This is a genomic window from Acetivibrio mesophilus, assembly GCF_004102745.1.
Lineage (GTDB): Bacteria > Bacillota > Clostridia > Acetivibrionales > Acetivibrionaceae > Hungateiclostridium > Hungateiclostridium mesophilum.
Genome location: NZ_RLII01000001.1, coordinates 57,672 through 115,342, shown reverse-complemented (window position 1 = coordinate 115,342; position 57,671 = coordinate 57,672). Strand labels below are relative to the sequence as shown.

Genomic DNA, 57,671 nt, shown 5'->3' with positions numbered 1-57,671 from the left:
CCATATCCAACTCTGGAACGCTTCTTTAATGGCTTCCTGTTTCTGTTGGGCAATAGCGGTTTCCTTTTTGTTCAGAACACGCTTTTCTACGCCGTCCTCATAAACCGTATCAAAAACTCGTACATCCTTGAGGTTCAATGTTTCTTCAATAATCTTATAGGCGTTAATGCGGCTGGTACCATAGGTCATTACTGCCTTGATATTGCCGCTGCGGTCGTCGTTTTTACCCTTGATGTTCCAGTTGGCGGTATAAGATGAATAGAAAACATCAATATATCGCCTGTACATATATGGGGTTTCCAAGAGCTCAAATATAAAATCCTTTATTACATCCGGAGGAAGCCATGTGGCGCCCAATCGGACATCGATTTCAGATGCACTCAAATCCTTTGGTTGTACCTTTTCAAGTGCTGCAACATTTATGCTGTAAAGATCGGGCTGCATTTCGGCAAACTGCCTGGCGGTCTTAAGCTTTTCCCGTACATTGCCGGAAAGATAGGCGTCCGAGGTTTCAAATACCGGTTTCCCTTCGCTGTCCAACTTTTCAGGGTTGCGGAATATAACACCTTCCAGGTCCTTTATAAGCTGTTCCTCTGAAAGACCGGTAAGGCTTTGCATAAAGCCAATATCCACGCAGGCTTTTTCCGCTATGGAGATCGCTAATGCCTCAGTTGCAGTGTCTACATGGGTAACAACAGCTCGCTGCCGGATGGTGCGTTTGGTGAACATGTCAGCCTTACGTTCCAGATTGCCATCTTCGTCCAGAATTTCAAGGGAACAAAGCAAGCAGTAGGAAGAATCATCCGAAAAGGCCATGTTGTTGCCGCGGCTGCTTAAAAGTCCGTATTTTGCAGTAAATTCATCATACAACTTATTCAGCTTGCGCTGCTGCTCACGTATCACATCATCGCTGTAGTCTTCAGTTTGGTATTCAATAAGATCCCGGACACAATCTCTAATGGCAATCATGCCTTTTATGCGGTTGGCTGCTGTAACTGAAACTTCCACCTTGTTCATCCGGCTGTTTTCCCGGTAGTAAATCTCGCCGTCCACAACGGTATAACTAAAATTACGCACATTGGGATCTGCCGGAATTGAGGCATCTTCTTCCTCAACTATTTCGTCTGGCTCATATTCGGTGATTTCCGCATGGATGTTCTCCAATGCTTCACGTAGAAGCTCTGTAAGATCAGCATTCTCATAAGGCATACAGGTGGTTTCACTGGCGTTGCCATACATTCTGTCATCAAAAGCCATCGTTCCCAGCACCATATCAGGGTTATCTGCAAAGTAGCGGTTAATAGGAATGCCGTCCTGAGTTGTAGAGAGGTTTACCCAATCCGGTTCAATATCAATCACTCGATCGCGCTTTTGCAGGAATATGATGTCGGCCGTGACTTCAGTGCCGGCATTCGCAAGAAAAGCATTGTTTGGAAGGCGTACAGCACCCAAAAGTTCAGCCCTTTGCGCGATATATTTACGGACTTCCGGATTCTGCTTATCCATTGTGCCTTTAGAAGTAATAAATGCAATAATGCCCCCAGGCCGTACCTTATCAAGTGTTTTGGCAAAAAAGTAGTCATGGATAAGAAACTTATATTTATCATACTTTTTATCAGCTACTCCATAACTGCCAAAAGGTACATTTCCAATAGCAAGGTCAAAAAAGCTGTCAGGCAGATTCGTTTCCTCAAAACCTTGTATTGCAATGTTTGCCTGCTGATAAAGCTGTTTTGCAATCCTGCCTGAAATACTATCCAGTTCAATACCGTACAGTTTAGAGTTTTTCATCCTGTCGGGGATAAGCCCAAAAAAGTTGCCGATACCGCAAGCAGGCTCTAAAATGTTGCCCGTCTGAAAGCCCATGTTTTCCAGACAAGCATACATGGCTTTGATGACAGTGGGGGAAGTATAATGAGCGTTTAATGTAGAGGCTCTTGCGGAAGCATATTCATCTGCGTCAAGCAGTTCCTTCAGCTCAGTGTATTCCTTAACCCATAGGCTGTTCTTTTCATCAAAGACCTGTGGCAAACCACCCCATCCTACATACCGGGACAGAACTTCCTGTTCTTCCGGTGTCGCAAGCCGGTTTTCTTCTTCAAGCTTGTATAAAAGTCTGATAGCAGCAACATTCCAGGCATATTTGGCCTTTTGACCACCATGCCCCAACTCATTGTCGGTGATATGGAAGCTAATACGGTGCTGTTTAGGTTTTCCCGATGCAGAATCAATGATGTTCCTTGGTGCTTCCTCATTTTTTGTTTTTAGTCCTTTATGCTCTTCCGCCTGTTCTAAAATGCCCTTTACAAACTCGATGCTTTCTCTACGGAAAATTGGGAAACCAGTGCTTTGCTGAAAAGTGATATCCCGCAGGCTGACTGTTCCTGTCTCTTCGTTAATGGCATCAATACAAAAACGTCTGTCCTCAATGGAAATTTCCATACCTATAGTTATTTCTTTTTCGGCAGGTTCCTCTTTCTCTTTCTGACCCTCCGGAAGCTCAAGCTCCATGTCAAATTCTACATACTGCTTTTTATCTTCTTTTCCTTTTTCAAGTTCAATGGTGAATGTATCTCCCTCACGGGTGATGGTTACATCCCCGCTTTGCTTTACCCATTCCGGTGCGTTGGGGTCATCCGCATGAATGGTTACACTATCTCTTTTTTCCGTAAGATAGTCCTGGTACGTTCGCTGGAATACATCCTCGCTAAACCATTCTTTAAACTGCGGCAGGTTGATGTAAGCTTCGTAAAAATCCGGATGCATTTCTCTCATAGAGTGAGCAATGCGATCGATTGCAGCATCAAGCTCCTGTTTTGCACTGTCCGGATCGGTATTCCTGTCTCGCAGGTAGGGGTAAATCTCATCGTTTCGTATCTTGTTGATAATTTCGGGCAGGTATGTCTGGTAGATGTTGCGAGGAGACAGTTTTTCCGCTTTAAGTACAGTCGGCTGCTCAGTTATTTCCTTCTGCACAAGAAGATGATCATTCAGAGGGTTATCTCTAAGCATTTCCTCAAAGGCTTCACGCTGAAATTGTTTAGTGAACAGGGGGCAGTTTACATCACGAAGCTCTACCGAATTATTGTCAAAAGATAAAATCTCGTATTCCTCCGCACCGATGTACACCGTATCTCCAAGGTGAAAGCCGTATTTAGCCGTATCTTTAGAGACGGTTAACTCAGTTTGAGTAGGTGTAGGTTCCCGGTTCAGGATTTGTCGCGCATACGCTTCCTCGGCAAGTCTCCGACGCTGTTCTTCTATTTCCTGCTGTACTACAGGAAGGCGCTCCTTTTCCTTGCTGTTTAAATACCTGTCCGCAGCAATCAGTTCACCAAGTCGTTTTGCAACCTGATTCCATGATAGTCTTATTTCAGGGTTTGTTAGAAAGCTGCCGCTTTTGCTAAGGGATATCCCTTTTCCATCATGCCATTGGTTTCCTCTGGTTCCATCGATGAAAATATGTGTGCCGCCACCAATTCCATATTCATGCTTTAGAAAATCAATGGTTTCTTTTGCACTGTGTAGTTCCTGATAATGCAGGTATACACGGTACTTGCCATCCTGAAAACCTGTACCGCTGCAAAGCAAATGATCGATTTCTTCCTGCGAAATAGAAAAAGCGGAGGTTTTTTTATCCTCCGCATGCTCTATGGCTTCAATTTGCTGTTCAACTGTAGGGAAAAGATTTAGCTGTAAACCAACTCCGTCAGTACTGACTCTTCTGCTGAGTATCGTAGGTTGTTCATGTGTCCCGCCCAGCCCATCGGGTCTATCGCTTTGTCCGGCGCTGGATTGCTCTTCAGAAGTTTCATCGTGATCATCTCTATTCGTTCCTTCGCTATCCGGTCGATTTCCATCAGGTGGCTGTTCAGTATCCCCGACATCACCAGGCTGGCGTATGTTCCTTTCCTGTGATTTTTCAGGTATGTCCTGCGCAACATCCCATATTTGCCGATGTGCATCTCTTCCTCCGGCAGCGCCAGATCCGGTACCAGATAATCGCCCTGCATTGTGTATGTCAACTCCATGATCATCCTTCCTTTCAACCCTGATATCTTCACTTTTATTGTGTCGTATGTCCTTGCTTTTTGCAAATGTACGGTTTTGATTTTTTTCTGCTCTCTGAATATTTTTTACTGTTGCACTGATTTCCTTTAAAATCATTTCTGAAATATCGCTTGTTGCAGCACCTAAACTGGATATTGTTTCAAGGGTATTGAAATTAACAATGCCCTGGAAATCATCAAAGCTGAAAAATTCATCGGCAGGATATCCGCAACGGACTAAAAGCATATATGCCACAGAATTTTTAAGTGCATTTTTAAAGATGACTTCAACATTAAGATCGTCCAGTTCTTCGAGAAAGCTGTTTTCCCTGCTGTACATCAGGTCAGAGAGGTAATCAGGGAAATTATCTTCGACAGTGTTGAAAGCTGCTGAAATAAGTGCTGCGGGGATATTACTTTTGTCCTTAAGATCACCAAAAGCATTTTCCAGCGTTTCTGTCACATCTTCAGAATATCCATCCCTTAATGACCAAAGGACAACCGGACGGTTATACCGGCTGTTAGTATCCGATACATCAAACACATGACGAAGGGTTAAACGGTTTCCGCTGTCATTTATAAGGGCAATGCCTTTCGCACCCCGGTTTACCCATCTGCCGAACTTCTCATTCCATATTTCAATGGGAGCACAGGCTGTTGCATCAGGGCGCTGGGCAAAAATAAGCAATTGATCTTGAAACGGATATTTATAGTTCCAGGCAGCAGTTTTCAGAAAGGATATCCAGTTGCCAGGTGTTTTAACAATATCTTTTGCCGTATTTTGAGAAAGCTCTGTAATCAGCTGCAGCTTTGTTGCCAACTTTTATCCCTCCTTATCGCACCGGTTCACATTTCTTTTCAACCCTCTGCGCCTTTTTTTCTATATTCTCTTTTTCCTGTTTATAGCTTTTTAAATAATGGATCTCATCGAGAGCACGGTTGCATAAATCTTCAAGGGCTGTCAGGCGGTCCTTACAGTAATGCCCCCAATAGTAATTCTTTTCGCCCTTTGTACATTTCCATGTCACAAACTTGGCAGGAGCATTTTCGTTTTGACCAATGACAAACTCAGAATTCCCAACGGTCAGCCGATCAGTAATTACATAACCGGCATTGACTTCCTTATCTGCATTGGCAACGTGATTTTCCTTATTGTTATTCATCAAGCGTTTTTCATCATCCATCCTTATAATCACTCCAATCAAACCGGCAGCAGTAAAGGGACTCCAGTTTTCAAGTCCCTTTTACCGCCATACCGTTATTTCTTTCTTTGCCTGATATACAGGTATAATGCACCACCTGCAATCACCATGCAAAGCACGATGGCAAGTATCGTTTTAAGCTCCATCAAAGCACCTCCTTGTCCGGATAAATTTGTGCTTTCACATTATCTTCCGGTAATCAAAGCAATACCGGCATGAATAAAAAAACCGATACACAAGAATACTGCCAATGGAACACTTTTCTGCCGCTTTACATTTGAATAAAGCAAAGCTGGTATCAAGGCAAAAAATAGAATGGCAGCAAGTCCATATAAGCCAAAGCTAAAACCAATTGTAGCCGTAAGCTTGATATCACCACCGCCCACGCCACCATATTTCATGGCAAGAAATAACAGGCAGATGCCTGGCAGCAAAAACCCCGCAATTCGCTGCAGTAGTGTGGGCTGCGGCAAAATAAAAGCGGACATTATGCCGAGCAGGAGAATGGCTATCCATGTCCAGTCGGGAATAATCCGCTTCATATAATCCATTACTGCTGCCCACAATAGAGGAACAGCAAAAAGAAGTATTATTATATCAGTTTCCAGTAGTGACATCATCGGAATACATACTGTCCACTACGTGAATTTTTAGTTCCCCTCCGGTAATCCAACGGGACAGCGTACCTCCGGGAGTATGCACATCGGTAACAAGAAGCTGTACAATATAGTCCCTGTTATCCGGGAACCACAGCGGTATGTAATGTTTCCTGTAACGGAAGGGAGATGCGGGATTTTCCTTAAAGATAAATTGACCGTTTTCCTTTATTAAAGGGATAGCGGTTTCATAGCGATATTCCGGCAGATAGACTTCTGCAGTCTGTGGAGCAGTAATCAGCTCCGGCCTGTCATAATTTGTGTCAACATAGGCTGTAACACGGATTGAGTATCCATAGCCTGACTTGAGAAAACCTTTAGCTTTTGTATCATATTCCAGCACAGCGTTTACCTTCAACTCGGCATAGAATTGCCTCCATACAAACTTTCCACCCTCATACCGCTGCTCCCACCATGTCACCCTGGGCTGTTCACTTCTTTTCGGCGGGTTAGGCAATGACCGGCTTTCCTCCGGTTCTCCATAGGATATATTCTTTATCACAGCCTTTTGAGTATAAGTGTTGTTTTCAGCAGTGCTTTCATTTCTCAGCGACTGCTCAGGATTAATAATCGCAATCAAGGTAACATTTTTGTCAGCCTGCACATTAGGAGTGTCCCAGCGGATGGATACAACATTCCAGGTATCCCTTTCCATTACTATCGCATCAATTCGCTTTGACAAAGACAATTCAGGTATTTGAAACAGTACAGTAACATTTTGTCCCGGTGTAAAGTCCAGGCTGCCTTTGTTGGATACTTTAACAGTGGTTATGACAGACTGGTTTTCCTTATACTCATCGGGTGTAATTCTCTGTACATCCAAATCGTAAGGACGTTCCAGTACCATGATTTCCGCCGAAACCTGATTGTTGCCGGTATTGCTGTCCTTGTAGCCTGCAGGTGCGGACACATTAGCAGATAAACGAATACGCTCTCTTTTATCTCCAGCTGTTTTTGTGACTAAAAAGGATTTCTTTTCAAATGCTTTGAAATTAGATGTACCAGGCACATCAGGAATCTTCTTACCGTTAATGGTGACATTTAGCTCAACATCGTACAAATCCTTATCGGTAGAGTTGGCGAAATATACGGTAAAGCTGTATTCCTCATGCTCATATACAGTCGGGGGAGACGACAAATTTACCCATACATCGCATAGGTTTACTATGGTAGGTATCTCAGGGTCATTAGGGTTTTCCGGTTTATCAGGATCTTTTGGCTCATTAGGATTATTGGGGTCATCCGGATTATGAGGCTCATCTGGTTCGTCGGGTTTATCTGGATCATCCGGTTCGTCAGGATTGTCAGGGTCGTCCGGATCATCATCAGGTTGGTTAACAACTTTAATGCTTGAAACAGCAGTATTGTTGATAATATTTTCATCCCTAAAGCCTTCCGGTGCCTCCACATTAGCCCACAAGCCATAAACCTCACCTGCATTTCCAGCAGCACCTGTAACAGTAAAAGCTTTTGTCTCCCGCGGCTCAAAATTTGCTAATTCAGGGATTTGCATCAATGCAATCTCATTATTTTTTCCCTTTAAGTGTGCAGCTTTTAGTTCTACATCAGTGTTATTGGTAAAACTTACGGTATAGCTGTAATTCTCATGTTCATAAACCGTAGGCGGTGCAAAGATACACGCAGACAGATCGCAAATATCAGGTAAACCTGGTGGACCATCTGGTTCGTCCGGGTTATCCGGATTATCAGGATTATCCGGGTCGTCAAGATCATCTGGATCATCAGAATTATCAGGCGTTTCATCCGATTTGGGGTTAACTATCCGTATAACTGCTGTAACCGTGTTGTTGTTAATATTTCCGTCTATAAAGCCTTCAGGCACACCAATGTTTGCCCACAAGTGAATTTCATCGGCATCAGTATCAGCCGTACGTTTAACATCATAAGTTACGCTTGAATTTGGTGAAAAGTCCTTCATCTCAGGTATTCCTTCAATCAGAACTTCATCTATCGTGCCTTTCAAAGGTACATCATAAGCTGCACTCGTTCCGCTGTTCATGTAGATTATAGTAAATGAATAGCTGTCGCCACGTTTCACTGTAACTGGGGAACGAATAACAACCGATAGGTCGTTGCCGTCACATGCTTTGAACTTAAAATAGAAGTCTGCTGTTGGAATCCTGTAATGAATATTCTGCGTGATACTGGTCTGCGTTTTATTTTCTCCGTTAGAATATTCATCACTTTCTGGCGTATAATCCCATTCAAGCCCCATGTAATGAAAATTACGGGACAGCAGCACATCATCCTTGGTGAAAGTGACAGAAGTAGTCTGATAGGGGTAGAGCAGCTCCGGCACTCCCTTGTCCTGAGCGGTGAGCTTGCCGTAAACCTTCTGTTTGTTCACATCACACCAGGTAGCATCTATGTCAACTTTAACAGGAGATTGGTAGGATAGTGCTGTATTTCTCATGGTTTCAAAGGCTGTCAGACTTTTAGGTGTCCAGCCGTAACTGGTGGTCAGTGTTTCAAATTGCGTATTGGTATCATAGGTTCCATATATTTTGCCGGAACTAAAATTGTGAATCTCCACAACATTGCTGCCTTTTAGTGTATAAGTCCTCCCGTCACACTTACCGATCCACCCGGCAATCTGCTCCTTTTCATAGTCTGCAACGGTATTTGCATTCACAAGATCAATTCGCTGCGGCTCTGAAAAAGATTTTATAAGCGTCTCTCCATCATATATTTCTCTGACATTCATTCCGATGGTGCGATACCGGATGTCGTAGACAGCTTTCACTTGAAAAATAACATTAGCTGTGATGGTGAGGACTGCACCCTGATCTGTTTTTGCTGTTATTGTATACGGGCCGCATGACTCCTTATTCTCAACAGTCAAAATATATTTCGGTGTTATCTTTATGCTCTGTCCACCATATTCCAGTTGAATATCTGTAATTGTCCCGATTTTTGCCGTTACTTGAATTGAGATTTCCTCCGGAAAATGCTCTATGGCTACCATACCGCTTTCGCTTTGCAAGCTGTCTATTGGAGAGGTAATATTGATTTCAATGTCACTGTTTACAGAAGCAAATGCTTTGCTCGAAAGGAGCAGGCAAAATATAAAAACAAGCGATACGGTATTAAATAACTTTATTTTCATTAAAAACCTCCTTCCTCAATTCTTGTATTAACGCTGGATATTCTAAAGGGAAGCCGAACATCACCGGTCAGAAAACTGAAGATACTGCGGGTCTTCAGTGCCCCCTCCAGCGTCAGCCGGGGCGGAATGTCGGTAGCATTAATGTGCTTTATTTCAAGCTCGTAAACCCATTCTTCGCCGATATATTTGCTTAAATCCGCATCAAGTTTCATGCTTTCATGCAGGTACTCATATAATCTTTCTTCCGCAAGGGCGCTGTCCATCCTGGCATGTCCGTCCCTGCGGTATTCGTCCAGCATGGCATATTCCACTGAGGCGTTCACACCCCTTTGAAGAACATATTCCACCTGCTGGTACAGGCTTTCCATACGGAAATATTCAATCAGGATAGCTGAAAGCGTCAGGATGAAAAAGACAAGAATCACGATGAAAATAAAAACATCGCCTTTACGATTTTGCAAAATGTATTTATATTTGTTCACGTCCATCCTCCTTCCCGGCAATCTCAGTCGGAGAGCTTCCAATACTTTTCCGACATGCCGGTAATGCTTACCCTCATAGGAATCATAATCTTAACTGGAGGTGCAAAGGATGGTGTAAAAATGGTAAATGGATGGCTGTATGTCATCGTGATCGTGAAGGTATCCCTTAACTGTATTTTCTGATTGTCATGGTAGTCCACATCCTCGATGATCATCTCCGGTGAGAGGCCGGTCTGCTGCTTAAGCCGGTAGAAAACATCATAGGCTTTATCTGAAACCTGGCCCTCCAGTTCAACTACCCGTACAACGCGCCGGCATATATGGTTCAAGTTCAGGTAAGTAGTGAAGATACCCAAAAAGCTCAACACCGTAACCATGAGTGTAATCACAACCAGTGTTTTAATCATCAGGTCAAAATAGCTGCTGCCTTTTCTGTCGTGAAGGAGTCTTTGAAAAAGCAGAAGGGGAGAATTTCTCTCCCCCATGCTCTGGTGCCTGCTGTTCATATGCGTTGCACCTCCCGCATCTGCAGGTTTACCTTTAATTTTTTCATCAATTCAGTAAACCGGTGATTTTGCTGACGATGCTGTTCCAGATCTGTGTAATGGAACCTTGATACAGTGTCATGAACACCGCACCTACTACTACGACAATCAAAACGACAATAAGCCAACCGGTCATCTGGTCGCCGGACTTGTTTGCCAATATGTTTTTGCCCTTTAAAGTTGCTATTCTCATTTTGTTTTTTAAAGCTGTCATCATAATTAATACCTCCATAATTCTAAACTTAGTTTTTATTTAGGGGGGAGCAGAGCCCCCCGAGTGTCATGAGCCTTTTGAAGCAATTCCGTTTAGTTCAAAAGGCTGGTAATCTTGGCGACAATGCTGTACCAGATTGTAGATATTGAATCCTTATACAGTGTCAGGAAGACTGCACCAACCACCACAACGATCAGGACTACGATGAGCCAGCCGGTCATCTGGTCACCCGACTTGTTTGCCAGAACATTTCCGGCATTCGATATAGCATTTGCAATGCGTTTCCTCACAGGATTTGCCCTCCTTTCTTGCGTAATAGAGTTTGCAGTTGTAGTGTTTCTCACGGGTAATACCTCCTGAAATTGTATTTTGAAAAGGGTGATTCCCTTTTTCACATTAAAAAAGGCCCCCCATTGATCTAATCATGTGGGAGCCTATAACATAGAGCAGGCAGGCAAGCGTCACCGCCACAAGGGGTATGGATGCAATCTTGACCCTTCGCGGCAGCTTATTAAGTTTTTTCCTGAGTGCTTCTCTGGCTTTGATGTCCATATCTCTTGCAAGGTATGCCAGAGCTTCTCCCTGATGCTCGCCCCGGTACAGTCCTATAAGGGCATTCACTAAAAAAGATACTTCTGTCATTCCAATGCGTTCATTGAAATTCCGGAGAGCTGTTTCAATATCCTTCGCTTTCATCTCCATTACCAAAACCGAGACATCATAGTGGAATGCATCACTGGCTACCCTCAGGTAATCTTCGAATATCTGGATCAAATCTACCTGTACAACTGCTCTTTTACTATCATCCTTAATGTCATCTAGCTTATACAGGATGGAACGGATAAAACCCGGAAGCTCTATTTCGATCCGGTTTTTCTTTTCCTTCATCTTGTCTTTAAGGTCTGTCATGAAGTGGAAGTATACTACTACCGCGAAGATTAGAACTATAGGAGCAAGGTTGGCCGCTCCAATGGCAAAAAGGAGCCAGGCAAGGGGTAGTGTAAAAAGAGCACATAAAATAGCTCTTGCGTAATATTCTTTCGGAGTCAGTTCAAGCCCTCCACGCCTCAATGTAGATGCCATTCTTGCTTCCTTTACCGGGTCAATCGGGATGAACCTTGCAAATGGCTTTGCTAACGGCATAATTATTCGGTTTACTAGCTTCTGGCTTGATTTTTCCTTTTCAGCCTGCAAGATTTTGATGTTCTTTTTCATACTAAGCTTCGGGATTTTAAGAAGCTGCCTGCATATTAAAAAGCCTGCCGAAGTCAGCAGGACAAATATAATAAACTGATAAAACAAAGGAAAACCTCCTTATCTGTTTGACGGTTTAGTAGCCTTCATCACATAAAAGGCTGTAGCGAGAGCCGTTAAGAGCATTAGAATAATTAGGAATTTACCGATAGAAGTCCTTGTGAGTAGTGAAAACCATTCGGCATTGGAAAAGCGCATCATAGGGATTACGGAAAACATCAGCCCTGCTGTCATAAGATAATCACGCCATACTTTTACCATCATACTGTCGCTTTCAATCTGCATGGATTTTGCATCGTTCATGGCCTTAATGATAGGAAACAAAGCAAATTTCAGTCTTCGGTCATGATGGCAAAGGATGAGGGTTTTTACCCACTCATTAAAGTACCGGTTTTTAACTTTAGCTGCCAACCGATACAGTCCATGCTCCACATTGGGATTGATGAACCGGATTTCCGACACAAATTCATCAAAAGGCGTAGGAATTCTTAAATGTTCTGGAACATACCGATTCTTTTCCTCCACATAGGTTTCCACTGCCTTAATTATGTCATCATTTCCTGCATAGGCATTGGTAATGATGGACATGGTGTTTTCCAGCCCTTCGATTTCTTCCCTTGCTGCCGTAGAGCTTCTCACTGTCAGATAAAAATACGGGGCAGGGAACATACAGGCCGCCATAACCGCCGCCAGGCTGGTATTATCAAATAATAGGGTTCCTGCAACAAAGCCACCTGCTACTGATATAAGGATCATAATGACAAATTTTCTCGTAGTGCACCGAGTCTGACGAAACAGGGTTTCAAAACGTATTGAGATTCTCTCCGTTACTTTAGGCTTTGCCCCCACCAGATCCATACGACGTTTTTTCAGCGGATTCTGTTCTGTAATAAACGGGTTCAATTTAAGCAGGAGAAACAGGGCAAGGCAGATGAGTGTAAAAACAAGGACATAAGATAGATAAATCAGATTCATCATGCTCCCCCTTCCGTAAAGCGAAGAATCTCTTCTTGAGGGACACCGCCTATCAGCAGTTTTTCTGCAAGTGCCGGTGAAATGCAACCTAAACGCCTATGTGTGCCCACAGCCTTAATAATCTTGCCGTCTTTATCCCGTTCATAATGATCAATAACATATTTATATAAGGTACTTCCTGTTACCTCACCATTCTCTACCCCTGTAGCCTCAAAGATTTCCATGTATTTGCGGGATTTGTCCGGAAGCTGCATTTTGAAAAGCATAATGGGAAAAGCTTCAACAATGTTTTTCAGAAGTCTTTCTTCTGATAAGGATGTTCCTGCCTCAAGGCACATGGTAAGGATTCTGTCATATGCCGTCCGTGCACTGTTGGCATGGAGGGTACTGACAATGGTGTGCCCTGTCCGTCCGGCTTCCTGCACGGTCAATGCTTCTTTCCCACGCATCTCTGCAGGTACAAGGATTTCAGGATGCAGCCTTAGTGATAGTTTTAATAAATCCAGCATGGAAATAGGATTAGGTTCCTCCTTGGTTAAAAGATGTATGACATCATTTATCATTACACCGTTTTCATCAAACTTTGCCAGTGACAGTTCACGGGTGTCCTCTATTGTGACAATGCGTTTGTCCGGAGGTACGCAGCTTAGTATGTATCCCATATCAGCGGTTTTCCCGCTGCCGGTTGCTCCGGCTATTGCAACTGATACGCCGTTATTAACACATAGGGTCAGAAAGTCCAGTTCCTCTGCTGTGGCCGTATCCCACTCAATCAGATTTTCCCTTGTAATGAAAGAGGGCTTTTGTTTCCTGATGGAGGCAATGGCTCCCGCATCCGGGTCAACGCAGGGCGAAATAGCGCCCGACATTCGAACACCTCGTGCAATGAAACTGTCTCCAATAGGTTTTGAGCCATCGAGAATGACATTCCCAAATCGGCTCATCTTTCTTACAATATTGGAGCAGGCTTCGGGTGTTCCAAAGGTTTCATTGAGCCGCACCTTTCTATCTCTATACAGTACCCAAATGCCTCCATAACCGTTGACGTTTATTTCCTCCGTGTCGGTATCCTGAAGGTATGGAGATAACAGTCCCATGCCCGCCATGTCATAATATATCGCGTCCACCAATTCAGAAATGTTGCCTTTATCCTTTGCAACCAGCTGCTCACTGTTTAAATAGCGCATGATTAGGTCTTTAAGCTTTTCCTCGGCTTCCTCCGAGTACAACACCTGGGCAAGCTCCGCTGAATGATTCTTCGCTATTATGCGCTGCAGTTTATCAAGAATTTCGCTGTAATCCTGGGCTTGCATACTCTCACCACTGTCGGAACGCAGTTTGTTAGCCCGGTAAATCAGGTCATTTACTGAAAATCCATGGTTCACCTCTTTTCACCTCCGCAAATCGAGGATGCAATTCTCTCCAGTACCTTGCTATAACGTCTGCAAGACCGGTCATGGAAGGAATACAGCGGTGTCCCTGCGTTCTCAAGTTCTCCTGCCCGTTTTATATATGGCAGCTCATAGGCAAAAGGCACTTCCATCATACTTCGATAGGATTTATCATCAAATTCACCATTAGGGGACACAAGAATATGAGTCTGCTTGTCTGCAATATGCAGCTCCCGGGTAAAATCGAAAACACTCCTGTACCACATTTGAGCAGCTATTGAAGGCTTATGCAGGGTAAATATTCTTTCAGCCAGCCAGAGGCCTACTCCGGATATCGGGTTGGTCAACTCAGGGGCACCATCCACGATGAGAATATCAAATACCATCGTTGCGGCTTTCATCATGCGTTCAGTTTCCTGAAGGGTTACGGTATCGCAGAGAAGCCCGGTATAACAGGTAGGCACGGATAGAAAAAACAGGTTTTTACTCCCCTCGCAATGGCTAAACTTATCTCCAATGTTTGGGTTATCATCTTTCAATGCTTTATAAAGGCCTTTCTCAGGAGGAACATTCTGGCCGAAAAAGACTTGCAGATCTCCATATGTCAAATTTGAAGAAATGAGTCCTACCAGCATATCACGTTTAGAAAGTGCACAGGCCAGGTTTACAGCGAAAGTTGTTTTACCACAGTTATTACCTCCCCAAACAGTATAGGTTTTACCGCTCATGGCCTACACCTCGTTTCTCAAGGATCATGTGCAGTTTTCCTGTATATTCGGCTTCGATAAGTCTCTCTGCCTGCGCTTCTGTAACAATTAATGTTATAGCCTTTGGAACCGGATCTCCGGTAGATGACTGACTCTCAGATTGCTGCTTTCGTACCTCTGCAGTATCTTGTGTGCGGGCGTTTTCCACGCTGTACACCTCCAGTCCTTTCAGCTCGGGATAGAGGATAACCTGTGGGGAAGAATCCTCACCGTCGGAGGCCTGCTCCAAAAATACGGCTACCGTTACTATATCGCCGCTTTGCAGATGAGAGGAAAGTCCAGCTGCAATGCTTGGTACGCTTACAGTTACCAGCCTCTGATTATTTTTTACAATACGGTCAAATAGCTCATTTACCAGGAATACGCCGAGTTTTTGTGAAAAGAAATATTCTCCTTTTGTAATATCAGTTAGTGCAATCTTTCCTAAGATTAAGTCTTTATCGTTGATAATACCTTCCGGCAGACCATATTCTCCTACTTCTACAGTAGCCAGGTGTTTATCGGTAATCTCCGTTCCGGCCTTGATATCTCCTGCTGCCCGCAGTACCATGACCGTTGCGCTTTTATCTTCATAAAAACGCGGTAAAAACACAAAGGAAATTACCGCTGCAATGGTAATGCAGATGATGCTTAAAAATATACGGTTTTTCAGTATTTTCAAATTGCTCCGTTCCTCCTTTCATTAGTTTTTAAGGGTAATATATTATTTTACCTGCCGAAAAAGAGAGTAGGTTGCTGTTTCTGCTTCCTGTTTTTTCCCATCCGGCTTTTCATCATCGATATTTTTATTCATTTTTGCGTTGCTATGGATGCCCAAATCAGGGTACGGAATATCCTGGGCTTTTTCTTTTTCGTTTGTTTCATAAAGGCTCCTTCCTGTATGTATTTGATATATTACCTGCCGAAAGACATAGATATTTCTTTTTCGGCTGGTAATTAATGGGGGAGGGGTGTGGGGAGGGGGAAACCGCAAATCGAATGCCAAACCGGATTTTATCAAAAAGACACACTACCCCCCTGGTGTAAAATATTCGGTACTTAATCATCAAATATATCGCACTTATCCTTGCTGCACTTATTACAGGACTCATCAAAATGCTTACAGTTCCTGCAATCCCGTTCTTTCATCGTTTTGATGACTCTTCGGTTATATCCCGGTTTCTCCTGCATAATGAGCTCATACTCCCGTAACTGCCCTTCTGTAAAGTACATAGGAGTCCCTCCTTTCAAAAAGGGCATAAAAAAACGGCCTCCCTTTGTAAAATGGTTATCTTACACAATGGCCACATCCTGTTTTATCTTTCCTGTTCCCTTTGCCGTTTTTTGTACCAACTCTCAAGTAATTGGACGATCAAATCTTCCTTTTGCTTTTCGGTAAAGTTTTTAGGGAAAAATCGGTCTATACGCTCGCGATGAATGTGGAACTTTTCTTTTTGGTTAGGCTTTTCCTCAGTAAGGATGGAAAATATGACATCAATATTCAGTCTGCCGTCCTGGCTTAGTCTCTTCATTCTCTGCGCTTGTGAGAGTGATGGAGTACAGTCCTCTGATTGCATGGTCTTATATAGGTCTTGCTGTTCATTTTCGGTCAGGTAAGAAATTTCAACAGCAGGATTAAATGCTATTCGTTTATCGTCCACCATTTCAAGAATAGAGGGTATAAGCTCGGTTAAGCGGATGTAACGGTATATTTGATTTCTGCTTTCACCACTCTTATCAGCAAGTTCTTCGTATGAATTTAACTTTTTCCCAAGTTGGGAAAAGGTTAAATCTGTTCTTTGTCCCTGCCTATTCATGGCTTCCAGCTTCATCTTATATGCAAAAGCTTTTTCGCTCGGAAGAATGTTTTCCCTTTGCAGATTGCTGTCAACCATGATAATTGTCGCCTCATCATCATCCAGATTCCGGACAATACACGGCATGGTTTCACGGCCTGCAAGCTCACTTGCCTTTTTGCGCCGGTGTCCTGCTACCATTTCATAGCCGCCGTCTGCTTTTGGCCGCACAAGACCGGGAACCAAAACGCCATATTGCTTTATGCTATCAGCCATCTCCAGCATAGCTTCATCCGCCTTTACCTTAAAAGGATGATTAGGAAAATCACTGATTTCTGACAGAGGAATATCCAGTACCTTTTCACGTTGACTATCTACGCGGCTTTCCTCCGTGGAAAACAGGTCATCTACTGATGTCAGTTTTATGCTGTCTCTTGGGTTGCTCTTTGCCAATGTCCTGCACCTCCTTTGTAAAGGCCTGATAGGCTTTAGCAGCAATACCATGTGGATCATGCATATAAATGCTTTTCCCCTCGGCACTTGTTTCAGCAGCCCGGATTGATAAGGGAATTTCCGTTTGGAATACTCGTAGCTTGTCGCCGTAGTCCCGTCGTAAAATAAAGGAAATATCCTTTGCAAAGTTGGTACGATTATCTACCATTGTGAGCAGAACACCTTCGATGGTCAGTTTAGGATTGATTTGCCGCCTTACCCTGGCAATGGTCTGCAGTAACTGTGTCATTCCTTTGGCTGGAAGGTAATGAGCCTGTACCGGAATAATAACGCTGTCTGCTGCAGCAAGGGCATTGATAGTCAACATACCAAGGGAGGGCATACAGTCGATTAGTATGTAATCATACTTGTCTTTTACGGTGTTGATATAACTGCGCAGTACCGTTTCACGACTCATGGTATTAACCAGTGAAACCTCAATAGCAGACAGTTCTATATTGCCCGGCATAAGGTCTACACCTTCCGCATGATGAAGAATGCCTCCATCTGTCTTATACGGCTCCTCCATCATGATTTTGGTTAAGACGGTAGCTAGTGAAATGGGCAGATTGTCTGGCTCCTGATAGCCCAATGAATCTGTCAGGTTACCCTGTGCGTCAGCGTCTACCAGGAGCACCTTTTTACCCTGTGAAGCAAGACCGATACCGAGGTTAACTGTCGTGGTCGTTTTGCCGGTACCACCCTTCTGATTGGCAAGTGCGATTACTTTTGACACTTGAATTTTTCCTCCTTTCACGCAAAAAGCCGCTTGCTTTATTGTATTGAAGCAAACAGCTTTCTAATTATTATTTTAATATATGAAAAGAGAACATAAGGTAATGCTCATATTCCCTTACTCACTCTTTTTAATAATCCATTTAATTATCATAAGTATTGTAGTAGAAAATTCTTATAGTGAATGAATCACATTCATCCTCTGCTTAAAACCTTTTTAATCATCCTTTAATGATTTTATTTCTGAAATAATATTATTAATCGGGTTAGCCTTATCTGTTTTCTCTTTCAACAGCAAAAGATATTCCTCGATTATTTCCTTTGATTCCGGATCAACCATTGTTTGCAGAAGTTCATTCAAGTCGTTTATATATTTTTTTAGATCCTGGTATTTAAACCACTCTTCTATATGGCGATCGATATTCTGATGGAATTTAATTCTTCGTTGGTTTTTCGCTTCTATTCTTTGTTGTTCTCTTAGCTTCTCCGCTTCAATCTCACGCAGTCGCTGCTCTTCCTTTCTTCTTTTCTCAAGTTCCCGTTCTGAAATATATCTTGCAATTGTAGCTTCATTTGAAATTCTAAATAGGGATATGAAAATCTTACCCAATTGCTTTTCAAGCGGCTCATTTTCAGAATCTTGAAAATGCAGCCTTTTTGCTTCTCTTTCTCTAGTTCGATTATCGAGGATTTCAGTAAAATCAATTTCCAACAACCCACTGTATAGTTTTTCATACATTGGTTTGAACTCTGTATGTAAAGTATTTTCCTTTGAACTCAGCAACTTAGTTCTTCGTTTTATCATGATTTCATTTATACTGAAAGAAAATCCATGATTGAAAAGCATAAATGTAGCATTGTCCTTATCACCACGGTTAACAAACACTTTTCCGTCCAATTCATTTACTAAATTGATTAATGTGTCCGTTATCCTAAGCGCTCGATTGATTTGCTTCTCTGAGACTGATATCGGCAGAACAGCTATATTATCACGATATGACACTTTATGCTGAATAGTCCAAAATAAATCAGTGTATTTAAATATATCATGAAATTTATGTTCTTCATCTCTGGCTTTTCTATATTCAATTTCTTTTTGATATTCAATTATTAATTTGTTATAGTTATCGTTCTTCTTAGGAACTTGAATTTTTTCACACCATTGAATGAACTTATCTTTTGATTCTGGAGTCAGAAGCTCCATTCCATCCATACTCTCAAGTTCGCTGTTTGTTTTTTCAGAAATATCTTCAATTTCGATAACATGCTTTTTTTCCTCCGCATTAATAGTTTGCTTTATTATTTTCATAGGAGGCAACTTAGGCTTCGGAACCGATTCTTTGCCTGCATGGAGCTTTGCCCAATGCCCTACAGGCGGCAGGGGGATTTCCAACTTAATGCATCTTTTACGCAACCCATTATCAGATAAGCCATATCGCTTTGCAACAGTTGTCATTGGCTCATTCCATACTTCGTTAAACAGTTTTTCCCTTTCTTTAAGAAATTCATCTTCATTATACATGTTTTTGCTCCTCCGCACAGAATGAAAATCCTCCCCTGAGAAGGACATCAACAAGTTCTTCAATATCTTCACTTCCAACTATATGTTCAGGAACAAAGTAACGGGGCAAATTATCATTGAATAGCGCTGAGATACCTCCAAGAAAATCCGAATATTTACGGTAGCCGTGTGTATTCAAATAAACATCATCTTCTTTTCTTATTTCGCTAAAAATACTATAGATATCCTGAATATTAGATAAGTGAATTCCTACTATGCTATTTCTAATTTCACTGAGTTTGTCCAATTTCTCTTCAAGATCATGGCCATAGCATTTCTTTTTAAAAAGCGAAGAAATATCAATAGCAAGTTTTAGATGATATTTCATCTCTCTTACGGTATTTCGAATATTTATGATGTCTTCAACTGATTGCATTAGGTATTTGGGTTTTGAATAGTACCTCTCTGGTCCGTTAACCATAGTAATTTTCAGATTGGCATATTTCTTCATCGCTTTTTCCAGTATGTTATACTTCTGAAAAAACTCTTTTTCGTTATAAGTATTAGATCGTAATGGCGGGAAAATTTCTATAACCTCCGGGGGGCCGTATTTTGAAAAAGCATCATGCAAATTATCGATAACACTTTTTAATTCTTTCTCATCTTTCCATATTCCATCGTTATCCTTATTATAGGATAACCTGAGAATGTATGATGTTCCTGGGTCACTACTGATAAACCCATTATATGTTTCAATAAATAATTTACTGCATTGGACATCCGGTGGATATGAAATATCTTTTACTTTTACCGGAATCAAAGCATTAATGTTTTTTACCAGTTTGACTCTCTGAGTGGAAATACACAGATTCACGTACTCAGACCAGTAATCTGAATCTTCAACATGATCAAATATCCAATCATACATCATGAGCATTTCCAGCTCACCCTTTTTCCCTTCTATAAACGGACGACTGCAGTTGTCCTGGTATACTTCATCAATAGAAAAAGGATTATTGTTATATCTATGGTTATATCGATTAATATGGTAATGCGTTTCAGTTTCCCTTGAATACTTTCTTTCTATATACCGTTCATTGTATTGCCATATATAGCTTTCTGTAAATTGGATTATATTAACCTTATATTCCTTGTATGTATTTTTTATCCAGGCTATCAATGAATCATCGAGATATCTATAACTTGAAAAAGTAGGTTTTTCGGTTTCATTATCTTTAATCTCTTGCGCTAATACTACTAAGTCCTCTTTATAATTATCAACGCCGGTCCCCTTTACTTTTGAGCTATTACAAAATGCATCAACTGCATTTTCGTAGTCTTCTTTACAATAAAATAAATGATAATACTTCAAATCCGTAATATAGCTTTTTAATGTACGATCTATACGGCTTTTGTATTCCTTATAATAACGGAGTATAAAATCCTTGCTTTTGGGGTAGGTAGTTCCAATTTCTTGATCTATTTTTAATAGAGTTTGTTCAACTTTGATTTTTTCATAGTCATAGGTTTCAGGATTAAGGTAGTTATTAAAATAATCCATAACATACTTTATTACCATCGTCATGTTCTCCGCATGATTTTGGAAATTAAATTCATCCAGCTTGTCCTTTCTCTTCATCTGTGTAATATACTGTTCAATAGTAAGCATACCTTACCCTCCTTGCCTGACAGTAAAAGCAATACAGCTCATTTAACTTCGTGGACTTCATAGTTTATCAATTCTTGTTCATCATTTCGAACTCTTTAGTTATACTTAGCAACTTTTTTTATAAATATTTTCAATAGCTGCTAATGTACTTAGCCACTTTTCAAAGTTATCGCATTTGCCCTCAAGCCGTACTTTGAATATTTATACCTAACGTATCGTGAAAACGCATCTTCATGTGTAGATAGTATGATTTGTCTATCTCCGAATTCATTTCTCATTAACTCCACAAAAGATGCGATATTTAACTCATCCATCGTTTGTACAGGGTCATCAATAAAAATGCATTTAAATGTATCGTTTGAGTAAATCTTGTTTAATGCTAATGTAAAAGAAATAATTACTGCTGATAGTTGACCGGAACTTAGTGTATAAATAATATCATGATCTGATCTGGTAGGGGATGTAGGTACAAACCTGATACTATTTAAGCCAGATTCGTTCTCAGTTTCTATTTTATCATCATCAGATTCTTTTATTAGAACTCCAAGTCCTCCTTGATAACTTTGCATAATTCTTCCGCTATATATATAAAATGGAATTTCTATATTTTTTATAACCTGATTTTGATATTTTTCAATATTAGCTTTAAGTACTTCCTTATATCGAACCGTCTGTGGTATGACCTCTTCGCTTAATATCTTTTTTCTTTCCAGGTTGTCAGAAAGTTCTTTTCTTAGTTGTTCGATCTTCTCGAAGGTAGTATTGTAATAATTGTACTCGATATATGTTATCTTATTCTGTATTTTCTCAACTGTAGTAACACTTACATTACCTATATTTTCTTCAAAATATCGAGTAAAAATTTTAGAAAAATCAGTCGTACTACGAGCAGTGAGATATTCGGTTGTAAGTGGCTTTATCGATGCTGAAAGTTCATTTACTAACTCTTGCACAAGATTATTCTCTAAATTAAAGCTATTACTATCTATCACATACTTTTCTATATTTATACTATACTTTGTACACCCTTCAATAAAAGCTTTAAATGATTCTTCCACTTTATTTTTATGATCAAAAATATACTCAAATTGTTCGTTATCCAAAGTTTTATATTTCTCAAAATATTCGTTAATTTTAGGAAAGAACATAGAACTATAAATAACTTTTAATTCTTCAATTTTGTTCTCTTTAAGCAGTGTATTTTCATCAGAGAAGTTTTTAAATGATTCCGATGTTTTAGCAATTTGTTTAGCTAATTCTTCACTATTGCCCCAATCATATCCACAAAAAGCACAATGTCCATCATCTGATTTTGTTCCGATGAACGATAATGCCTTTGTTTTAAGGATTTCCCTCGCTTGATTCAATTCACTTGCTGCTTTTGCTAAGCTATTTGAACTTTTTTCATAGTTGATTATTTGAGAAATAATTTCATTTATTAATGGTATGTTAGCATCTATTTTTAATATTTCAGCAATTTTGGGAAAGTTAATGTTCACATACTTACCATCTGAAAATAATTGCACTTGTTGCTTCAAAAATTTAAGTGAAGCAAAAGCAGACTTAACATCTTCAAGAGTATCTTTAAATGGATAAAGAAGCAAAAAATGATTCAAAAAACTCTGTTTATCTATCCATTCACTGCACCAATTATTCTTTTGCTCGATTAAAAATTCATTATAGTTTTCAATAAATAGCTGTATTCCTCTAATAACATTTATGATTTCATCCTTTTTTTTGGTATCACTAATTATAACAACTTGCTCATCCCAAAATTCAGTTTCTTTTTTCCAAGAAAGCAGCTTTTCATATTTTACATCTTTATTCCCTTTGCTCTTTTGTAAAGTATCTTCTAATTTCTTGATTTCATCTTCTTTATTATTTATCATAACTTCTAAGTCCTTTAGCAATTTATTCAATTGCCTTATTGCCTTAGTAGCGTTATCAAAATCAGTTTTTTCTGTTTGCATATTAAAAAGACGGTTAATCTCGGCCATTCTATCTTTTTCAGTTTTTTTAAGGAAATCAAGCCTATCTTCTTGTTTTATATAATAAAATAAGTCAAAAAAGGAAATTACATTATTTCCAAACCTACTTATAACCTCGGCATGGCTACATTTATATGCATCACTATAATCATTAGTCTCATAAGAAGGTAAGATGTAGGTGGTCGCCAATTCTGCTAATTTTGTCGGATTATTTTTCTTTCCCTTTTTGATTTTACTTGTTGCAGGTATTACTTTTGCTATAACTAAAGGAGTATTGCTATCTGATAAAAATTCAGCTTTGATTACCACATCTTTCCTGGGGTTACCCGCAATAAAAACAGTCTCATAAGCCTCTGTTTTCAATATACTCGAATTTTCAGAAACCCTTTTGATATTATCTGTTAATAAGAATTCTATAGCGTCAAAAACACTTGTTTTCCCGTAACCATTTGGCCCATCAAAAACTGTTAAAGAACAATCAGTAAAAACTAATTCCTTTTGGTTAAACAATTTATAGTTATCTAGATATATTCTTGAAATTTTATAATTACTCATTATAACTTCTCCTTCATCCAATAATCAATTATTTGTGAAACACTATAATTATCCGGTGTTTCTTTATTTTTTTCACTAGACAAGAATGCTACCAAATTTTGTGCTTTCTGTAGATTCTCAGAAATAATATTATCCTGTATCATATTCGCTAAAGGTTTAATTGATTGATTGCCTGGAATTTTTACTGGCATAATGGGAACTTTCATAACAATTTTTGATAGCAACGCATAATCTTCATTATTTTCTGCATTAATTTTATAACTTCTAAATCTTTCTGGATTTATAACAATACTTTCAATATATTTCGTTAGGCTTGAAGACTCGTTACATGTTTTTAGAATTTCTCCAAATACCTTTTGCGCAACTTTTTCATCATATGTTAAAACATATTTTTTAAAGAAATATGGATTTTCCTCAGTCTGTAACTCCTTTTTTTCCAGCTCTTCAAATGATTTTAATTTATTATCTTTTGCTACACAAAGTACTAGTGAAGTATTTTTATCCACTTCCGCTGTGTAAAATGAAGAGTTCTTTAAGGATTTACTAATATCTGAAAACATTTTATTTTCATCTATAGCAATAAATTCCTTTTGATCTATAGCAGCAACTACGAAAAATTCAATTCTAATATCATTTTTTCGGTAAGTAAAAACAACATTTTTTAAATATTCAATTGAGAGTGCCTCATATCCATCAAAACCATTTTCCTTCAGTATATTTAAAATCACACGGTCAATCATTATTTAACCTCCTAATGACATCTCCTACGGGTTTAATTGAAACTCTCTTACAGTGACATATATGGTCGTAAAAATCTAACTCAGGGTCAGTGAAATCCTCAATCATGCTTATTTTTTTTGCACATTCCCAAATAGATTCCTCATCAAAGTCTTTACTTACTAACTCATCTATATCCATCAGAGCACCATCTATATCTTTATTTTGGATAATATTAAGGCATACATACGAAGAATCATCGTCTGTACCTTTATCTGCTAATGCAGTCAATAGCAAGGTCTTTTTATCCTTTGACGTGTATCGAATCATTTCTTTTTTAACTTCATGTTCCTTTTTAATATCTCTTAATGCCTTGAAAAAACAAGCATTTACTCCAGTTGGTTCAAATATTCTTTGAAAAACTTCAATAGCATGGATCTCACCTTTCACATCTGCACATAATACCCTACAAAACCTTTCAAAGGTTTCAAAATCCATATTTTTAACATCTTCGATTGCTGTTATGAGGTTACAGCTTAGACAAACCTTATTATCCACAGTTTTTTTTGTGCATCTTTTACAGTAATCGTTATAGAGATCAAAAAACTTATTCTTCAAATGAAACAAATAATACTCTTTTGAGCGATCACTTAAGCTTTGGCTTTCCAATATATTCTCAAATACTTGAAAAGATATTGTAATCTTATTATTTTGTGAATACGTTTTGTGACGCTCAACAACATTTTTATCGATTTCTGCCATTAAATAATGATATATAGTTTCTTTATATTTTGTATCAGATTTTCTCCAATCTCCTACTTTTTGTAGCTCAAGATGTTTATTTATTTTCTCAAGAATTTTATCTTTAATCGCCTCTAAATCACAGTAGTTAGAATCTCCATAACTAAATAGATGAATCTTGGATAGACGTTCATCTGTCAGTTTTGCCACAAATTCAGCACTATCTTGCTTTGCAAATGCTATTGCCTTTTCTATTGCGGCTTTTATAGTTTCAACAGTAATCTTTCCTGCTATATTGGACTGTATTCTCTTAATTATATCCGGAACAGGGCCAGATTTAGGTTTCAATATTCTTTTATATGTATTGATGAACTCTGTAGTATCAGTTAACAACCTTTCCATTTTTGATATAAGGTCTGTTTCCTCACGATGCCTTTGAGCTAGTGTTTTTATACTACTTTTCCAATCAACCGCAGCTATATTAATAGGTTTCCAAGTATGTAAATATGCTTCATCAATAGTATTATATTCGATAACTTTTGCAGCTAATCCAAAAATAGCTTCGCCATAGTCCTTAATATCAGTTTTATCAAGTGCCTTAACTTGATGAATCGATTTGTAGACATTCTCATCACCACACTTTTGTATTACTGCAAAGTCCTCAATCCATTCTAACTCAAGACTAAAATCAGATATCTCAGCGCTTCTTCCATCTTCGTAAAGTTTGCATAACTTATCTAGTACCACGTATAGAGCCACTTTCCCTTGATAATTGTATCCGCTCCAACTTGGAGTAGCATCAAATTCAAGATTATATTCTGACATATTTACATTTCCCCCAAATAAATTTAAAGTTGCTTCTTTCGTAAACTCATTCCAACTTAGTAGCTTTATAACATACTCATATTCCGGTTATTTTAAATGCTAATATTATAGACATCATCAATTATATCATAAATTTCTCCAGATTTTTTGATTTTTTTACAGTCATTGTTCGACAGAATAGTATACCGATTGATAAATAGAAGTCCTTAGGGAAAATACTATCCTTTAATTGCCATATTTAAAGATCCTTTATTTTAAAGAATGTTTGCAATGTACGGAAAATAATAAAAATGCTTGTTTAGTCTTTTAAGTCAAGCTCTTTTTTTGATTGTTGCAATATTGTTTGTTTTTGGTAAAATGAAAATAGTACAGGGCGGAAGTTAAAAAATAGTACAGAAAAATGGAAATTCCATTGCCAGCACCCCTAAAATAAATTACCCTTTAAGTTGTCGACGCTTGAAGGGGGTATTTAGAAAGGATGCTAACAATGGAACAAATCTATCATATCAGGCATGAACGGAATTTGAAAGGGAAATCTTTGAGAAGTATAGAGAAAGAGACTGGACACCGCATTGAAACTATCAAAAAGTATACACAGATGCAGGATTTTAATATCGGCAAGAGGGAGATCCATACCCGACATGGAAAGCTTGAACCGTTTAAAGAAACCATAGACCAGTGGCTCAAGGATGATTTGAAAGTAAAGCCCAAACAAAGGCATACAGCCCAAAGAGTTCACGATAGACTAAAGGAACTCTACAAAGATAAATTCGATGTTTCCGATAGGGCTGTACGGCTTTATGTGGCAAAGAAACGGAAGGAACTTGCTTCCGGAACTGAGGGACATATACCGTTGGATCATGCACCTGGAGAAGCACAGGCAGATTTTGGTGAATGCCAGTTTATCGAGAGGGGGACTATATATGACGGATATTACATCAATCTCTCTTTCCCCCACAGCAACGGTGGATATCTACAGCTGTTCAAGGCTCAGAATCAGGAGTGCCTTTTGGAGGGCTTAAAGAATATATTCGAGCATATTGGCGGAGTACCTTTGGAAATATGGTTTGATAATATGTCCACAGCAATAGATGCTATCAAGGAAGATGGTAAGAGGGATATAAACAAGGGCTTTCTCCGGTTCATGATGCATCATGGTTTCTTCAGTAACTTCTGTAACCCCAACAGCGGAAACGAAAAGGGCCATGTAGAAAACAAAGTGGGCTACCACCGCCGGAACTTCCTAGTGCCAGTTCCGGAATTTAATGATATTGCGGAATTTAACCGGAAGCTCTTGGAGCTTTGTGACCGGGATATGGAAAGAAGTCATTACAAAAAGGGGATGTTGATTTCGGAGCTTTTCATGAAAGATAAAGAAGCATTACTCCCTCTTCCTAAGGTTCCCTTTGAAGTATGCAGGCTTGAAAAGGCCAAGGCAGATAATTACGGCAAGGTGAAGTTTGACAATGGCATATATTCAAGCAGCCCGGACATGGCTAATAAGCAAGTCTGGGTAAAAGCAGGAGCATCCACCGTTGAGGTCATGGATGATCAGTACCATACCATCATAGTCCATCCCAGACTTTACGGAAACCAGAAGGAGTCAATGAAGTGGGAACCTTATCTTGAATTGATGGCAAAGCGTCCCACGGCATTAAAATACACAGGGTTCTTCAAACAGCTACCATCAACATTACAAGACTACTTTAGTAAGTGCGACTATGAGGGTAAAAAGGCAGGCCTTAAGATCCTTCTGAAAATGCTGCAACGAAGTGGGCTTGAAACCTCTGCTAGGGCCTTTGAAGAGACATTGAAAAAAGGGCTTTCCGATGTCGATAGTATTTGGGCGTATTACTGCCGGATGACGATGAAGGAATTAGATTCCGGAAGTATGGAAGTGCCATCGTGGCTTCCGGAAGTTAAAGAGTTCAAAACAGACGCTTCCGTCTATGACAAGCTTCTCAAAGGGGGTGGTGGTTCATGGAAGCAATAATCGAAGCCTGCTGCAAGCAGCTTAAGATAGGCCGGGTCTTCTATCAGGAATACAAAAAGATAGAGGCTGATACCCACGAAGCATTCCTCCTCGAGCTATTGAAGAAAGAAATTGAGCACCGGCAGATCGTTAGGAAAAACAGGCTTCTGAAAAATGCCAATTTTGATGTGATAAAAACTTTTAACAACTATGATTTTAGTGAGCTAGAAATACCATCTTCCCTTACCCTGGAAGACCTAAAGAGTGCTTCGATGATTGAAAAGAAGGAAAACCTGATTATATACGGTGGGGTCGGTGCTGGGAAAACCCACCTGGCTACGGCAATTGGCGTAGAGGCTTGCAATCAGGGTAGAAAAGTGCGATTTTACAGGACGGCAGCCTTGGTCAATCAGCTTACCGATGCCAAAGCCCATGGCGATTTACAGAAGTATATGAAGCAGATTAGTCAGTGTGACCTATTGATATGTGACGAGTGGGGATTTATCCCCTTTGATAAAGAAGGTGCTCAGCTTCTGTTTCAGGTTATTTCCGAATGTTACGAGAGGAGGAGCGTGATCATCACAACAAATCTCAAATTCAGCGACTGGAATACCATTTTCTACGATGAAATTATGACTGCTGCTATTATTGACCGACTGATCCACCATAGTCATTTAATTCTGGCTAAAGGTCTAAGCAAGAGGTTCTGTAGCTCTACCATAAATTGCTAATTTTGTAAACAGGGGTGCACTAAAAATTAATTTCCGGAATGTACTATTTTACTATTGCCAAAAACAATATTGTTGCACTTTTGTATAATGTAGACACCCTTATTTCAGTGAAATCAATCTAAAATACAAAGATATCAGATAATATCTAAAAGTCTTATTCATAAATTATTACATTAACCTTACTTATATAGTTATATCAAAAGAGAATGCCAGAAAACCGACATCCTCTCATCATTGCCCAGTTTAAATTTGCCTCACACTGCGTAATATAGACATATCTATACACTCTACTCAAAGAACTGCGTAAACATGTCTACACACTCGAGATCTAACACTACGGAAACATCAATTTTATTTTTCAAAACCTTATTTCTGAAATCATCACCATCCGTTGTAAACGTAGTGAATTTCGCAAAGTGCTGAAAATTCAGGATTTCTAGGTATCTTTCCTTTGCATTCCTATTACGCACTCCACATGGCTCGAGTTGATAGAATTGATGTCTGTTGGCCATTTTAGAAACCATCTGTACGTGGAAACATGTCAATGGGTTTTTCGGCCATTTTTGAAAAACCGTCGTACGAGGAAACATATCAACCTATTTCACTTATCATCAAGCTTCCGGCGAACAATGGGTTCCACAAAGCATTATTGTTACTCGGCCATCAAACTAAACTGCTCATCGTATAATTGTATTTTACTTGCAGCGGAAACAGCCTTCAGTAAACTGTTTCTGACAGTGTAGTCCAAATTACCAATAATGATTAACTTATCTCTAGCTCTTGAAAGTGCAACATTTAGACGCCGCTCATCAGCAAGGAAGCGAAACGATCCAACCGTTCTTGTTATACTGAATATCACAACATCACATTCCTTGCCTTGAAATCCGTCGACGCTGTCAATATTTATATCAAGATTTCTTAGAGACTCAGTTTGCAGCAACTTCCTTAGCATAAGTACTTGATGCTTGTATGGGGTTATAATAGCAACTGAGGTTCCATTTCTCGATTTAGCATCAAGATTCATAATCACTTTAGTGATAATTTCACATTCATTGAGATTATAGATTTTTTGCTTTCCTTCGATATCCACTTCATTAAGCGGCCATGTTTGTGTAGGAACATAGTCTATCCAAAGGATACAATCCTCAGCATCTTCATTTCTGCCGTTTATTAGCTTTCCCGAATAGAATAGCTTATTAATAAGATCACCGATCTGGTTTATCATACGATATTGCTTGTTAAGAAATGTTACGTTATTGGAACGCAAAAACAACTCATCGATGTACATATGATTTAGCAAATTGCAATTGTCGATACTTCGGATGATTTCGATTTCCTCAGAGCAAAAGACTGGTGGCAGTTGTTTGGGGTCACCAACTAATATCGCCCTTTTTGCAACAGTAAGAGGCATTAGAATTTCGGGTAGGGTTGCTTTACATGCTTCATCAACAATTGCGACATCGAACATTTCATTTAAAGAATAAAATGCATAGGCACCAACTCGATTACAAGTCATGCCTACAATGTTTGCTGACAAAGCCAGAGCTTTTTCGAGGCTTATATCTTCGTAGTTTGATAGTGTGTTCGTTATGACATCAACAATGGCATCAATTTTGCAGTTCTCTCGCAACCATTCGCTGTATGTCCTCATGATTGATTCCGGCGAATACTCATCTACTTCGCTGTTCTGCTCCTTATCACGTATACGCACAATTCGAATATCCTCATTATGTTTAGATATGCGTGAGATAAGGTTGTTCACGGCAATATGGGTTTCTGAACAAACCAATATCCTTACATTAGGGTTCTGGCGATATAGTTGGAGGCAAATTTCTGCAATTACCTGAGTTTTGCCAGTACCCGGTGGTCCCTGTATTAGAGATAGGTAACAATCCCCCAAAGCCGACTTAACAGCTTTTTGCTGTGATTCATTGAGGGTAAGAAAAAAATCACCGCAATCAGCTTCTAGCGATGGAGTATCTGATGGATTGATGAACTCGATCAACAGCTTTGGATTAAGTACTGCGGCATATTGAACCTGTTCTATTACTTTAAGCTGCCGCTCTATTTTCACCCGCTCGCCAATATCATTAATGGACGATAATCGTTCAGTTAAGAACTGTTTCCAATGAGCCAAATGCTCAGTCCATAGATCACTATTCATCACCTTCACCCCCTACAGAAATACTAATATCCAGCGAATTGATTAAAAAACCGAGTTTGATTCCGGGAAGCAATTGAGCGATTATCACTGCTTTCGTTTTTGGGTCATCAATAATCAGGCGATCATCCAACATAAGGTTAATTAAGTTATCTGGTATTTCAAGGTCATACGAGTTCTCCAAGCATTTTTCAATAAGCGCTTGAACTGGCTCAGAAAGAGCAAGGGTTTGTGCTTCTAAGTCAGCACACAAAATCTGTAGATTGACGAGCTTCTGAAAAGCACTCGCAATAACTTCATCAGAAAACACCCACATTATACTGCTGATTTGCTTAGCGCTTGTCAAACCTCTCAAAACCAATTCAAATACTGTCCTTTCAACAACACCAAATCGCTGACTCAAGGTGAAATCAAATTTAACCTTCATCTTTCTTCTCCTTTTGTACTGACTTCCTTTTGCCTGGGTTGCTTAGCAACTCTGCTCTCCTGTGTTCTAGCTTTTCTCGTTCATCGGACTCAGCTGCCGTAGGACAGTATGGTTTTGGGCGGCAGTCTTTTAACTCCTTATCAAATTTGTCTATAGCCTTGGAAAGTTCAGCTTTCAATCCTGACAACAAGTTATCCACTTCTTTCTTTTGTTTTGTAGCAATTTGCAAAGCTTTTTTTGCTTTGCTGACCTCCTCAGACTCAGCAAATATCTTTAAAAGAAAAAATCGTTTATCATGGCGTTTGCTATTTAATAGTTGCTGGGTTGCCTGGCTCAAAGCATAGTTCTTTTCGGCTAGGTTCTTTTCGGCAATTTTTATTTTAGCAGTCAATTCTTCGATTTTTTCTTTACGTCTCTGTTGAATCTGGGCTGATTCAACTTTGAATCGTTCTTCTTCTCGCTTATTTGAGTCTTCTTCAATCCGATAAAGCTCTGTAAGCCTATTATTGATAATTCGGTATTCATCAGACTCTATCGCATTGTTGTCCGAAATTAGAAACACATTATTCCGTTTGCACAGAGAATAAATCATTTCTCTCCTTAAAAACCATTGTTTTAGTTCGGAGTTTACTGATGCAATTTCATTTTTTAGTCCGGGAATAATACACTCTCGAAGTTCCTTTTTTCTACTCCACAATTCATCCCAAGAACTGTCGCTTGTTTGCAGCTTCTTAATGCTCTCAATTTTCTCGCTTACTGTCTTATATTCATCATAAGCTTCATTTTTCTTAGCATACAGATAGCTTTTTTGTACATTTAATTGAGTAATTGGAACTGCCCAGAACTCCCTTACTATTCTGGCTTGCTCATCAAGCTCGCGAGTTAGTGTATCAATGCTTTCAGAGACCTCGCGTAATTCACTCGCTTTTATTTTTTTGTCTTCATTTGCTTTACGACGTTCGATTGATAGCTGGCGGCTCAATTGGACTTTCTGTTGTATTGTCCATGTTATATACTGGATAACCGGTAAAAAATCAACACGCTCCTGCAGAATGGAGCGTAATGTCCGTAGAGATTGCTTTTTTATCCAATCACCGTCTTCAGTTGATTCTATCAATTCAATAACCTTGGCAAGCAAGGTTTGGGCATTTTTATCGCTATCAATTGCTATATCGCAGCCAGATAAACTGAGCAACTCTAAAATATCATTAACCTGTGCTTGAAGAGTTAACCTATCTTTCCTCTCTTCAAGAATATCAATTTCTTCACCGATCAAGCGCATTTGTTCCGTTAGAAAATCTCCATATTCGATAAGTGCTTGCATTTCAAGTTTTTTTATTTCGTAAACTCTATTTAGGCATTGACGCCGAAAGAAGAGGTCTGCATATGCGATCAACCCTTCATGAACTTTTTCAAAAAGTGTGCTATCTTTAGAAAGTTCGTTTATTAGTGATGACTTAGCACTCTCAAAAGCACTTTCTTTTTCAGCCTTTGCTTGTTCAATTTCGGCAGTGTAACGCTCGATTTCTCTGTCATACTTAAGCTGGTATTCATCGATGTGTAAACGTAAATTGTCTGAAGCTTTGCGCAAAGAGCGATTTACCAGTAAGCGATGCGGCATAATATAATCCCAACCACTCATTAGCCAACCCTCCCCGTAAGATACAAAGCTTCGTCAAACGACAAGTATTGCCTGCCAACCATAATCTCGTCTTGTTGCATAAACCAGCTTAATTTCTCAATAAAAGGCTTTAATAAAGCATTTGATCCCGGGTCTTGCATTATTTCTGTCAATGTCTGATTCAGTTGTTCATTGATTTTGTTGCGATTGCGAGCATATTCCAGTATGGAGTTGTGAGTCAATTTATTATTGTTTAGGCTGGTTAATACATCCTGTAAATCGCCAGAAAGAACGTTAAACAAGCCGATGTACTGGGAATATGAATTGGCAACATATGTGTTCATCGACTCTTTGAACTCATCAAACATAGCTTCACGCTGCTCGTTGAATCGGTTTTGCAATTCTTCAAGTCTACGATTGTGCTGTTCTTCAATTTTCTTTAATGCCATAATCTTCGCAGTTTCAACATTTTCAAGGCTGGTATCAAGTTGCTCTTGGATATTTCTTATTGCCTTCTTTCTGAGGTTGTATTCTTTGAGATCAGAAATCAGATTATAGCACGGTAACAAATTCTTAAACGACAAGCGGAAGTCCGATATGCTTGACATAGAGTCTGCGAAATAATAAAGCTTCTCACATCCGCTAAGTTCGATATGAGTGTTGATTTCCGTGATGCACTCATTAAACGCTTTCAGAGCATCTTTGTTTGCCGTTCCAATAACAGCATTCGCACCAAGTCCAATGACCATTCCCCCAACTATTGAACCGACAATAGTCCCTATGGGACCCAGTGGAGAACCTATAGCCGCACCTGTTGCGGCAGCTGTTTTTGCAGAAGCAAAGGTTGCAATTTGTCCTCCCAAATATGCTCCGCCAAATCCAGCAAAAGAAGAAAATGTGTTGTTAATTGTATTACAAAGTAAATCATCTGCGTCAATAGTTCCTGTAACAAAACACTTGTAAAGGTCTTTTGCAAAATCAACCGCTGTGTTTGCAACAGCCATTGCCGGTATGGCACCGAGTGAGTTGGCCGCTATTTCCTTTCCAACAACTTTTCCTAATATCTGTACAGAGCCCATAATTGCACCGCCGCGAACAGCGCCATCCGCCGTGCCGCAAAGAATATGTTCGATGCTCTTAATAAACTGGTCTTCTGACAAGTTATCGCGGTTTTTAATAACATCTATGACTTCTTTAGTAATTGATAGGATAGCACCAGTAGCAGCACCGGCTGCAACTGCTCTACCGAGATTAACCCGGTTTAGTTCAGCATGCTTTTCGGCACTTTTTTGGTACTCAGGCGTTTTTTGTGCTTTCATCGAATCAGCAAGCTTTGTTGCTTCTTCGGGAGTTAAAGTATCAGAAGAAACTTGCTTTTTACCTATGCGTACATTCACCGTATCATTAACTCCTTGCCCCGAACCACCTACAAATTCAACATTTTTATATTGATCGTTACTGATGTCCTTTGCATACGCTGACGCTTCTTTATGTATTTTGGCTTGATAGTCAATAGTACGAACAGGTTTGCTCCAAGGGCGTCTTCGCGTCCAAACAGAAATGTCTGTTTCCATATCAATGCCCGAAAGGGTTGTACCATCTGGCAGAGTGCCTTTTGTATACACACCAAGTTTATAGTCCGGAATTCCTTTAGCAAGAGAATTTATCTTAAGGGTTTGCTTGAAATATTCCTCGGCTGCAAATCCCTTGTACTGTGCGGAAGGCGTTTTCACAGGTAAACCAGTGGATTTAGCAATGGCAGATTGATTAAGCTCTTTGGCAAAATTATCTATCGCTGATTGCAAGCTTACAGTTTGTAACCCAGCTTGAGTTGCAGATCCAATGGATGAGGCATCTCGCAATGTCTCAGCAATAGCGTCGATAGGACTATCATTGATGGCCCCTAATTCATCAAAATCGAAATCAAAGCTTGCATATCCGGCTGCTTTGAGTTTTTCGTCCATTGAAACACTCCCTTTCATCCAGCGATTATAATAATAAACTCGAGACTACATAGTTCCAAAGTGCTTCACCATTCATTACTCAGTACCTTCCCTTAATTTGATATAGTTACCTGGGAGGGCCTCAAGTAATTCCGGATAATGCCCACACCTCGCTCTAATCTGTGTATACTGTGCTTTCTTTCCGTTTTTCTGCAAATACAGCCTACGTTTGTATATTTCATCTGCCAGCTCAGATGCGTGCATAGTTTTGTTTTCAACCTCTGATAACACTATTTTCATAGCTTCTTGAAGTGTATAGTTAGTATGTTTGTCTAGTATATTTTCAGCATCTATACCCTCAGCATTGTACTTCAGCACAATATAAGCAGGCTTATTATCTTTTAGAAGAACGACTTTGCCGTTCTTTTCTACTACAGAAAAAACATGTTCCAGATCAGTTCGTAATGTATCAAAAGGTATTAAACTATCTATTTTTACGTCCATACTTTTCACCTCGACCAACTAGGTTCGTTACCATGATTATACATCTAATTAACTTTTTTGTCTATATATTTGTTAATACATTTGTATAAATAATAAGACCGCCAAATGGGGGTATAATCCCTTGATTGGCGGTCAACTCATAATTCTATATCTTAATGTCGAGTTCAACTCCTGACTTAAATTCAACAGTTAGTTTTTCATCAAATACTGTTATCTTTTCAATAAGTCTCCTTACTAACTGCTCATCATATTCCTCTAATTCATAGGACTGTGCATTCAAAAACTCCGTCATATCTGCGATACGCTCCCGCCTGCCTTCACGCTCGGCATTCTCAGCCAGTATGTTCTGCTTAAGTTCGCGCAAACGGTAAATCTCATCCGCCACTTTCTGATAGTCTGCTTTTGCATTTACCAGTCGGAGAAGCTCTTGCTGCAGCTCATTCAGCCTGCATTCTATCTCCTGAGTAGTCTGGTCATTATCCTCATTTAAAACTGCAGCTATATTCTCTTGCAGAACAGGGAGGAAGGTATCTTTACTGCCCAGCACCTCATTGATTGCCTTTACTACAGCCTCTTGCAATGTAGTCTCATTAATAGTCCGAGAGGAACAATCAGAGCCCTTTTCCTCAAGGCGGCTGACACATCTCCAAACGATGGATTTGCACCCTCTGTTGTTCCAATGTACCCGACGGTAAATATCTCCGCATTCTCCGCAATACACAATACTGGACAATGCGTATTTGCTGCTATAGACTCGTCTTTTGCCGCTTTTTCCAACCTGCAAATTAGCCCTGCGCACCATTTCCTCTTGCACCTGCATGAAAATTTCACGCGGGATAATCGGTTCATGGCTGTTTTCAACGTAATATTGAGGAACAATTCCGTTGTTTACAACACGCTTCTTTGAGAGGAAGTCTACGGTATAAGTCTTTTGAAGCAGAGCATCACCGATGTACTTTTCGTTTTGCAGTATCTTCTTTAATGTCTCTGGGCGCCATTTTCGTTTGTTTGCGGCAGTTAGGATACCATCTGCTTCAAGGCCACGCGCGATCTGCAGCAAACTTGCGCCCTCCAGGTATTCCCGATAAATACGCTTAACAATCTCTGATTCTTCAGGAACAATAACAAGCCGCTTGTTCTCATTTTTGGTGTATCCCAGGAAACGATTGTGATTAACCTGTACCTCTCCTTGCTGGTATCGAAATTGAAAACCGAGCTTTACGTTCTGGCTCAGAGATTGACTTTCTTGCTGGGCGAGGGAAGCCATAATGGTCAACATGATCTCGCCCTTTGAATCCATGGAGTTTATGTTCTCTTTTTCGAAGAATACCGGGATGTTCTTATCTTTTAACTGTCGAATATACTTTAGACAGTCTAGGGTATTTCGGGCAAACCGGCTGATGGACTTGGTAATGACCATGTCAATTTTACCCTCCATACAGTCCTCGATCATACGGTTAAATTCATCACGCTTTTTAGTATTGGTTCCTGTTATTCCATCATCGGCATAAATACCTGCAAGCTCCCAGTCTGAGTTACCTTTAATATAGTTCGTATAATGATCAACCTGGGCTTCATAACTCGTGGCCTGTTCCTCACTGTCAGTTGAAACACGGCAGTAGGCTGCAACCCGTAGTTTAGGCGTATCATCAGCTTTTACCGTGTTTCCAATTCGAGCACGGGCTGGTATGACTGTTATATTCTTAAGATTGCCCATCCGCTATCACCTCACTTTCTATCAAACTGTAGGCATATTCAGCTTGGGTAAAAGGATCTTCATAAAGTGTTTCAGGAGAAGGCGCCGAGAAACGCATCCTCACCAATGAATTCTTTGGTTCTACCTGCTCTCGTATTCGCCCAAGCATCCAGGCTCTTTTTATCTTCTCGGCTTCAGCTTGTTTGAAGGTATCCTCGTCTATTATCGGTGGATAAAAGGCATCTCCAAGGTATCGCTTGCAGGTCAACATTTTTGCAATTGAAGAATGGCAACGCTTTATGCCCGCTCGTTTGGCGGCATCCGCCAGCGATAGACCTGATAGATATGCATGAAACAGTTCTTTTACCTGATTCGCCGATCTATCATCTATGACCGCTATTCCATTTTTGATGATATAGCCGTAAGGTGTATGCGCCATCTATCTCACCAGCCTTTCCTTTAAAGTAAGCCCACACTTCAGCTTAAATCCGATTTCTTCCTGCGAATAAACAATGATGCTCTCAACATACCGACTGAATATGGCTTCATCAAAGCTTTCAATCATATCTGCTTTAGAAGCCCACTTAAGGAGCTGTTCAACTTCTGATACAGCGGTCATACCACTATTCACGCTGCGGGAAAGTGCTTTCTTCTTCTCCTTTAGCAAAGTTGCTTCTGCTCGTAATTCATTGATTTGCTCGTTGAACAGGGAGGAGGAAAGGTACCCCTTGGTTAGTAGGTTTGTCAATACCCGGCTTCGCTCCATGTTTTCCTCCAACTTTTGTTCAATCTCCAGTATTTCGGTCAGGTTTGCTGAATAATTCAAAGATCGCAAGCTCTTTAATAATGGCTTTAGGATAAACTCGTATCCGAAGATAAGCTTGTTGATCATCGTAATAAATGCCTGATGGATATCATCCTCACGAATAAAACGCATTGAACACTTTGCAATATCATGGATGTGCTTTGAACAACACCAAGCAATATATTGACTTCCACCATTGTAATGAATTCTGCGTTTGAAGTGGCTTCCGCACTCCGAACATATGATTTTGCCGGAAAAAGGATATCGCTTTTGATATTTGCCTTTTCCTTTTTCTATGCCTTTCTCGTCACCACGCTGTCTTAGCAATTCATTCACAGCATCAAATTCTTCATGGCTGATAATTGCTTCATGGTTTCTTCGGATCATGATCTGGTCTTTTTCCCCGTTGTTACGATGCCGTTTGAAATGGTCGTCCGTATATGTTTTTTGCAAGATGACATCACCGGTATATTTTTCGTTTGACAGCATGCCGAGGATAGTAGAAGCATTCCATAAGGCAGCTTTTTTAGGTGATATACCGTCAGCATTCAAGTCATCTGCAATTTTCTGTGCTCCTTTGCCGGATAAGGCTTCGGAGAATATTCGTCTTACAACAGCAGCCTGCTCTTCATTTACTATCAAAATGCCATCTTCATAATCATACCCATATGGTGGTGATGATAGCTTAAATGTTCCATTTCGGAAACGGCGCTGGATTGACCACTTATTATTCTGTGAGATAGAAATTGATTCGTTCTCAGCTAGACTACTTAAAATAGTCAACATCAATTCTCCATCCATTGATTGGGTATTGATGTTTTCTTTCTCAAAATAGAGAAACACCCCAATGTCTGACAGCTTTCGAATGAGCTCCAAACAGTCTATCGTATTGCGGGCAAATCGGCTGATAGACTTGGTGACTATAAAGTCAATCCTTTTGTTCTCACAATCTTCTATTAATCGTTGAAGCTCTGAGCGATTTTCCTTGTTTGTACCTGTGACACCTTCGTCATAATAAATTCCGGCAAACTCCCAATCCGGATTTGATTTTATAAAGGATTCATAATGAGTTTTCTGGGCCTCCAAACTGACTAGCTGTTCATCATTATCAGTCGAAACACGGGCATAAGCAGCAACCTGTAGTTTCGGCTTAATTATTTTTGAATTTGGCTCAATTTTTCTTACCTTTTTCAATTTTTCACCCCCTGGGTATGTGACATATTACCTCTGAACCCCTGTATTATCAAGCAATTCAGGGCATTAACTCGACTCCAAAAGGGGAGAAAGATTGGCGGTTTCGGCGGTCTATTTTTACGAATTCCTCCTTCGTAATCAAGCCGGCATTGAGCATTTTCCGAAGCAATTTCAGTGAGCGATAATAATCATACTCGCCCTGGAGTTTCTCCTCTGTTATCGGTCTCCGTTTGACATCAACATGAGTAGTCGTAAGTTCTGTAATTTGCTTCACTTGCATATGGCATTACCTCCTGCCTATATGCGAAAAAACAGCGTGATTCGAACCCCCATGAAAAAGGACAAAAAAATAAAGCCCACAACTCGGAATGGTTACCGTAGCTGTGGGCTAATAAAATTTATCTCAGTTATATCTTATAAAACCATCAAAACCAGCCGCTTTAAGCTTTTTCAGCATTGTTTCGGCATTTGCTTTAGATGAAAATGCTCCTACCTGAACACGGTAGTATTTTTTCTCGTCACCTGTAGGCGTTTCCGGTTTCGGTTTTTCCACCAATCCAGCCTTAACTGCCGCACGGAAGGTATCCATGCTTTCGCCGTGACGAGGGAACCAGTGCATCACATCGGAATGGTTTGATGCGATCCCTTTTTTGTATCCTTCACTGTGGCAGATGATGTCCTTCTCAGTCAGATTATAGAGTTTACAGAGATACACGCATAATTCTACTGCTTCAGAAAATACCTTGCGAAAATACGTCGCATCAGATAAATCATCTTCACATATCTCAAAACCTATATGGGTATCATTCGCTGCACCTCCAGCATGCCAGCCACGATGGTTCCATGGCAATGTCTGATAGGTTGCAATTGAACCATCTGCCAACTTGCCTATGAACGCATGAACACAAACCTGTCGACCATCGGGTTTGTCTTGATTCCAGTGATTGCCGTATTGATTTTTACCCAACAGGCCATCATCAGGTGCTACATAGCGCTTCAACCAAGGATTGTTAGCCCCAGTTGAATGAACCATGATACCTTTCGGCGTTATTGTCCTGCCGGCCTTAAAGCAGGCGTTGTTAGTAAGTATTTGTTTTTGTAAATTCATCACTTATCACCTCAATTAAAAGCATGATTATAGGTCTGCCGGGTACAGGTGGTAGGTAAATTTCAGATCGCAATATGCGGTTGATGATGTGCCATTGCTTCCCATGCGAATATACAGTCCATATCCTACAGGAACCCGAGCCTGCCGCATTTCAATCTGAACATGCTGAGCTTCAGCACTGCTGTCTGCTCCGATTGGCGTACTCCGACAGATTCTGGTGAAGTTCTGTTCATCGTTTGAAATATACAGGTCTAGCTCCTTTTCGCTTGTATCCGATTGTCGGCAAAGGGTTATCAAATGGCAGTCATATCTTGTCGGTGAAAGCGTTCCACCTTGTCCTCCAATAACTACACTTCCAATAGGCAGTATTGTGTGTAAAGGCCCTCTGGTGCTATTGGTACCACCCGCACCGGAGACATTTCCGGACAGAACGTATCTCACATGTGGAGCACGAGTAAAAGCATTGATACTTGCAACAGCGGTAGTAGTCATCGGCAAGGCAGTAGTCACATCCTCAGCTTTTTCAAGCAAAAACAGGCTCTCGCCGGGGGCGATGGTACTATCACCAACAGAAAACCTCTGACTTGTCCAGTAAGCAGTACAAGATGGATGGGGATCTGTCCCTGTGCCGTAGGCTATGTTTGCATCATCTTGGACACCTCTTATGGCTTCAGCAAGCTTCTTAACGGTATTACGTAGATTTTCTTGTATAAGCACCTGGACATTATTATCAGCTGGGCTACCCAAAACTGTGACAAAAGTATATGTTACTGGGCCAAGTACAAAATTGTTGCCGTCTACTATGTTTGAAAATGTTATGGCCGCTCTGCGACTTGCCATATCTGGGGCAGTAGCTGTTTCCACTGGATGCCAATGGTTGAGTAGTATTCCTGTTCTTTGGTAGAGTGTGTTCCTTGTTTCTCCAAGCAGATTGTAGGTATCACCGATCTGTGATGCAGCACTGACTAAAAGATCGTGTGTGGTATTGAGTAACGCATAACTACTATTTAGCAGGTTGTAAATGAGGTTTAGTAAGCTATTTATTTCATCGACATCGAGTGCAGCTAAAGCTGACAAAACCTGATTTAACCACTCCTGTGCAGGAGGCTCAGGTGGTTCGACTATACCGTCAGCAAGAGCCTCCTCAACGATAGTGAGTATTCGTACACTTTTCCCGACTACTTCACCTTGTACTACCCTTATCTCAAGACGTCCTACACCAACAATCTCTGTATCGGCAGAGTTGGGAGACCATGTCAAAACACCATCGGCATAGCTTGTGACAACGGGATAAGCAATTCCATCAGGCCTTTTGTATATTGCGTTTAAGGCCGTGCCCGGATATTCATCACCAAGCAGGCTTGAGACATCAAACTCAATTTTACGAAAATGATGCTCTCCACGCCGTCCAATAAACACAGTTGCAACTTTTGTTAAGTCTATCATGTTTCATCACCATCCGATGGTGGCTCCTCATCACGCCCATGAAGCTGCTGAAGAATAGCTTTGAGTTTATCAGGGATGGGCAGCCCAATATGTCCTGCGTTTTCAAGAATAGAAATACCCTCATTACTTAAATAGAAGAAAATTACCGCCGTTCGCAGAGCACCTCCGTTCTGACTTCCTAATACCTGAGTGTCTAAAATGTGAGCGATACCCACCAGCACAAAGATGAGTACCTTTTTAAAGATACCTTTTGCCCCAATTTCACTTGACAGCTTCTTATCAATAATTGCGCAGATAACTCCAGTCAAGTAATCAATGGCAACAAAAGCGATAAGGGCGTAAAGGAAGCCATCTAGTCCGCCCAAAAACCATCCAAGAAAGCCCCCGATAACCGTGAGCGCTGTCTGAATCCATGTCCATATCGTTTTCATGATCAATACCTCCAGTCCAAATTTGTATATAGAAAAGCACTCCCATTAGTTGTGAGAGTGCTTGTAAAATAAAAATAAAGGCTTATAGAGTCAATAGCAAGTCATGAAGCTGGTTCATCACATCTGCTCTCGGTCTTCCGCTTCCAATGGACAGCCATGTGACAGGCGGCACATCAAAAGTAGATGAATCATCGAAACCGTTAATCATTGTAATAACCGGCTCAATAGCCTTTCTAATCTCAAGAATATGAAATGGCCAATTCTTTATAGTGGTCTTTCCAACAATGATTTCCTCGTTCCAGCTTATCGGTGTCAAGTAGTGATAATTGCGTACCGTGTTCACTGAAGTTCTAAGGGTCTGAATATGTGCTGCTTTCACATGTGTCAGGTTTTCGGTAATCACTTCAAAAGGTGACGGCAGTATCGTAAATGTTCGAGTAACCTCCGAACTTGCTGACTCGATGTCACTATCTCGACATCTGAAGGTAACGATATGGTTCCCGGGAGCCAGCGTTGCTGCCTGATACATTGTTTTGACACCATTTCCAAGGTGACCACTCACGGAGAAAAATTCAGGATTGTCGACACTGTTGTGCCATTCACCTGAATCAATCCTTACTTCAACAATCTGAAGCTGTCCATCCGGCTCGTTGCCCGTAGTAATCATAAAGCGTGGTGTAGTGTTATAAGTCGAACTACCTGACATCGGGCAGCTGACTACTGGTGCTGCGGGTGGACTATTTTTCTTTACAGCATTGCTAAGTACATAAGCAGAAACTGCATCCAATACATCCGTTACACCAATTCGGTACCGGGTATACATTCCGGCTATTGAAGATGCATTTGTCTCGTAAGTTCCGGATGTCGCGCTTGAAGGAACAATCGCTAAAGCCTCAAATGGAGACCAGTTCGTACCATCTGAAGATGTAGCTCTCTGGATGACATATTGTTTTATGGCACTGGTTCCTGGTGCCGTACCGCTCCATGAGAGAGTAACAGTGTTGATTTCATAAATGACAGGGGAAGCGGTAAAGGATGATGGCGGTATAGGCAGTATGTTTTTTCGGACACTATTGCTCGATATCCTCCAGTCAGAGTAAAAGCTCTCACCAGCTGTTCCACGAGTCCTTATCCGGAATCGGCGGTAATTGCCACGCGTGGTAGGTGGGCTGACACTCAAACTGCCGTTTGTAGCAGATGTATTCACTGTAGTTAAAGCCATCCAATCGCCCCATGCGCTGTTATCAACCGAGTCACTGTATTGTATTTCATAGGATGTAATGGCATTGCCCGCTCCGCTCGCTGCGCCACTCCATGATAAAGTTACATTTCCTTCCGCTACTGTGGCACTTACTGTACAAGAAGTTGGCGCTGCACAGGCAGTAATATCGCAGTAGATGCTGTTACTGATCTTCTCTGATGAGAAAACATCGAGATTATCTATCGTCCAAATACCAAATTGCGTATATGTGCCTGGAGTTCTTGATACATTTGGTGTATAACTGCCACCACTTGAAGACAAGGTTAGAGTGGCTAAAACATTCCATGAACTCCATGTACTGTTATCCGTGGATGTCCTACTAGCAATCTGATATCCCTTGATAGCACTGGTTCCGCCAGAAGCTCCGCTCCATGTCAGTGTAATGGTCTCGTTACTGTAGTTCGAAGGTGAAGCAACTGCTGTGGTGGGTGGGTTCGGTACTGTATTTCTTCTGACAGAATTCGTTGATACCTTCCAGCCAGAATAATAGCTCGCTCCTGCCGCTCCACGTGTCCGCACCCGGAATCTACGGTAATTGCCTCTTGTGAAGGACGGTGAAGTTGCAACACTTCCGCTGGTGGCAGACGTAGAAACAATAGTAAGTGGTATCCACTCACCCCATGTAGCATTATCCGTCGATTCGCTATATTGGATTTCGTAACCGGTTATTGCATTGTTTGTTCCACTTTTTGCGCCGCTCCATGATAAAGTGATACCACCTTCAGAGAGTGTGCTACTTACTGAACAGGAAGTTGGTGCCCCACAGGCTGTTGTACGACTTGCCCAGTTGATGGTCAGTACAATCTTGCTTAAATCATCTCTGCCTGTAAAACCCATATAATTAACGGTGCTAGAGCCGCAATCAATAAACAAGCAGTTGCTAGCTCCGCTCCCGATGGAGTCTATCAGGGCAGTGGAAATAGTAATATCTTTTGCGCCTTGACCCGCCGGAATAGTGTAATTATATCCAGTCGTTACCTTTACAGGTCTACTTGCAGATACATTTGAATTAGATCCAACGGCTGGAATTCCATATTGATTTCCTGCATAAAGCGTCATGGTTCTGGCAGAACCCCAATCACCTGCTGCCACGCGATTTAAGTGAAGGCTGGCAGATGTGGGATAATATCCGGCATAGGTATTCCTAATACTGGTTAGATCAAAAACCATGACACCAACATTCTCATAGTTGTTAGCCTGTGTATATACTCCTTGCCTTACATTTGGCGTAACTCCTGGAATCCAGCTTCCGTTTCTCCATGTACATGCGTTAATGGCTTGATAAGTTGCCATAAGAAGTCACCTCACTCATATACCGCCGATACAAGGGAATTCACCAAGCCACATAGATTCGTATTCAACCGTGTATCCGTGATATTGTTCGCAGCTATAGATGTTGCAGCTGCAGGCACTAAAACGTCTGCAATGCAAAGCTCATATACATCAGTTGTTCTTGTGAGTGCCGGTGCAGTTGGTGTAACTGCAGGAGTTCCGGTAACAGCAGCTAGCTGAATACTCCGGTTGATCATGCTTAGCCGAACCACAATTCTGTCAATGCGAGGATTGCTACCGTTTGCAGTAGCAAGTGGAATATTCATGGCATCAGTATTTTCATACCTATAACCATTAATCCACGCACTTCCTGCTGCCACGCTCACCGCTAAACCGGTTCCAGGTGATACCTGCAAGTTTGTAGGAGTGGTATAAAATATCCCATTAGAGACAAGGCTCCCGAAATACGCTGCAAAATCCGTCGCGTCATAGACCCTGTCTCCGTCAGATGAGTTAAAGAAACCGCTTTTCTCCATACTGATTTCCTCCTGTTAAGCTCTCGCGTAAGAGCAAGATATAATATAAAACCCTGTAGGCAATGTGGAAGCGGCGGCGTTCGCCACCACACCGTTTGCGTTAATCGTAATCGGCATACTAGTACCACTACCACCGACCGTAATCGCAACAGAACGTACAGTCGAGTAGGGGTAAAAGTTCGGGTTTGTTATTGTTAGAAGCGTTCCGCCGGAGGGAACTCCCGAAGCCCCTACGTTAATCTGCATCCCGATTGAAATAACACCCTTATTTACAAATGACATGTTATAGCCCATGGTCACGCCACTACCAAGTGAGTAAGTGAGGGATGTATCAGCTTCCTGCGCCACTTTTTCTGTAGTAACAGCACCGTTGGCTATTCTCGCACCTGATACAGGTGCATTGTAAACATTGTTGATACTAGACGCAAAAGTGCTTCCTCTTACTGCGGCTGCAATATCTGTAAGATTACCAAGGGGAAAACTCAACCAGTTAGCCTGGCCGGACGGGTTATTATACAAGAAAACCGATATTACATAAAACGTCATGGTGTTCCTGCTAATGAAAAAGCCCATAGCCCGCTGGTATCCATTTCCTGTGTTATCGCCATTATGCTTCACTAAAAAGACATGTCCATCATCACTTGGCTGGTCGCTGAACTTATTTCCGCTCCATGAGGTGAAATAAATGGTGTCCCCGGGAACCATATGGTGCATGGCATATTGGCCGATAGAAATGGTTCCTTCACCTACATTTACCTCAAGAGCAGGAAGTTTACCGAATAGATTGTTAATTGTATCTGTAACGGTGTCTCCTTGAATCTTCGGATTTACATCCGCTAAGTCACCTAAGACTTCTACCACCTCGGATATTCCTGACGGGGCTTGCAGGGCTGTTTTAACCTGGCTCATATCAGAGTTGAGCTTCTGTGCAATGGAAAGCACCGACTTTCCAAACGTCACACCGATGCTTAAGCCAGTTGCATCGTATGTCTCCTCGATTTCCATGATACGGGTTGACATTGACACGCCCCAAGGCTTTGAGAATACTTTGACAGTCTGTCCTAAGTCAAAATCTGTTTTGTAGACAAGGTTACCGTGTGGATTGACAGACACATCAAAGGAATAACGTATGGCCAATTCACTGAGCCTGCTCTGCCCTCGGAAGGTCAATGCTTCAGCGTAGTCTGTACCGAAATCATCCTTTCGCAGGTCTTTGGCATCTACAAATATCTCACGGCGATCCTCTCCAGAACCGCCGGTAATAGCGACGAATGTACGTTCAGACCCTTCTCCTTCGCCACCGACAAGCGCAGTGTTGGCATAATCCGCAGCGCTTTCTGTGTATGTCTGCTCTGTCAGATTCTCATATTCCTTAGAGAACACTGCTTGAGAAGCTGTACCTTTATACAGCGTTACCGTAAATGTCCCCTGTGCCGGTGTGAATACGGTCTTAATTCCGATACCCGAAGCATCACAAAGCTCTGTAACCGCTTCCATCAGGTTGCGATACGAGATCTGTGTATTTATTGGCACATCAAGAAACGGCGATAAGAATGAAATACCCGTAATTTGCCGTGCTGGATCGGAAGGATTAATAAGGTTCTTATTAAGAAGCTGTTCCACACAAGATGACAGGTCACCTGTGAGAGACTCTGTCTCCCAGATAATGCGACGAGCCAGGAAAGAGGTAGCAAATCGTCCGGTAGCTGTGATTATTTCACTATCGGTTTGGGACAGTTCTAAATGCTCTATAATACCGGCTTCTTCATCATCACTCTTCCAAAGAATGTTACCAGCCTTAAGAAGTGCAGTATTCTCCGGTGTGGCTATAGCTTTTAGTTCAAAAGAACCGCACTGAGAGTAGCGCCGCGTCCAACGCAGGTATTCGAAAGACTCTACAATACCAGCAAGTTGCCGGCTTGAATTAAAAACATATAACTCCATACTCACACCCCCAGAAATTGCGGTCGATAGTAAAGACTGACTTCAAGCAGTTCCATATTAACTGTGGCATCATAACGCAGGATGTTTTGCCCAGCAGCAAGCTGAAAAAAGGTTGAACCTGTATCCAATAACGAAAAGGCGTTTGTTTCTGTTGAGCCATCCACACTAACCACGCGTTTCCCAGCAAAGTGGGTGTATACCCTTACTTCATCACCGGCATTCATTGTGGTAAGTAAGCGTATATACTCGCCGGTATCTATATTTAAAAGCTCAGGGTTTATGACCGTTCCGAGCGCCCGGAACACAATCTCGCAGCCACAAGCTACATCACCGATGTTGTTCACAGTTATAATCTGGCTTGGCTGGCGCATCCCAAACTCCATGCCTGTTTCAGGTATCTCCAGTGCAAACTCGAACATCGGTATCCACGATGCCAACTCCTGCCGCACCTCGTCAGGTGTTTCAAAGAACGGCGATGGACAGAGCAAACTAACAAAGAAGTTCGGTATTCGATGTCGGGTGGATACTGTGAACCCAGCCTCCTCCACAATACAAGCAATCTGCCGTTCTCTGTAAAGAAGCGTGCCTCTTAGTTTCGGGCTGAATATATTTAAAAAGTGCTTTCGAAGCTCGTATGCTTCATCAGGTGTAACCGCAATAACCGTACCTTCTAATGTAATGTTTCTCATATCCAAAGTGGAGGAGATATAAAAAGCACCGTCCTGATCCGGTGCCTTGAAGGTATTTATGGTTTGACGGATATTGCCCGTACCATCAATTTTAGTAAGAAAATACGGACGGCTTTGTTTAAGTGTAATGCTCTCGCCGTCCGCGTTCGTGTATGTTAACTCCATGTGCCGACCTCCTCAATATGCTAGGGCTAGTTTGCGGGACAGGTTCTTAAACTCCCGTGCCAGTTCCTTCTCGGACAGGGCTTTAGGTGTAACTACGGAAATACTCTGGTTTATAACGGTTCCGTTCGCTCCGAGAGCCCCTGCACCTCGAGATAGTGAACCTGCCAAATTAAGCCCTGCATCAACCTCGAAGTCTGTAGGAATAGCCTTTCTCATGTCTTCACTGACGCGATCCATCGCCTGCTCGAAGCCAACACCTATGCCGAGCCCCATATTGCTACCCAGTTCTGCAAACAGGGAAGATGGGCTGTGTATTCCGAAGAAGTTCTTGATCTTGGTCATTACATTTCCGAAGAAACCGGATATCTTTTCCCACAGCCATGCAGTTGCGTCATTTATGCCTTGCCACAACCCTTTAATGAGGTCAAGACCAGCTTTAGCCATCTCGGGAATATTCTCAATTATTGCCCCAACTATGGCGACAATGATTTCCGGAATTGCTTTGACAACCTCCACAATGATTGTCGGCAGATTGGCTACCAAAGCGACCAGCAGCTGGACGCCTGCAAGAATGATCTTGTCAATGTTTCCAACTATGGCACTCACAAGTGAAGTTATGATTTTAGGTATAGCTGCCACAATAGTAGTAATGATCTTCGGCAGATTCTGGATAAGTGCAACCAGCAGCTTGATGCCTGCTTCAACGATCAAAGGTATTGCTTCAAACACGGCGGCAAGAATGCTATCGATAATCTCAGGTATTGCCTTCACGATCGAATCAATGATCTCTGGTAAAGCATCCACAAGGGAAGTTAAAAGCTCAATACCTGCTTGCACAATCTGGGGCAGAGCATCTAGTACTGCTCCAACGATTCCGTCAATAATCTGCGGCACTGCCTCAAGTATCTGTGTAATTATGGATGGAAGCTCCTGAACAAGAGACACGAAAAGAGCTACACCCGCCTGCACAATTTGAGGTATGTTCTCGGTTATCATCGTAACCAATGCCTGCACAATCTCCGGTATGACTGCCACGATTTGAGGAATGGCGCCTGTGACAAATCCGATAAGCGCATCAATTACTGCAGGAAGCGACTCAATAAGCACCGGTATAGCTTCAACAATACCCTGGGCCAAGCCAAGCATCAGCTGAAGTGCCGCATCAAGCAGCAGCGGCAGGCTTTCTATGAGAGCCGTCACAATCTGAGTTACAGCAGAAACAGCTGCCGGTATGAGCTCAGGCAGCGCATTAGCAATGCCGGTAACAAGTGTCGCTATCATCTGGACTGCCGCTTCCACTATTGCAGGAAGATTGGCTATAATTCCGTCGACCAGCGCCAGTACAAGCTGTAGAGCACCCTCCGTGATTCCCGGAAGAGCACCTACTAATGCCTGAAGGAGTGTATTTATAATTTTACTGGCCGCGTCTACGATAACGGGCAGGTTATCAATTATCGCCGAGCCTATGGAGGTTACAATGCTCAAAGCCAATTCTATAATATCGGGCAGCTGTTCCAGAAGCATATTTACAATGCCTCCCACGGTATTGCCGATAACCTCACTGATTTTCGTCCAATCACCATTGGCTTCATTCAGTCCCCGGGTAAACTCACCCAACAGGCTTACACCATCGTCTGCTAACACCTGAAGCTGCGGGAGGAGCACCATACCAAGTGCATTCTTGGCTGCTTCACCTCCAGACTTGAGCCGCTGCATAGAATCATCAAACTTACCGAGGGCTTCCAAAGATTCCTGACTCATAACAGCCCCCATCGCCTTGGCTTCCTCGGTAAGTTGATTTATACCTTCTGATCCTTGTGCAATAAGAGGATTTAACTCTTGGGCACTCTTGCCGAAAAGCTGCATGGCAAGAGCATCTCTCTCGGTTTCATTTGCTACGTTACCTAGTGCATCGATAGTCTCCCAGTACACAGTTTCTGAATCCCTGAGGTTACCGTTGGCATCGGTTATAGAAATGCCCAGTGCTTTGTACGCCTTGGAAGCTGCACCAGTACCCTCGCGAGCCGAGTTCATGGAACGTATATTTCTCGCCATACTGCCGGTTAAGGTTTCCATTGAGGTATCTACCAGTTCGGCGGCATATTTATATGCTTGCAATGATTCAGTACTCATACCGGTAACAGTTGACATGGTGAGAATATCGTCTGCATACTGTGAAGCACCAACAGTCATATCAGTGAGAGCTTTAGCCGCTCCAACCGCAGCCGTTCCAATAGCTGCAAACGCGGCACCCATGGCCACACCTATTCCTTTTAACGCCGAGCCGAGTTTTTCAAGTTTGTTTGAGGACTCCTCGACATCATCAACGGATTCTTCAACGACATTGCCGAACTCATCAACCTTTTGTCCAGCATCGTTATACCCGCGATTCACATCACGGAGTGATTTTTCGTTTTCAGCCAGCTCACCCTCCATACCGTTGAGCTCAGCCTGTGCCTTATTCAGTTGTATCTGCCAGTTTTGGGTGCGTTTGTCATTTTCACCGAAGGAGGAGGCGGCGTTGTCCAATGCAGCCTTTAGTGTAGCGATTTTCTCACGCTGTGCATCTATTTCTTTATTCAAAACCGCATTTCGGGCGGTAATCGCCTGAACAGATTTGTCATTCTTATCAAATTGACTGGATACGAGTGTCATCTCGCTGCCTAATACTTTAAAGGACTGATTGATTTCCCGCAGGGCATCTTTAAATTGCTTCTCTCCCTCCAGACCAATCTTCAGGCCAAAGTTATCCGCCATACCGTTTCACCTCCTACAATCCCGTCGGGATAATATCATCAATCGTTATCGTTTTCTTTGGCTTCTCAATACCGTGCCACTGCTTATGGCAGGCCCACAAGTCAAGAAACAGACCGATGGGCATAAGCCAAAATTCATCTGCGCTCATGCCCATCTGCACTGTGCCGTAATAGTAAAGTCGGGTAAAGACCTCATCGTCTGTTACCCGACTTCCACGTTTTTTGATGCTTCTTCTTCGCTTACTATATTACGCTTTGTGCCTTTGAACATCGCCTCAGTGATAGCGCTCTTATATGAAGCCAGTTCCAGTGGTGAAGTCAGAAGCTCTACATCTTCTTCTTTGAGAATTTCTTTAGGATTATCCTTGTTCTTTAAGTTGTAAACGAGGATAGACTGATTTGCCAGCAGAGTGATCAACCACACGATCTCGTCCAGAGCCATTTCGAAGTTTTCAGATTTCATCAATTTATCGCCCAGATTCTCTAAGCCCCCGTAGCGGCGAGCGATCTCTTTTGTGGCTCGGGTGGTAAGTATCAGCTCAAATTCCATACCACCAATATTGATAACAGCACTTCTTTCTGTATCCATCTTTCAATCCTCCTATGGCTCCGGCGTGTAGACCGGTTCATATACCTGTGTAAACCAGCCTGAAATAGTTGAGGAAGATACACCTGGATCACCTTCGGTGACCTCTGCTTTCCACGGGTGTTTTCCCATACCATCCAGCTTATTGCGGCGCATGACTGTCCCTTCAATGGTAGGTGTAGAAAAGGTGATAGAATCAGCCTTTGTCTGCAGGTTAGTGGCTGGAAGTCCAAACACCACACGGTATAACCAAAAATATCTGTATGTGCCGTTAGCCTTTTGTGCACGAAAGCCCACCGCGACCGGTGTCCCGGAGTTCTCGCTGGCAGAAATCAGAACTCCATTATCATCAGTAGTTGCACCAGTCAGATCCGCCGCAACAGTGGGTCCAATATCATCGATACCAAGGGTAAGCGTACCGCTGTTGAACTCCTTCACTACCTCAGCAGCTCCGTCGTCTGCATATAGTATCGCTTCAACTAATTCAACCGAAAGCTCGGCAGTAATAGCTTTAGCGAGTACAATAGGTGTTCCATATGTTTCTTCGCCGTTGGCATCTTCGGTTATCTTTGAATAATACAGTCTGTCAAGACCGATGGTTGCCATACATTATTCCTCCAATCCATAGTTTTTTGCCACATCGATGGCATAATGGTGATAGCCGGTATCGTCCTCGTGTCCGATATACCGTCGCTCGGTTACTATGAAATCTGCATTCAGCAAGGCAGCAATGATTTGCTTTTTACGCAGCTGATAATTCGCCTTTGAAAACAGTGATATCCGCGCTTCCTGTACCTCAAAGCCAGGACGATTATCTGCATGAACTTCGAAAATGTCCGAAAGCGGGAGAATGACTACATATTCATCCGGCGCCATACCTGAAAAAACGCCGGTCTCCACAGGAAGTGGCACGGCGGATATAAGGGTATTTAGTTCCGATAAAATGCTCATAACTTGCCGATTTCCTCCTCCAGTTTGGCGACCATGGCTTCAGTGCATGGTTTCTGGGATGCTGTCCGGGCAGGTCTGAGAAAGGGTCTGGCAGGTTGGCCGTGCTTACCGTACTCAATAATGTTGGCAATCTTGGCATTGCTCTCTCCATCTGATCGTGGCTCAGCAAAGCCAACCTTAACATTGAAGTTGCCATCCCTGTCCTGCTTGGCTTCCGAAAGTCCCAAAGATGATAGCATCTCACCAGTTGCTCTCGACGGGTATTTTGTTTCCTTGCCAATGGATGTACGAAGGTTACTTTTAACCTTTTCCAACACAACTTTGCCGCCCACTTCGAGCACACGTGGTGCGATAACGTCTATCTGATCACCAAGTCTGGATATACGCAGGAGGAATTCATCAGGCATCTTTATACTGACTTTTGCCATATATCTCACCTCACTGACGGCTCCAGCCGTTCGGCCAGAACCTCGATATACATACCACGACCTCGAACGTCCTCTGCACTGAGTATCCGGTACCGACCTTCAGCGCAGGTGATAATCATTCCGGCTGTAATCTCCAGGTTAGGTATCTTTCTGAACCTGAATAGGGAGGAGGCCGTAGAGAACACCGCCATATTACTCCATCGTTCGCTGCCATGGCGATCCTCCTTATACGCCCGAACAGATGCAAGAATGGTATCAGTTTCGGCAGCGAAACCTTCTGCGTCTTTGGCAGGCGCTGTGCTGATAACATCAATGAATGTGTTCATCTTTCCAAAGCTCACATTAAACACCCCACTCCCGGTCGAGCCTTAATAACAAATTTACCGTATTCCATACCTGTTGCCCCGCCTGAACGTTATCCGCATAAAAGCCTGCTGTCGAGCCATCTCTGCTTTCATAGAAATGGCTCGACAGCATAATAATCGCCTGTTCTGTGGTTGGCGGCATTGTGTGTGTTTCATACCATCCTGCAGTAACGTGCTGGTAGCTCTCGGCGTAGGACACAGCGGCTCTAATGAAGCTTAATAGAAGGTCATCGTCCGTGTCGTGAGTGAGGATAAGGTTGGCTTTGACCTTGGGTAAAAGATTATCTGATACCGCCATGCTGTACGCCCCCTTTCGCTCACTCTTCGTCAGGTACCATTAATCCAGCCGCTTTCAATTTCGAGAGAAGCGCATTGAAGTCCGTTACAAGTGTGGCTGTGTCCTCAGCTGTACTGTCGGCTTGATTCGCAGCCATTTTCACCAATCCTGCGGCTTGCTCTGTAGCATCGGTAGGATATGCTGGAGCATACAGCTTCCCATCTTCGCCTATTTTAATTTCAACGGTATCACTCTCGCCTGCGGCAGCAGCTTTTACACCGCCAAGAGTCTCCTCCGTTGCCATAAGAAGCGGATTGGCAGAGAGTCCTGTTACTGTAGCTCCTTCTTTGATTTCAAGTGTTCCGCCTATTACAGTTTTCTCTCCGCCTTGTTCGGTGTAATTTTTAGTGTTATAGCTCATAGTGCACCTCCGTTAAGCTTTCTGCTGGAGGACTTTTATAGCCTCCGGTAGAATCAGCTTTCCGTCTACACGTTGAGTAGCGACAAAACCGACCTGTCCGGTGACGGCATAAAGCTCGTTGAGTCGCTTAAATACACGCCCTTGACGATCTGCTACCCAGTAATAGCTGAAGTCACCAAAGACAATAGTCTTTGCCGACGCAGCAATAGTGGGCACATATGCCGAAGTATAAAGCGGTCGATTTAGGATGGTGTCAGGTGTACCTGCCTGAACAGACGGCTGCCAGAGGTACTGGCCCTGACCATCCTTTAGTTTGCGGATAGCCTTGACAGTCGCATCGTTCATGACAAACACTGCTCTGTTACGATATGGTGCTTTCAAACTGTAGAACAGATCAAGCACCTCATCCATAGTGATTGCCGTAGCACTTGCAGTAGTAACACCGACTTGTGCTCCTCCTGTAGTAGCAAGAATACCAGTTGGCTTGCCAGAGCCATCGCCAGTGAAAAATGTTTCTTCTTCCTTGTTACCGATACGGCGTGCGAACTCTCTGGAGATGTAAGCTTCAAGGTCAAACACAGAGTCATTCAGCAGTTCCTCGGAAACCTTTATCAAGGTGCCCAGCTTATATGCCCCAATAGATACCTGACCAAAGCTGTCATCGCTCTCAGGAATAGTTCCTTCCTCATCGATCCATGCGGCAGTACCTTTAGTAGCAACAACTGGTATTTTTCTATCCCCAGAAGAAGTGGTGATAACGTTGGCCAGGGTACGGAAGATATTCTCATCCTCAAGTGCTTCTACAAGAGTACGTTCAAACTCATCGGGAACCAGATAGCCTCCCTCTGAATCAGTACCGATTTGTAGGGCATTTCTTACTGTTGGATCAAGTCCTTCTCCTGCACGAGTACGCATAGCACTCCAGAAAGCTTTTTTGTACTCTGCGGATGCACGACCAGTCTTTTCCTCAGCCACCTTGGTAGGCGCATTTGTAATAGGATTGCTGGTAGCTTTGGAAAGCTCTAAATCAATTACTGCTTGACGCTCAAGACGTTCGATTTCCTTGCCCAGAGCCACAACTTCGTTTTCCATTTTTTCATAGGTAGCGGTATCCTCGGCTGACAGAAGCCCATCACCGCCACGCTTGGCGTCAAGGAACGCTTTTGCAGCATCCCACGCCTTTGCACGCTTTTCACGCAGTTCAAGAATCTTATTCATTTTGATGTTCCTCCTTTAAATTAGTGAGAAATTAAAAAGAGCCGCTTTTCCAGCTGCTCTATTGGGGTACCGGTTTTCGGTTTTGGTTTCTTGGGCATCTTCCCAAGCAGAGAGTTGTATACCGCTGCACGAGAGAATATAAGGCCTTGTCCTGTATCCAGAGGAATGCGCTCATCGTTCTCCATGAACAGAACTTTATCTGCAAATCCGAGTTCAATAGCCTTATTCGCATTCATCCATGTCTCAGCATCCATGAGATGGGAGATCTTTGCTCGCGAAAGGCCTGACTTCAGTTCGTATGCGTTGATGATGCTTTCCTTGACCTCATCCAGCAAGGCCTTGGCACGGAGCATTTCCTCGCTATCACCGATGGCGATTGTCGAAGGGTTATGGATCATCATCATGGATACCGGAGACATATATACATCGCCACCAGCCATTGCAATTACAGAAGCGGCGCTTGCAGCAAGGCCATCAATTTTAACTGTGACCTTGCCGGTATAATCCATCAACATGTTATATATCTGCGCAGCCGCAAACACATCCCCTCCGGGCGAGTTAATCCAAACCGTGACGTCACCTGTGCCTGCCATCAGTTCGTCTCTGAACATCTTTGGCGTCACTTCGTCGCCATACCAGGTCTCGTCTGAAATTTCTCCGTTGAGGTATAAGGTGCGTTCTCCGGTAGTTTCATCTCGCACCCAATTCCAAAATTTCTTCATTGGCTGTTAACCTCCTTTTGATAAAAATTGCCTGCCTGTGAAAGAGGGAGCATGTTACCGTTCACCAGATACAGGTCTCCGCCTTCTTCGGCAGGAATACGGTTCATATCTTCAAGTTCCCGGATATCATTCGCTGACAGCCAACCGTTCTGCCGTCCAACTGCATAACCATTCATCCGGCTCTGGTAGTCGCCACGAAGCAGACCGTCAACATTGAACTTGATGAAGATTGAGTTCTTCTCTGATGGCAAGAGTAACGATTGCTGAAGACTCTGCTCCCATCGCACCACCCATGGGTTAAGCGTATATTTTACAAACTCCAGTGATTGCTGCTCAATGTTGGAGAAGCTGGACTTTTCAAGGTCACCCACCATGTGCGGAGGTATACGGAAAATCCTAGCAATTTCATTGATCTGAAATTTTCGTGTCTCCAAGAATTGAGCCTGCTCCGGAGGAATACCGATTACCTGAAACTTCATTCCTTCCTCCAGCACAGCGATTCTATGGGCGTTTCCGCTGCCCTGATAAGCGCTGTTCCAACTGTCCTTGACTCTCTGGATATCCTTGATTACACCAGGGTGCTCCAGTACGCCACCTGGATTTGCTCCGTTTGCGAAGAATGAAGCACCGTATTCTTCAGTCGCAAGCGACATGCCGATGGCGTTTTTAGCCATAGCAATAGGACTGTATCCTATAAGTCCGTCAAAGCCGAGACCGGGTATGTGGAGTATCTCATCTCTGCGAAGTATCACTGTTCCGCTGTTGGGATTGAGCCGACTTTCTTCGGAATCCCTGCGGTAGGTGTATATCAGTTCTCCGTTTGTAGCTCTGCTAACTTCCATCTTGTTAGGAAGCAGTGGGTACAGTGCAATAGGCTGTCCGCGACCATTCCTTAAAATCTGCGCATAGGCATTGCCCCAAAGTAAAAGATGACTCATTAGTGTCTCTCGAAACACAAATGAAGTCATCTCCGGGTTAGGTTCGTTATGGAGCAAGTAGTATAACGGGTGCTGTGGTATACGTTCTTTGCTTCCATCCATTCGGTATTGGTAGACATGTAACGGAAGTCCGGCTATAGCCTCGGATAATATCCTCACACAGGCATACACTGCAGCTGATTGCATTGCCGTCCGTTCGTTGACTGTCTTTCCACTAGTAGTGCTGCCAAACAGAAACGAAAATGCACTGCCAATACGATTTTTAGGCTTATCACGTGATCGAAATAAACCTGAAAATATACTCATAAAATAAGTAACCCCCTCTCGTTATACACAGACTCGCCACTGCTTCCATGTCCACAACGAATGGCGCGGTCAAGTGCCATAATGGTTGCTACCGCGCCATCTATTCTTTCTGTACTCTTCTCCTTATCTGGCTTTATGTTTCCTGCCGGATCGGTCTTAATGTAGATGTTATCCATCATCCAGCGGAGTACAGGATGGCCGCCGTGAGCGATTTTCTGCTCAAGTGTCAGTTTCATTAGTTCCTTGGTAGGTGGAGACATATCTTTAAAGCCCTGTCCGAAAGGAACGACTGTAAACCCGAGACCCTCAAGGTTCTGTGTCATCTGAACAGCTCCCCATCGGTCAAAGGCAATTTCCCTGATGTTATACTTCATTCCAAGTTGCTCAATAAAGCTTTCAATAAAGCCGTAATGCACAACATTTCCTTCCGTCGTCATAAGGTGCCCCTGTTTTACCCAGAGGTCGTACTGGACATGGTCACGACGTACTCGGAGATCAATGTTATCCTCCGGCATCCAGAAAAACGGAAGTATCTCATACTTGTCCTCCTCGTTCTGTGGTGGGAATACCAGCACAAAAGCTGTAATATCCGTTGTAGAGGAAAGATCAAGCCCTCCATAGCATACCCGCCCTTCTAGGCTGTTAGCATCAACCGGGAATGCACAGGCATCCCACTTTGCCATTGGCATCCAACGTACGGCTTGCTTAACCCACTGATTAAGTCGAAGCTGTCTAAAGCTGTTTTCTTCAGCCGGATTCTGCTTTGCACTCTCACAAGCAGCCCGAACCTTATCAATTCCAACCGTTATTCCAAGGGAAGGATTCGCTTTCCTCCATACTTTTGGATCAGTCCAATCATCATCTTCCTTGGCACCATAGATCACGGGATAGAAAGTAGGATCATGCTTTCTGCCTTCTATAATGTCCAGCGCCTTTTGGTGTGTTTCGTAGCAAATACTCTGGGTATCTGATCCCGCCGTGGTGATGAGGAAATATAGCGGCTGCATTCTTGCATCGCCAGAACCCTTTGTCATGACATCAAACAATTTCCTGTTAGGCTGGGTATGCAGTTCGTCAAACACTACACCGTGGATGTTGAAGCCGTGTTTGGAATAAGCCTCAGCTGACAGCACCTGA

General features: G+C 42.1%; 54 protein-coding genes (2 of these 54 cut by a window edge). 2 read left to right on the top strand and 52 right to left on the bottom strand.

The features are described 5' to 3' along the window. From EFD62_RS18355 to EFD62_RS00450, 22 genes are all read right to left on the bottom strand, one after another. Positions 1–4,869 carry the 5' portion of a DEAD/DEAH box helicase family protein gene (locus EFD62_RS18355; RefSeq protein WP_128705563.1) on the bottom strand. 2,613 nt of this gene lie to the left of the window's left edge, so the window shows 4,869 of its 7,482 coding nt (coding positions 1–4,869); the start codon lies at positions 4,867–4,869; its stop codon lies off the left edge, out of view. Between the two features lie 13 nt (positions 4,870–4,882). After that, positions 4,883–5,233, bottom strand: a complete 351-nt coding sequence (locus EFD62_RS00540) for a hypothetical protein (RefSeq protein ID WP_235832519.1) — start codon at positions 5,231–5,233, stop codon at positions 4,883–4,885. A 203-nt stretch (positions 5,234–5,436) separates the two neighbouring features. Then, on the bottom strand, positions 5,437–5,871 hold the full coding sequence (locus tag EFD62_RS00535; protein ID WP_235832518.1) for a prepilin peptidase: 435 nt from the start codon (positions 5,869–5,871) through the stop codon (positions 5,437–5,439). Further along, entirely contained in the window at positions 5,849–9,034 is a 3,186-nt protein-coding gene (locus EFD62_RS17420) for a hypothetical protein (RefSeq protein WP_155522875.1), read from the bottom strand. Before EFD62_RS17420 ends, EFD62_RS00535 begins: the two co-directional genes overlap by 23 nt. After that, positions 9,034–9,522 carry a hypothetical protein gene (locus EFD62_RS00530; protein ID WP_069194757.1) on the bottom strand — a complete coding sequence of 163 codons (489 nt, stop codon included), beginning with the start codon at positions 9,520–9,522 and terminating at the stop codon, positions 9,034–9,036. Before EFD62_RS00530 ends, EFD62_RS17420 begins: the two co-directional genes overlap by 1 nt. Before the next feature lie 17 nt (positions 9,523–9,539). Beyond that, the gene (locus EFD62_RS00525) at positions 9,540–10,022 is read right to left on the bottom strand and encodes a DUF4320 family protein (protein ID WP_128705562.1); all 483 of its coding nucleotides are present in this window, start codon (positions 10,020–10,022) and stop codon (positions 9,540–9,542) included. A gap of 46 nt (positions 10,023–10,068) precedes the next feature. Next, positions 10,069–10,278, bottom strand: a complete 210-nt coding sequence (locus EFD62_RS00520) for a hypothetical protein (protein WP_069194759.1) — start codon at positions 10,276–10,278, stop codon at positions 10,069–10,071. Between the two features lie 89 nt (positions 10,279–10,367). Beyond that, positions 10,368–10,670, bottom strand: coding sequence for a hypothetical protein (locus EFD62_RS00515; RefSeq protein ID WP_235832517.1), 303 nt, complete (start codon positions 10,668–10,670; stop codon positions 10,368–10,370). Between the two features lies 1 nt (position 10,671). After that, positions 10,672–11,577 (bottom strand): hypothetical protein, encoded by a 906-nt coding sequence (locus EFD62_RS17940; RefSeq protein WP_235832516.1) that lies wholly within the window; start codon positions 11,575–11,577, stop codon positions 10,672–10,674. A 12-nt stretch (positions 11,578–11,589) separates the two neighbouring features. Continuing rightward, positions 11,590–12,507: a hypothetical protein gene (locus EFD62_RS00505; RefSeq protein WP_235832515.1), complete on the bottom strand. Its 918-nt coding sequence runs from the start codon at positions 12,505–12,507 to the stop codon at positions 11,590–11,592. Beyond that, on the bottom strand, positions 12,504–13,889 hold the full coding sequence (locus EFD62_RS00500; protein ID WP_128705561.1) for an ATPase, T2SS/T4P/T4SS family: 1,386 nt from the start codon (positions 13,887–13,889) through the stop codon (positions 12,504–12,506). Before EFD62_RS00500 ends, EFD62_RS00505 begins: the two co-directional genes overlap by 4 nt. After that, on the bottom strand, positions 13,886–14,623 hold the full coding sequence (locus tag EFD62_RS00495; protein WP_128705560.1) for an AAA family ATPase: 738 nt from the start codon (positions 14,621–14,623) through the stop codon (positions 13,886–13,888). Before EFD62_RS00495 ends, EFD62_RS00500 begins: the two co-directional genes overlap by 4 nt. Further along, positions 14,613–15,254 carry a Flp pilus assembly protein CpaB gene (cpaB, locus tag EFD62_RS00490; protein WP_235832514.1) on the bottom strand — a complete coding sequence of 214 codons (642 nt, stop codon included), beginning with the start codon at positions 15,252–15,254 and terminating at the stop codon, positions 14,613–14,615. Before cpaB ends, EFD62_RS00495 begins: the two co-directional genes overlap by 11 nt. A 111-nt stretch (positions 15,255–15,365) precedes the next feature. Then, entirely contained in the window at positions 15,366–15,662 is a 297-nt protein-coding gene (locus EFD62_RS00485; protein ID WP_128705558.1) for a hypothetical protein, read from the bottom strand. 38 nt (positions 15,663–15,700) lie between these two features. Continuing rightward, positions 15,701–15,874, bottom strand: coding sequence for a hypothetical protein (locus EFD62_RS17720; protein WP_170176832.1), 174 nt, complete (start codon positions 15,872–15,874; stop codon positions 15,701–15,703). Between the two features lie 83 nt (positions 15,875–15,957). Continuing rightward, positions 15,958–16,890, bottom strand: coding sequence for a ParB/RepB/Spo0J family partition protein (locus EFD62_RS00480; protein WP_407921078.1), 933 nt, complete (start codon positions 16,888–16,890; stop codon positions 15,958–15,960). Beyond that, positions 16,841–17,665 carry a ParA family protein gene (locus EFD62_RS00475; protein ID WP_128705557.1) on the bottom strand — a complete coding sequence of 275 codons (825 nt, stop codon included), beginning with the start codon at positions 17,663–17,665 and terminating at the stop codon, positions 16,841–16,843. Before EFD62_RS00475 ends, EFD62_RS00480 begins: the two co-directional genes overlap by 50 nt. 216 nt (positions 17,666–17,881) lie before the next feature. Further along, on the bottom strand, positions 17,882–19,186 hold the full coding sequence (locus EFD62_RS00470; protein ID WP_128705556.1) for a hypothetical protein: 1,305 nt from the start codon (positions 19,184–19,186) through the stop codon (positions 17,882–17,884). Next, positions 19,179–20,834, bottom strand: coding sequence for a hypothetical protein (locus tag EFD62_RS00465; protein ID WP_128705555.1), 1,656 nt, complete (start codon positions 20,832–20,834; stop codon positions 19,179–19,181). The genes EFD62_RS00470 and EFD62_RS00465 overlap by 8 nt, the downstream gene beginning before the upstream one ends. A gap of 149 nt (positions 20,835–20,983) precedes the next feature. Continuing rightward, positions 20,984–23,377, bottom strand: coding sequence for an AAA family ATPase (locus tag EFD62_RS00460; RefSeq protein WP_128705554.1), 2,394 nt, complete (start codon positions 23,375–23,377; stop codon positions 20,984–20,986). After that, positions 23,377–24,117, bottom strand: a complete 741-nt coding sequence (locus tag EFD62_RS00455; RefSeq protein ID WP_128705553.1) for an ABC-three component system middle component 1 — start codon at positions 24,115–24,117, stop codon at positions 23,377–23,379. Before EFD62_RS00455 ends, EFD62_RS00460 begins: the two co-directional genes overlap by 1 nt. Next, positions 24,110–25,660 (bottom strand): ABC-three component system protein, encoded by a 1,551-nt coding sequence (locus EFD62_RS00450; protein ID WP_128705552.1) that lies wholly within the window; start codon positions 25,658–25,660, stop codon positions 24,110–24,112. Before EFD62_RS00450 ends, EFD62_RS00455 begins: the two co-directional genes overlap by 8 nt. A 478-nt stretch (positions 25,661–26,138) precedes the next feature. Between EFD62_RS00450 and istA the strand changes: the two genes are divergently transcribed. Together istA and istB are read left to right on the top strand one after the other, a co-directional pair. Beyond that, a complete protein-coding gene (gene istA / locus EFD62_RS00445) occupies positions 26,139–27,653 on the top strand; it encodes an IS21 family transposase (RefSeq protein WP_128705551.1) in 1,515 nt (504 codons plus the stop codon). After that, a complete protein-coding gene (istB, locus tag EFD62_RS00440; protein WP_128705550.1) occupies positions 27,641–28,363 on the top strand; it encodes an IS21-like element helper ATPase IstB in 723 nt (240 codons plus the stop codon). The genes istA and istB overlap by 13 nt, the downstream gene beginning before the upstream one ends. A gap of 287 nt (positions 28,364–28,650) precedes the next feature. Here istB and EFD62_RS00435 read toward each other — a convergent pair whose 3' ends face one another. From EFD62_RS00435 to EFD62_RS00295, 30 genes are all read right to left on the bottom strand, one after another. Then, positions 28,651–28,875, bottom strand: a complete 225-nt coding sequence (locus tag EFD62_RS00435; protein WP_235832513.1) for a hypothetical protein — start codon at positions 28,873–28,875, stop codon at positions 28,651–28,653. 140 nt (positions 28,876–29,015) lie between these two features. Continuing rightward, the gene (locus tag EFD62_RS00430; protein WP_128705549.1) at positions 29,016–30,527 is read right to left on the bottom strand and encodes an AAA domain-containing protein; all 1,512 of its coding nucleotides are present in this window, start codon (positions 30,525–30,527) and stop codon (positions 29,016–29,018) included. Continuing rightward, positions 30,520–30,951, bottom strand: coding sequence for a hypothetical protein (locus EFD62_RS00425; protein ID WP_128705548.1), 432 nt, complete (start codon positions 30,949–30,951; stop codon positions 30,520–30,522). The genes EFD62_RS00430 and EFD62_RS00425 overlap by 8 nt, the downstream gene beginning before the upstream one ends. Continuing rightward, on the bottom strand, positions 30,941–32,593 hold the full coding sequence (locus EFD62_RS00420) for a hypothetical protein (protein ID WP_128705547.1): 1,653 nt from the start codon (positions 32,591–32,593) through the stop codon (positions 30,941–30,943). The genes EFD62_RS00425 and EFD62_RS00420 overlap by 11 nt, the downstream gene beginning before the upstream one ends. After that, positions 32,593–34,536 (bottom strand): hypothetical protein, encoded by a 1,944-nt coding sequence (locus tag EFD62_RS00415; RefSeq protein WP_128705546.1) that lies wholly within the window; start codon positions 34,534–34,536, stop codon positions 32,593–32,595. The genes EFD62_RS00420 and EFD62_RS00415 overlap by 1 nt, the downstream gene beginning before the upstream one ends. A gap of 75 nt (positions 34,537–34,611) precedes the next feature. Beyond that, positions 34,612–35,019 carry a hypothetical protein gene (locus EFD62_RS00410; RefSeq protein ID WP_128705545.1) on the bottom strand — a complete coding sequence of 136 codons (408 nt, stop codon included), beginning with the start codon at positions 35,017–35,019 and terminating at the stop codon, positions 34,612–34,614. A 145-nt stretch (positions 35,020–35,164) separates the two neighbouring features. Next, the gene (locus EFD62_RS00405) at positions 35,165–36,736 is read right to left on the bottom strand and encodes a recombinase family protein (protein WP_128705544.1); all 1,572 of its coding nucleotides are present in this window, start codon (positions 36,734–36,736) and stop codon (positions 35,165–35,167) included. Then, a complete protein-coding gene (locus tag EFD62_RS00400) occupies positions 36,723–37,154 on the bottom strand; it encodes a serine integrase family protein (protein WP_128705543.1) in 432 nt (143 codons plus the stop codon). Before EFD62_RS00400 ends, EFD62_RS00405 begins: the two co-directional genes overlap by 14 nt. Beyond that, complete coding sequence (locus EFD62_RS00395) at positions 37,155–38,714, bottom strand: recombinase family protein (protein ID WP_128705542.1); 1,560 nt, start codon at positions 38,712–38,714, stop codon at positions 37,155–37,157. A 58-nt stretch (positions 38,715–38,772) separates the two neighbouring features. Next, positions 38,773–38,994 carry an SHOCT domain-containing protein gene (locus EFD62_RS00390; protein WP_128705541.1) on the bottom strand — a complete coding sequence of 74 codons (222 nt, stop codon included), beginning with the start codon at positions 38,992–38,994 and terminating at the stop codon, positions 38,773–38,775. A gap of 123 nt (positions 38,995–39,117) precedes the next feature. Beyond that, a complete protein-coding gene (locus tag EFD62_RS00385) occupies positions 39,118–39,822 on the bottom strand; it encodes an N-acetylmuramoyl-L-alanine amidase (RefSeq protein ID WP_128705540.1) in 705 nt (234 codons plus the stop codon). A gap of 27 nt (positions 39,823–39,849) precedes the next feature. Further along, a complete protein-coding gene (locus EFD62_RS00380) occupies positions 39,850–41,268 on the bottom strand; it encodes a hypothetical protein (RefSeq protein WP_128705539.1) in 1,419 nt (472 codons plus the stop codon). Continuing rightward, positions 41,265–41,699 (bottom strand): phage holin family protein, encoded by a 435-nt coding sequence (locus EFD62_RS00375; RefSeq protein ID WP_128705538.1) that lies wholly within the window; start codon positions 41,697–41,699, stop codon positions 41,265–41,267. The genes EFD62_RS00380 and EFD62_RS00375 overlap by 4 nt, the downstream gene beginning before the upstream one ends. A gap of 82 nt (positions 41,700–41,781) precedes the next feature. Further along, a complete protein-coding gene (locus EFD62_RS00370; RefSeq protein WP_128705537.1) occupies positions 41,782–44,253 on the bottom strand; it encodes a phage tail protein in 2,472 nt (823 codons plus the stop codon). An 11-nt stretch (positions 44,254–44,264) separates the two neighbouring features. Continuing rightward, the gene (locus EFD62_RS00365) at positions 44,265–44,768 is read right to left on the bottom strand and encodes a hypothetical protein (protein ID WP_128705536.1); all 504 of its coding nucleotides are present in this window, start codon (positions 44,766–44,768) and stop codon (positions 44,265–44,267) included. 15 nt (positions 44,769–44,783) lie between these two features. Then, positions 44,784–46,712: a siphovirus ReqiPepy6 Gp37-like family protein gene (locus tag EFD62_RS00360; RefSeq protein WP_128705535.1), complete on the bottom strand. Its 1,929-nt coding sequence runs from the start codon at positions 46,710–46,712 to the stop codon at positions 44,784–44,786. Between the two features lie 2 nt (positions 46,713–46,714). After that, entirely contained in the window at positions 46,715–47,566 is an 852-nt protein-coding gene (locus EFD62_RS00355) for a phage tail family protein (protein ID WP_058258325.1), read from the bottom strand. A 12-nt stretch (positions 47,567–47,578) separates the two neighbouring features. Continuing rightward, entirely contained in the window at positions 47,579–50,323 is a 2,745-nt protein-coding gene (locus EFD62_RS00350) for a phage tail protein (RefSeq protein ID WP_128705534.1), read from the bottom strand. Positions 50,324–50,336: 13 nt separating this feature from the next. Continuing rightward, positions 50,337–50,471: a hypothetical protein gene (locus EFD62_RS18195; RefSeq protein ID WP_268919911.1), complete on the bottom strand. Its 135-nt coding sequence runs from the start codon at positions 50,469–50,471 to the stop codon at positions 50,337–50,339. Between the two features lie 53 nt (positions 50,472–50,524). Beyond that, entirely contained in the window at positions 50,525–50,911 is a 387-nt protein-coding gene (locus EFD62_RS00345; protein ID WP_128705533.1) for a hypothetical protein, read from the bottom strand. Positions 50,912–50,923: 12 nt separating this feature from the next. Next, a complete protein-coding gene (locus tag EFD62_RS00340) occupies positions 50,924–51,514 on the bottom strand; it encodes a major tail protein (protein WP_128705532.1) in 591 nt (196 codons plus the stop codon). A 3-nt stretch (positions 51,515–51,517) separates the two neighbouring features. Beyond that, positions 51,518–51,859 (bottom strand): hypothetical protein, encoded by a 342-nt coding sequence (locus tag EFD62_RS00335; protein WP_058258328.1) that lies wholly within the window; start codon positions 51,857–51,859, stop codon positions 51,518–51,520. After that, the gene (locus EFD62_RS00330; protein WP_128705531.1) at positions 51,856–52,287 is read right to left on the bottom strand and encodes an HK97 gp10 family phage protein; all 432 of its coding nucleotides are present in this window, start codon (positions 52,285–52,287) and stop codon (positions 51,856–51,858) included. The genes EFD62_RS00335 and EFD62_RS00330 overlap by 4 nt, the downstream gene beginning before the upstream one ends. Before the next feature lie 5 nt (positions 52,288–52,292). Continuing rightward, positions 52,293–52,628, bottom strand: coding sequence for a head-tail adaptor protein (locus EFD62_RS00325; protein ID WP_128705530.1), 336 nt, complete (start codon positions 52,626–52,628; stop codon positions 52,293–52,295). Between the two features lies 1 nt (position 52,629). Continuing rightward, positions 52,630–52,950, bottom strand: coding sequence for a head-tail connector protein (locus EFD62_RS00320; RefSeq protein ID WP_058258331.1), 321 nt, complete (start codon positions 52,948–52,950; stop codon positions 52,630–52,632). Between the two features lie 19 nt (positions 52,951–52,969). Further along, complete coding sequence (locus tag EFD62_RS18190) at positions 52,970–53,350, bottom strand: head fiber protein (protein ID WP_128705529.1); 381 nt, start codon at positions 53,348–53,350, stop codon at positions 52,970–52,972. A 12-nt stretch (positions 53,351–53,362) separates the two neighbouring features. Continuing rightward, entirely contained in the window at positions 53,363–54,568 is a 1,206-nt protein-coding gene (locus EFD62_RS00310) for a phage major capsid protein (protein WP_128705528.1), read from the bottom strand. Positions 54,569–54,588: 20 nt separating this feature from the next. Further along, entirely contained in the window at positions 54,589–55,290 is a 702-nt protein-coding gene (locus EFD62_RS00305) for a head maturation protease, ClpP-related (protein WP_128705527.1), read from the bottom strand. Then, positions 55,287–56,534 carry a phage portal protein gene (locus tag EFD62_RS00300; protein WP_128705526.1) on the bottom strand — a complete coding sequence of 416 codons (1,248 nt, stop codon included), beginning with the start codon at positions 56,532–56,534 and terminating at the stop codon, positions 55,287–55,289. The genes EFD62_RS00305 and EFD62_RS00300 overlap by 4 nt, the downstream gene beginning before the upstream one ends. Next, a protein-coding gene (locus EFD62_RS00295) for a terminase large subunit (protein WP_128705525.1) crosses the window boundary here: on the bottom strand, positions 56,531–57,671 show its 3' portion. 464 nt of this gene lie beyond the right edge of the window; the window shows 1,141 of its 1,605 coding nt (coding positions 465–1,605); the start codon falls outside the window, past its right edge — the gene reads right to left on this strand; the stop codon is at positions 56,531–56,533. Before EFD62_RS00295 ends, EFD62_RS00300 begins: the two co-directional genes overlap by 4 nt.

Bases quoted from the DNA above. Each gene is read 5' to 3' on its own strand.
- EFD62_RS00540 (WP_235832519.1), bottom strand. From the start codon at position 5,233: ATGGATGATGAAAAACGCTTGATGAATAACAATAAGGAAAATCACGTT.
- EFD62_RS00535 (WP_235832518.1), bottom strand. From the start codon at position 5,871: ATGATGTCACTACTGGAAACTGATATAATAATACTTCTTTTTGCTGTT.
- EFD62_RS17420 (WP_155522875.1), bottom strand. From the start codon at position 9,034: ATGAAAATAAAGTTATTTAATACCGTATCGCTTGTTTTTATATTTTGC.
- EFD62_RS00530 (WP_069194757.1), bottom strand. From the start codon at position 9,522: ATGGACGTGAACAAATATAAATACATTTTGCAAAATCGTAAAGGCGAT.
- EFD62_RS00525 (WP_128705562.1), bottom strand. From the start codon at position 10,022: ATGAACAGCAGGCACCAGAGCATGGGGGAGAGAAATTCTCCCCTTCTG.
- EFD62_RS00520 (WP_069194759.1), bottom strand. From the start codon at position 10,278: ATGATGACAGCTTTAAAAAACAAAATGAGAATAGCAACTTTAAAGGGC.
- EFD62_RS00505 (WP_235832515.1), bottom strand. From the start codon at position 12,507: ATGATGAATCTGATTTATCTATCTTATGTCCTTGTTTTTACACTCATC.
- EFD62_RS00495 (WP_128705560.1), bottom strand. From the start codon at position 14,623: ATGAGCGGTAAAACCTATACTGTTTGGGGAGGTAATAACTGTGGTAAA.
- EFD62_RS17720 (WP_170176832.1), bottom strand. From the start codon at position 15,874: ATGTACTTTACAGAAGGGCAGTTACGGGAGTATGAGCTCATTATGCAG.
- EFD62_RS00470 (WP_128705556.1), bottom strand. From the start codon at position 19,186: ATGTATAATGAAGATGAATTTCTTAAAGAAAGGGAAAAACTGTTTAAC.
- EFD62_RS00465 (WP_128705555.1), bottom strand. From the start codon at position 20,834: ATGCTTACTATTGAACAGTATATTACACAGATGAAGAGAAAGGACAAG.
- EFD62_RS00460 (WP_128705554.1), bottom strand. From the start codon at position 23,377: ATGAGTAATTATAAAATTTCAAGAATATATCTAGATAACTATAAATTG.
- EFD62_RS00455 (WP_128705553.1), bottom strand. From the start codon at position 24,117: ATGATTGACCGTGTGATTTTAAATATACTGAAGGAAAATGGTTTTGAT.
- EFD62_RS00450 (WP_128705552.1), bottom strand. From the start codon at position 25,660: ATGTCAGAATATAATCTTGAATTTGATGCTACTCCAAGTTGGAGCGGA.
- istA (WP_128705551.1), top strand. From the start codon at position 26,139: ATGCTAACAATGGAACAAATCTATCATATCAGGCATGAACGGAATTTG.
- istB (WP_128705550.1), top strand. From the start codon at position 27,641: ATGGAAGCAATAATCGAAGCCTGCTGCAAGCAGCTTAAGATAGGCCGG.
- EFD62_RS00435 (WP_235832513.1), bottom strand. From the start codon at position 28,875: ATGGCCAACAGACATCAATTCTATCAACTCGAGCCATGTGGAGTGCGT.
- EFD62_RS00430 (WP_128705549.1), bottom strand. From the start codon at position 30,527: ATGAATAGTGATCTATGGACTGAGCATTTGGCTCATTGGAAACAGTTC.
- EFD62_RS00425 (WP_128705548.1), bottom strand. From the start codon at position 30,951: ATGAAGGTTAAATTTGATTTCACCTTGAGTCAGCGATTTGGTGTTGTT.
- EFD62_RS00420 (WP_128705547.1), bottom strand. From the start codon at position 32,593: ATGAGTGGTTGGGATTATATTATGCCGCATCGCTTACTGGTAAATCGC.
- EFD62_RS00415 (WP_128705546.1), bottom strand. From the start codon at position 34,536: ATGGACGAAAAACTCAAAGCAGCCGGATATGCAAGCTTTGATTTCGAT.
- EFD62_RS00410 (WP_128705545.1), bottom strand. From the start codon at position 35,019: ATGGACGTAAAAATAGATAGTTTAATACCTTTTGATACATTACGAACT.
- EFD62_RS00405 (WP_128705544.1), bottom strand. From the start codon at position 36,736: ATGGGCAATCTTAAGAATATAACAGTCATACCAGCCCGTGCTCGAATT.
- EFD62_RS00400 (WP_128705543.1), bottom strand. From the start codon at position 37,154: ATGGCGCATACACCTTACGGCTATATCATCAAAAATGGAATAGCGGTC.
- EFD62_RS00390 (WP_128705541.1), bottom strand. From the start codon at position 38,994: ATGCAAGTGAAGCAAATTACAGAACTTACGACTACTCATGTTGATGTC.
- EFD62_RS00385 (WP_128705540.1), bottom strand. From the start codon at position 39,822: ATGAATTTACAAAAACAAATACTTACTAACAACGCCTGCTTTAAGGCC.
- EFD62_RS00380 (WP_128705539.1), bottom strand. From the start codon at position 41,268: ATGATAGACTTAACAAAAGTTGCAACTGTGTTTATTGGACGGCGTGGA.
- EFD62_RS00375 (WP_128705538.1), bottom strand. From the start codon at position 41,699: ATGAAAACGATATGGACATGGATTCAGACAGCGCTCACGGTTATCGGG.
- EFD62_RS00370 (WP_128705537.1), bottom strand. From the start codon at position 44,253: ATGGCAACTTATCAAGCCATTAACGCATGTACATGGAGAAACGGAAGC.
- EFD62_RS00365 (WP_128705536.1), bottom strand. From the start codon at position 44,768: ATGGAGAAAAGCGGTTTCTTTAACTCATCTGACGGAGACAGGGTCTAT.
- EFD62_RS00360 (WP_128705535.1), bottom strand. From the start codon at position 46,712: ATGGAGTTATATGTTTTTAATTCAAGCCGGCAACTTGCTGGTATTGTA.
- EFD62_RS00355 (WP_058258325.1), bottom strand. From the start codon at position 47,566: ATGGAGTTAACATACACGAACGCGGACGGCGAGAGCATTACACTTAAA.
- EFD62_RS00350 (WP_128705534.1), bottom strand. From the start codon at position 50,323: ATGGCGGATAACTTTGGCCTGAAGATTGGTCTGGAGGGAGAGAAGCAA.
- EFD62_RS18195 (WP_268919911.1), bottom strand. From the start codon at position 50,471: ATGAGCGCAGATGAATTTTGGCTTATGCCCATCGGTCTGTTTCTTGAC.
- EFD62_RS00345 (WP_128705533.1), bottom strand. From the start codon at position 50,911: ATGGATACAGAAAGAAGTGCTGTTATCAATATTGGTGGTATGGAATTT.
- EFD62_RS00340 (WP_128705532.1), bottom strand. From the start codon at position 51,514: ATGGCAACCATCGGTCTTGACAGACTGTATTATTCAAAGATAACCGAA.
- EFD62_RS00335 (WP_058258328.1), bottom strand. From the start codon at position 51,859: ATGAGCATTTTATCGGAACTAAATACCCTTATATCCGCCGTGCCACTT.
- EFD62_RS00330 (WP_128705531.1), bottom strand. From the start codon at position 52,287: ATGGCAAAAGTCAGTATAAAGATGCCTGATGAATTCCTCCTGCGTATA.
- EFD62_RS00320 (WP_058258331.1), bottom strand. From the start codon at position 52,950: ATGGCGGTATCAGATAATCTTTTACCCAAGGTCAAAGCCAACCTTATC.
- EFD62_RS18190 (WP_128705529.1), bottom strand. From the start codon at position 53,350: ATGAGCTATAACACTAAAAATTACACCGAACAAGGCGGAGAGAAAACT.
- EFD62_RS00310 (WP_128705528.1), bottom strand. From the start codon at position 54,568: ATGAATAAGATTCTTGAACTGCGTGAAAAGCGTGCAAAGGCGTGGGAT.
- EFD62_RS00305 (WP_128705527.1), bottom strand. From the start codon at position 55,290: ATGAAGAAATTTTGGAATTGGGTGCGAGATGAAACTACCGGAGAACGC.
- EFD62_RS00300 (WP_128705526.1), bottom strand. From the start codon at position 56,534: ATGAGTATATTTTCAGGTTTATTTCGATCACGTGATAAGCCTAAAAAT.